The organism is Candidatus Baltobacteraceae bacterium, from assembly GCA_036488875.1.
Lineage (GTDB): Bacteria > Vulcanimicrobiota > Vulcanimicrobiia > Vulcanimicrobiales > Vulcanimicrobiaceae > JAFAHZ01.
The window spans coordinates 57,282-114,952 of the sequence record DASXGW010000003.1 but is presented as its reverse complement, the minus strand read 5'-3'; the positions used below and the strand labels follow the sequence as shown (position 1 = coordinate 114,952).

General features: G+C 62.6%; 52 protein-coding genes (2 of these 52 cut by a window edge). 20 read left to right on the top strand and 32 right to left on the bottom strand.

Annotated features, from left to right (window positions below):
• A protein-coding gene (locus VGG89_04930) for a histidine-type phosphatase (GenBank protein HEY1975861.1) crosses the window boundary here: on the top strand, positions 1-882 show its 3' portion. Its footprint begins 309 nt before the window's first position; only the last 882 of its 1,191 coding nucleotides appear in the window; the start codon falls outside the window, past its left edge; the stop codon is at positions 880-882.
• Positions 883-975: 93 nt separating this feature from the next.
• Here the strand turns inward: VGG89_04930 and VGG89_04925 are convergent, their stop codons facing one another.
• Positions 976-1,539 carry a hypothetical protein gene (locus VGG89_04925; GenBank protein HEY1975860.1) on the bottom strand — a complete coding sequence of 188 codons (564 nt, stop codon included), beginning with the start codon at positions 1,537-1,539 and terminating at the stop codon, positions 976-978.
• Positions 1,540-1,568: 29 nt separating this feature from the next.
• Complete coding sequence (gene dxs, locus VGG89_04920) at positions 1,569-3,461, bottom strand: 1-deoxy-D-xylulose-5-phosphate synthase (protein HEY1975859.1); 1,893 nt, start codon at positions 3,459-3,461, stop codon at positions 1,569-1,571.
• A 111-nt stretch (positions 3,462-3,572) separates the two neighbouring features.
• On the opposite strand from dxs, the gene VGG89_04915 reads away from it, so the two are divergent.
• Both VGG89_04915 and VGG89_04910 read left to right on the top strand, forming a co-directional pair.
• Complete coding sequence (locus tag VGG89_04915; GenBank protein ID HEY1975858.1) at positions 3,573-3,914, top strand: metalloregulator ArsR/SmtB family transcription factor; 342 nt, start codon at positions 3,573-3,575, stop codon at positions 3,912-3,914.
• Positions 3,911-4,384 (top strand): SRPBCC family protein, encoded by a 474-nt coding sequence (locus VGG89_04910; GenBank protein ID HEY1975857.1) that lies wholly within the window; start codon positions 3,911-3,913, stop codon positions 4,382-4,384. Before VGG89_04915 ends, VGG89_04910 begins: the two co-directional genes overlap by 4 nt.
• Here the strand turns inward: VGG89_04910 and VGG89_04905 are convergent.
• From VGG89_04905 to VGG89_04890, 4 genes are read right to left on the bottom strand one after another with little or no spacing between them, the layout of a single operon-like run.
• Positions 4,358-4,963, bottom strand: coding sequence for a hypothetical protein (locus VGG89_04905; protein ID HEY1975856.1), 606 nt, complete (start codon positions 4,961-4,963; stop codon positions 4,358-4,360). The two genes, VGG89_04910 and VGG89_04905, sit on opposite strands and share 27 nt — an antisense overlap.
• 28 nt (positions 4,964-4,991) lie before the next feature.
• Positions 4,992-6,557, bottom strand: a complete 1,566-nt coding sequence (locus VGG89_04900; GenBank protein ID HEY1975855.1) for an aspartyl protease family protein — start codon at positions 6,555-6,557, stop codon at positions 4,992-4,994.
• Between the two features lie 36 nt (positions 6,558-6,593).
• A complete protein-coding gene (locus VGG89_04895) occupies positions 6,594-6,809 on the bottom strand; it encodes a hypothetical protein (protein ID HEY1975854.1) in 216 nt (71 codons plus the stop codon).
• A complete protein-coding gene (locus VGG89_04890) occupies positions 6,796-7,398 on the bottom strand; it encodes a hypothetical protein (GenBank protein ID HEY1975853.1) in 603 nt (200 codons plus the stop codon). Before VGG89_04890 ends, VGG89_04895 begins: the two co-directional genes overlap by 14 nt.
• A gap of 14 nt (positions 7,399-7,412) precedes the next feature.
• Between VGG89_04890 and VGG89_04885 the strand changes: the two genes are divergently transcribed.
• Genes VGG89_04885 through VGG89_04870 form a run of 4 tightly spaced genes read left to right on the top strand, consistent with a single transcriptional unit; the run spans position 7,413 to position 12,022 of the window.
• Positions 7,413-9,530, top strand: a complete 2,118-nt coding sequence (locus tag VGG89_04885; GenBank protein ID HEY1975852.1) for a DPP IV N-terminal domain-containing protein — start codon at positions 7,413-7,415, stop codon at positions 9,528-9,530.
• Positions 9,531-9,583: 53 nt separating this feature from the next.
• Positions 9,584-10,669 (top strand): class C beta-lactamase, encoded by a 1,086-nt coding sequence (ampC, locus tag VGG89_04880; protein HEY1975851.1) that lies wholly within the window; start codon positions 9,584-9,586, stop codon positions 10,667-10,669.
• 9 nt (positions 10,670-10,678) lie between these two features.
• On the top strand, positions 10,679-10,909 hold the full coding sequence (locus VGG89_04875) for a hypothetical protein (protein ID HEY1975850.1): 231 nt from the start codon (positions 10,679-10,681) through the stop codon (positions 10,907-10,909).
• A gap of 3 nt (positions 10,910-10,912) precedes the next feature.
• Positions 10,913-12,022: a thiolase family protein gene (locus tag VGG89_04870; protein HEY1975849.1), complete on the top strand. Its 1,110-nt coding sequence runs from the start codon at positions 10,913-10,915 to the stop codon at positions 12,020-12,022.
• Here VGG89_04870 and VGG89_04865 read toward each other — a convergent pair.
• Positions 12,005-12,403, bottom strand: a complete 399-nt coding sequence (locus tag VGG89_04865; protein HEY1975848.1) for a transcriptional repressor — start codon at positions 12,401-12,403, stop codon at positions 12,005-12,007. The two genes, VGG89_04870 and VGG89_04865, sit on opposite strands and share 18 nt — an antisense overlap.
• A gap of 115 nt (positions 12,404-12,518) precedes the next feature.
• Here VGG89_04865 and katG point away from each other — a divergent pair, with 115 nt between their 5' ends.
• Positions 12,519-14,726 carry a catalase/peroxidase HPI gene (gene katG / locus VGG89_04860; GenBank protein HEY1975847.1) on the top strand — a complete coding sequence of 736 codons (2,208 nt, stop codon included), beginning with the start codon at positions 12,519-12,521 and terminating at the stop codon, positions 14,724-14,726.
• Between the two features lie 105 nt (positions 14,727-14,831).
• Complete coding sequence (locus VGG89_04855; protein HEY1975846.1) at positions 14,832-15,725, top strand: aldo/keto reductase; 894 nt, start codon at positions 14,832-14,834, stop codon at positions 15,723-15,725.
• A gap of 34 nt (positions 15,726-15,759) precedes the next feature.
• Here the strand turns inward: VGG89_04855 and VGG89_04850 are convergent, their stop codons facing one another.
• A complete protein-coding gene (locus tag VGG89_04850) occupies positions 15,760-17,460 on the bottom strand; it encodes an aspartyl protease family protein (GenBank protein HEY1975845.1) in 1,701 nt (566 codons plus the stop codon).
• Between the two features lie 19 nt (positions 17,461-17,479).
• On the opposite strand from VGG89_04850, the gene VGG89_04845 reads away from it, so the two are divergent.
• Together VGG89_04845 and VGG89_04840 are read left to right on the top strand one after the other, a co-directional pair.
• Entirely contained in the window at positions 17,480-18,013 is a 534-nt protein-coding gene (locus tag VGG89_04845; GenBank protein HEY1975844.1) for a helix-turn-helix domain-containing protein, read from the top strand.
• An 18-nt stretch (positions 18,014-18,031) separates the two neighbouring features.
• Positions 18,032-18,469, top strand: a complete 438-nt coding sequence (locus tag VGG89_04840; GenBank protein ID HEY1975843.1) for a PPC domain-containing DNA-binding protein — start codon at positions 18,032-18,034, stop codon at positions 18,467-18,469.
• On the opposite strand, the gene VGG89_04835 is transcribed toward VGG89_04840, so the two are convergent.
• Positions 18,466-19,395 (bottom strand): SDR family oxidoreductase, encoded by a 930-nt coding sequence (locus VGG89_04835; protein HEY1975842.1) that lies wholly within the window; start codon positions 19,393-19,395, stop codon positions 18,466-18,468. The genes VGG89_04840 and VGG89_04835 overlap by 4 nt on opposite strands.
• Positions 19,396-19,464: 69 nt before the next feature.
• On the opposite strand from VGG89_04835, the gene VGG89_04830 reads away from it, so the two are divergent.
• Positions 19,465-20,247 (top strand): helix-turn-helix transcriptional regulator, encoded by a 783-nt coding sequence (locus tag VGG89_04830; GenBank protein HEY1975841.1) that lies wholly within the window; start codon positions 19,465-19,467, stop codon positions 20,245-20,247.
• On the opposite strand, the gene VGG89_04825 is transcribed toward VGG89_04830, so the two are convergent.
• Both VGG89_04825 and VGG89_04820 read right to left on the bottom strand, forming a co-directional pair.
• Entirely contained in the window at positions 20,244-21,554 is a 1,311-nt protein-coding gene (locus VGG89_04825; GenBank protein HEY1975840.1) for a hypothetical protein, read from the bottom strand. The genes VGG89_04830 and VGG89_04825 overlap by 4 nt on opposite strands.
• 64 nt (positions 21,555-21,618) lie before the next feature.
• Positions 21,619-23,640, bottom strand: coding sequence for a prolyl oligopeptidase family serine peptidase (locus tag VGG89_04820; protein ID HEY1975839.1), 2,022 nt, complete (start codon positions 23,638-23,640; stop codon positions 21,619-21,621).
• Positions 23,641-23,691: 51 nt separating this feature from the next.
• Here VGG89_04820 and VGG89_04815 point away from each other — a divergent pair, with 51 nt between their 5' ends.
• Positions 23,692-25,275 (top strand): Na+/H+ antiporter, encoded by a 1,584-nt coding sequence (locus tag VGG89_04815; protein ID HEY1975838.1) that lies wholly within the window; start codon positions 23,692-23,694, stop codon positions 25,273-25,275.
• Here the strand turns inward: VGG89_04815 and VGG89_04810 are convergent, their stop codons facing one another.
• Positions 25,276-25,836: a TetR/AcrR family transcriptional regulator gene (locus VGG89_04810; GenBank protein ID HEY1975837.1), complete on the bottom strand. Its 561-nt coding sequence runs from the start codon at positions 25,834-25,836 to the stop codon at positions 25,276-25,278. It abuts the gene before it with no gap.
• Between the two features lie 157 nt (positions 25,837-25,993).
• Here VGG89_04810 and VGG89_04805 point away from each other — a divergent pair, with 157 nt between their 5' ends.
• Genes VGG89_04805 through VGG89_04795 form a run of 3 tightly spaced genes read left to right on the top strand, consistent with a single transcriptional unit; the run spans position 25,994 to position 29,476 of the window.
• Positions 25,994-26,377, top strand: coding sequence for a hypothetical protein (locus VGG89_04805; protein HEY1975836.1), 384 nt, complete (start codon positions 25,994-25,996; stop codon positions 26,375-26,377).
• A gap of 12 nt (positions 26,378-26,389) precedes the next feature.
• A complete protein-coding gene (gene wrbA, locus VGG89_04800; GenBank protein ID HEY1975835.1) occupies positions 26,390-27,007 on the top strand; it encodes an NAD(P)H:quinone oxidoreductase in 618 nt (205 codons plus the stop codon).
• A gap of 45 nt (positions 27,008-27,052) precedes the next feature.
• Positions 27,053-29,476, top strand: a complete 2,424-nt coding sequence (locus VGG89_04795) for an amylo-alpha-1,6-glucosidase (protein ID HEY1975834.1) — start codon at positions 27,053-27,055, stop codon at positions 29,474-29,476.
• Here VGG89_04795 and VGG89_04790 read toward each other — a convergent pair whose 3' ends face one another.
• Entirely contained in the window at positions 29,477-29,848 is a 372-nt protein-coding gene (locus VGG89_04790) for a helix-turn-helix domain-containing protein (protein ID HEY1975833.1), read from the bottom strand.
• Between the two features lie 115 nt (positions 29,849-29,963).
• Here VGG89_04790 and VGG89_04785 point away from each other — a divergent pair, with 115 nt between their 5' ends.
• On the top strand, positions 29,964-30,512 hold the full coding sequence (locus tag VGG89_04785) for a YceI family protein (GenBank protein HEY1975832.1): 549 nt from the start codon (positions 29,964-29,966) through the stop codon (positions 30,510-30,512).
• An 11-nt stretch (positions 30,513-30,523) separates the two neighbouring features.
• Entirely contained in the window at positions 30,524-31,213 is a 690-nt protein-coding gene (locus VGG89_04780; protein HEY1975831.1) for an SDR family NAD(P)-dependent oxidoreductase, read from the top strand.
• Positions 31,214-31,216: 3 nt separating this feature from the next.
• On the opposite strand, the gene VGG89_04775 is transcribed toward VGG89_04780, so the two are convergent.
• Entirely contained in the window at positions 31,217-32,881 is a 1,665-nt protein-coding gene (locus tag VGG89_04775; protein HEY1975830.1) for an FAD-dependent oxidoreductase, read from the bottom strand.
• Positions 32,882-32,924: 43 nt separating this feature from the next.
• Here VGG89_04775 and VGG89_04770 point away from each other — a divergent pair, with 43 nt between their 5' ends.
• Positions 32,925-33,833: a Dyp-type peroxidase gene (locus tag VGG89_04770; protein ID HEY1975829.1), complete on the top strand. Its 909-nt coding sequence runs from the start codon at positions 32,925-32,927 to the stop codon at positions 33,831-33,833.
• Positions 33,834-33,845: 12 nt separating this feature from the next.
• On the opposite strand, the gene VGG89_04765 is transcribed toward VGG89_04770, so the two are convergent.
• The 17 genes from VGG89_04765 to VGG89_04685 form a co-directional block, all read right to left on the bottom strand.
• On the bottom strand, positions 33,846-35,513 hold the full coding sequence (locus VGG89_04765) for a glycine-rich protein (GenBank protein ID HEY1975828.1): 1,668 nt from the start codon (positions 35,511-35,513) through the stop codon (positions 33,846-33,848).
• 299 nt (positions 35,514-35,812) lie between these two features.
• A complete protein-coding gene (locus VGG89_04760) occupies positions 35,813-36,526 on the bottom strand; it encodes a thioredoxin family protein (GenBank protein ID HEY1975827.1) in 714 nt (237 codons plus the stop codon).
• Between the two features lie 117 nt (positions 36,527-36,643).
• Positions 36,644-37,099 (bottom strand): SRPBCC domain-containing protein, encoded by a 456-nt coding sequence (locus tag VGG89_04755; protein ID HEY1975826.1) that lies wholly within the window; start codon positions 37,097-37,099, stop codon positions 36,644-36,646.
• Complete coding sequence (locus VGG89_04750) at positions 37,096-37,437, bottom strand: metalloregulator ArsR/SmtB family transcription factor (GenBank protein ID HEY1975825.1); 342 nt, start codon at positions 37,435-37,437, stop codon at positions 37,096-37,098. Before VGG89_04750 ends, VGG89_04755 begins: the two co-directional genes overlap by 4 nt.
• A 103-nt stretch (positions 37,438-37,540) precedes the next feature.
• Positions 37,541-39,409 carry a S53 family serine peptidase gene (locus tag VGG89_04745; GenBank protein ID HEY1975824.1) on the bottom strand — a complete coding sequence of 623 codons (1,869 nt, stop codon included), beginning with the start codon at positions 39,407-39,409 and terminating at the stop codon, positions 37,541-37,543.
• A gap of 128 nt (positions 39,410-39,537) precedes the next feature.
• Positions 39,538-40,839 (bottom strand): SpoIIE family protein phosphatase, encoded by a 1,302-nt coding sequence (locus VGG89_04740; GenBank protein HEY1975823.1) that lies wholly within the window; start codon positions 40,837-40,839, stop codon positions 39,538-39,540.
• 52 nt (positions 40,840-40,891) lie between these two features.
• Positions 40,892-41,179 (bottom strand): DUF1330 domain-containing protein, encoded by a 288-nt coding sequence (locus VGG89_04735; GenBank protein HEY1975822.1) that lies wholly within the window; start codon positions 41,177-41,179, stop codon positions 40,892-40,894.
• Positions 41,180-41,190: 11 nt separating this feature from the next.
• On the bottom strand, positions 41,191-41,646 hold the full coding sequence (locus VGG89_04730; protein ID HEY1975821.1) for a GNAT family N-acetyltransferase: 456 nt from the start codon (positions 41,644-41,646) through the stop codon (positions 41,191-41,193).
• A complete protein-coding gene (locus VGG89_04725; GenBank protein ID HEY1975820.1) occupies positions 41,634-43,055 on the bottom strand; it encodes a TraB/GumN family protein in 1,422 nt (473 codons plus the stop codon). The genes VGG89_04730 and VGG89_04725 overlap by 13 nt, the downstream gene beginning before the upstream one ends.
• Positions 43,056-43,105: 50 nt before the next feature.
• The gene (locus VGG89_04720) at positions 43,106-44,992 is read right to left on the bottom strand and encodes a S53 family peptidase (protein ID HEY1975819.1); all 1,887 of its coding nucleotides are present in this window, start codon (positions 44,990-44,992) and stop codon (positions 43,106-43,108) included.
• Positions 44,993-45,070: 78 nt separating this feature from the next.
• Positions 45,071-46,663, bottom strand: a complete 1,593-nt coding sequence (locus VGG89_04715) for an ABC transporter substrate-binding protein (GenBank protein HEY1975818.1) — start codon at positions 46,661-46,663, stop codon at positions 45,071-45,073.
• Positions 46,660-48,612 carry an FAD-dependent oxidoreductase gene (locus VGG89_04710; protein ID HEY1975817.1) on the bottom strand — a complete coding sequence of 651 codons (1,953 nt, stop codon included), beginning with the start codon at positions 48,610-48,612 and terminating at the stop codon, positions 46,660-46,662. Before VGG89_04710 ends, VGG89_04715 begins: the two co-directional genes overlap by 4 nt.
• Before the next feature lie 33 nt (positions 48,613-48,645).
• Positions 48,646-49,074: a hypothetical protein gene (locus VGG89_04705; GenBank protein ID HEY1975816.1), complete on the bottom strand. Its 429-nt coding sequence runs from the start codon at positions 49,072-49,074 to the stop codon at positions 48,646-48,648.
• A 74-nt stretch (positions 49,075-49,148) separates the two neighbouring features.
• Complete coding sequence (locus VGG89_04700; protein ID HEY1975815.1) at positions 49,149-52,223, bottom strand: carboxypeptidase regulatory-like domain-containing protein; 3,075 nt, start codon at positions 52,221-52,223, stop codon at positions 49,149-49,151.
• 25 nt (positions 52,224-52,248) lie between these two features.
• Positions 52,249-53,652 (bottom strand): serine hydrolase domain-containing protein, encoded by a 1,404-nt coding sequence (locus VGG89_04695; GenBank protein HEY1975814.1) that lies wholly within the window; start codon positions 53,650-53,652, stop codon positions 52,249-52,251.
• Positions 53,616-54,680, bottom strand: a complete 1,065-nt coding sequence (locus tag VGG89_04690; protein HEY1975813.1) for a DUF1611 domain-containing protein — start codon at positions 54,678-54,680, stop codon at positions 53,616-53,618. The genes VGG89_04695 and VGG89_04690 overlap by 37 nt, the downstream gene beginning before the upstream one ends.
• Entirely contained in the window at positions 54,677-55,687 is a 1,011-nt protein-coding gene (locus VGG89_04685) for a dipeptide epimerase (protein HEY1975812.1), read from the bottom strand. Before VGG89_04685 ends, VGG89_04690 begins: the two co-directional genes overlap by 4 nt.
• A gap of 64 nt (positions 55,688-55,751) precedes the next feature.
• Here VGG89_04685 and VGG89_04680 point away from each other — a divergent pair, with 64 nt between their 5' ends.
• Entirely contained in the window at positions 55,752-56,882 is a 1,131-nt protein-coding gene (locus tag VGG89_04680) for a serine hydrolase domain-containing protein (GenBank protein HEY1975811.1), read from the top strand.
• Here VGG89_04680 and VGG89_04675 read toward each other — a convergent pair.
• A protein-coding gene (locus VGG89_04675) for a peptide ABC transporter substrate-binding protein (GenBank protein HEY1975810.1) crosses the window boundary here: on the bottom strand, positions 56,864-57,671 show its 3' portion. It continues 782 nt past the right edge of the window; only the last 808 of its 1,590 coding nucleotides appear in the window; its start codon lies off the right edge, out of view — the gene reads right to left on this strand; it ends in the stop codon at positions 56,864-56,866. The genes VGG89_04680 and VGG89_04675 overlap by 19 nt on opposite strands.

Here is a 57,671-nt window from a genome sequence, read left to right as displayed (position 1 = left end):
TGGGCCGACGTCGACGAGCGCACGCTCGAAACCGGCAAGGCGATCGCCAAGGGCTTTGCACCTGATTGCGGACTCACCCTCGGTCACTCCCCCGGCGACAAAGATCCACTCTTCGATCCGCCCGGCGTTGCGAAAGTCGATGCTGCACTTTCGCTGGCGTCACTGCAAGGTGCGGTCGGCGGCGATCCCAACACCCTTGCTAAAGCGTATAACGCGCAATTTGCGGCGCTGGACGAGATATTGGGCTGCGGGCACGCGACGGCGTGCAAACCGATTTCGAGCCAACCGTCGACGATCGAATCCAAAGGCGACGGACGGCTCGCCTCGCTTTCCGGCGGGATCGATCTCGCCGCCACGGCTGCCGAGAATCTCCTGCTCGAATATACCGACGGCGCACCGGCACCGGGGTGGGGTCGCCTCAACGACAACCGTCTCATCGAGGTGATCCAATTGCACGCGGTGGCAAAGCAGCTAGAGCACAATCGTTACGCGGGCCGCGCGCACGCCTCGAACCTTATGGCGCATATCCTGCGCGAACTACAATCGCCGCCGGCACGCGTTTCGTTTATCGTTGGTCACGATACGCAGCTCGAAGAACTCTCCGGGATGTTTGGTCTCTCCTGGCTCGTGCGCGGGGACGCCATGAACGATACGCCTCCGGGCAGCGCGCTGGTGTACGAACTTCACGCGCCGGCGAACGGGGCGCAGTACGTGCGCCTCTATTTCGTGGCGCAATCGCTCGACGACATGCGTGCGGGTCGCGGCACTAACCCGCAGCGCGTTCCGGTCTACGTTCCGGGCTGCCCGACCTTAGATTGTCCCATAGACACGTTCGCAAGCGTCGTCAACGGCGCGATCGATCCGACATTCGTGGCGCGCTGACGGACGGAGCTCTGAGCGCCCACGCTCGGGGTGACAATGCAGCTAAAGGAAGCCGCGCTCGAGCGCGGCTTCCTCTTTATCGCGCGCTGCGCGTTACGGAATAACGCGGCGGGGTGGGATATCTTCTTCCGGCGTGAACTCGGTCGGCTCGACTTCGCCCGTTTCGGTGCGAATGCGACCCGTTTCGGTTGGTGCGAGTATCGCTCCGACGCGTTGCCGGTCTTCGTCGCGCGGCGTGACGCCGATGACGATGCCGCCTTCATTGACGCCGGTCTCGAGCTCGCGCGCGCGATCCTCGGGAATGCCCATGCCGATCAGTGCGCCGACAATCCCGCCGACGACGCCCCCGGCGCCGATTCCGGCGAGAATGGCCGCAATGGGTCCGGCGACTAACGGCAGCGCCGCACCGCCGGTGATAATCGTTCCTGCGATCGTCGTTGTCAGCGCGGCTGCAATGCCCCCAAGGGTGCCGCCGATCAGTCCGCCGGTCGCGGTGCCTTCACCGACTTTGCTGCCGGTGGACTCGGCAAACTCTTTGGCGCGCGTGCGATCGCTCATGATGACGCTGATCTCGTCGTCGCGATAGCCAAGCTCGTGGAGAAGCTTTACCGCTTCTTCCGCATCGTGGCGGTTGTGGAAAATGCCCGTTTCAATCATGGGAGTAGAGTTACCACTCCATGAGGCGCCTAAACCCTTGTCGCGGCTCCCTGCAACAACCCCGTCAGTTGCTTGGACAGCGCTTCAGCGTTGAGACCGATTGCCGCGCGCTGCTTATCCTGCGAGTCGTGCTGAACCAACACGTTTGGCACGCCGATACGCTGCACTTTGAGCGCAAGACCGCGATCGGCGACGAACTCCGAAACGGCCGATCCAAAACCGCCGTGCAGCGAGTGTTCCTCGAGCGTGATAACGTGCGTGTGATCGTTTGGCAGATCCAGGAGGAGCCGTTCGTCCAACGGCTTGACGAAACGCGCGTTTACGATCGTGGGCTTCCGATCGCCGTCGAGCGCGTCGTATGCATCTAAAGCGACGTCCACGGTATTGCCGTAGGCGAGCACCGCGACGCCGCTGCCGCGGCGCAGCACTTCGGCCTTGCCCTGCACGATCGGCGCGAGCGGCTCGTCGTGCCGGCCGCTGGTCGATCCGCGCGGATAGCGAATCGCGGCGGGTGCGTTGAGCGAGAGCGCGTGCTCCATCATGGGCAGCAGTTCGGCCTCGTTGCGCGGTGCCATCACCGTCATGTTCGGCAGCGTCCGCAAGTAGGCGATATCGTAAAGTCCCATATGCGTCGGGCCGTCGTCGCCGACGAAGCCGGCACGGTCCATGCAAAAGATCACGGGCAAGTTTTGCACGACGACGTCGTGCACGATCTGATCGTACGCGCGCTGCAGGAACGTCGAGTAAATTGCGCAGACGGGACGCAAGCCGTTGGTGGCCATACCCGCGGCCGAACAGACGGCGTGCGCTTCGGCGATGCCGACGTCGAAATAGCGGTCCGGAAACTTCTTCGCAAACTTCGCGAGGCCGGTACCGTCGGGCATGGCTGCGGTGATGCCGACGACGCGCGGATCTTTCTCCGCTAACGCAATCATGGCTTCACCAAAAGCGTCTTGGAATTTCGGCCGGCTCGCCGGCGCGCTTTTCTTGCTGCCGTCGCTGGGTTCGAACACGTTGGCGCCGATGCCGTGGAAGGTGCGCGAGTCGCGCTCGGCCGGCTCGTAGCCCTTGCCCTTGAGCGTGCGGACGTGCAGCACCACGGGGCGGTCGAACTCGACCGACGTACGCAGTGCGTCGAGCACGGAGTCGTAGTTGTGGCCGTCGACCGGCCCAATATAACGGAAGCCGAGCTCTTCGAAAATAACCGCGGCTTTCTCGGTTGGCGAGATGAAGCGCATGGCTCCAATCTCCGCCGATTCGAAAGCCTTCTTCGCGGCGCGGCCCAGCGGAATGCGATCGAGCACCGTCTTACCGGCTCTGCGCGCGAAGTTGGCAAACGGCTTCGTGCGCAGCACGGACAGATATGAGGCGATGGCGCCGACGTTGGGCGCGATCGACATCTCGTTGTCGTTGAGTATTACGGTAAACTGCGTCTTGAGATGCCCCGCATTGTTGAGGGCTTCGTAGGCGAGACCGCCGGTCAGCGCGCCGTCGCCGATCACCGCGACGACGCGTTCGTCGCCGCCGGTGAGATCGCGGGCTTGGGCCATGCCAAGCGCCGAGGACACGGCCGTGCTGGCGTGGCCGGCGCCGAATGGATCGTACTCGGACTCGCTGCGCATCGCAAAACCCGAAATGCCGCCGCCCTTTCGCAGCGTGTGGAAGCGGTCGCGCCGGCCGGTGAGAATCTTGTGCACGTAGGCCTGATGGCTCACGTCCCAAACCAGCCGGTCGTGCGGCAAGTCGAGGATTTTGTGCAGCGCTAAGGTCAGTTCCACCACGCCGAGATTAGGGGCGAGATGACCGCCGTTGGCGGCGCACGTGCGGACGAGAAGGTCGCGAATCTCGCTAGCGGCGCTATCTATTTCTTCGCGCGAAAGCTTCTTGACGTCGGCGGGGGATCCAATCCGTTCCAAAACCATCCGCGGAGTATACGGGCGAGCGAGCCCAATTCCCGCCCGCTTGAACGAGGGGTATCCTGCTACCTCCCTTGACATTCCGGTGTACTTTATATAACATGGTCGTTATATAACATGACTGTTATCAAAGCAAGGACCGACGGTAAACGGCTCGACGCCACGTTTTTCGCCCTATCGGACGCGACGCGCAGAGCGATTCTGCTACGGCTTGCAAGCGGGGAGGCGACGGTCAACGAGCTCACCGAGTCGTTTGCGATCAGTCAGCCCGCGATCTCGCGCCATCTGAAAGTCCTGGAAACCGCCGGCTTGATCGCGCGGACGCGCGACGCTCAGCGCCGTCCGGCGCGCGTCGAACCCAAGTCGATTGCCGCGGTCACCGCGTGGATCGAGCGCTACCGCGACCTTTGGGAAACCACCTATCAACGTCTCGACGCCGTTCTCAAGGAGATCTCATGACATCCACGATTCAAATAACGACTCCATCGGATCGCGAGGTGCGCGTGACGCGCACGTTCGCTGCCCCCGCGCCGCTCGTATTCGACGCCCATACGAAACCCGAACTCGTAAAGCGCTGGCTGCTCGGGCCGCCCGGCTGGAGCATGCCCGTGTGCGAGATCGATCTCACCGTCGGCGGCCGCTACCACTACGTCTGGCATAACGATAGCGACGGACGGGAGTTCGGCATCCAAGGTCAGTTTCTCGAAATCGTTTCACCAGAGCGCATCGTTACCGTCGAGACGATGGACGGCATGTCTGGAGAAACGACCGTCACCACAACGTTCGAGGATAAAGGACCGGAAACGCATTTCACGATCACCATGCTCTTCGACTCACAAAAAACGCGGGACATCGCGCTGGAAACCGGCATGACCGACGGTATGGGAATGAGCTACGACCGGCTACAGGACCTGCTGAGCCAAACCTAGCGCGTCGCGGACGATTTCGGCGGCGATCGTGGCGCAGCGTGGACCATGACGAGCAAGCCACATCGCTTGCGGCCAGAGCAACGGATTGAGCAGGGCACGTGCCGGGTGAAGCCATTCTTCCGACAACTCCCGCAGCGGCGTGTCGAGCACGACGCGAACGGCGGCAACGCGCGGCGCCGCGAGCAGACCGGTCTCCATATCCACGGCGGCGTAACCGCGCTGGGACCACGCACGGCGTTGATCGCCGCTAATGATCTGGGTCGTCGTGACGATCGGATCCGAGACGGGCTCGATGCCGCGCGCTTGGACGGCGCGAATCAGCGCTTCGGTCAACTCGGAATCACAGCGCAACGTCGTACCGTCGGGCCGGAGCACTTCATAAGGTATGACGATCGTGCCGGTCGCGTGATGGTGGTGCAGGCCGCCCGCTAAGCCACAGCTGACAACGGTGTCAAGCCCCTGAAGACGCTCGGCGTGACAGAGCGCCACGCCGGCTTCAACCACGTTGCCATTGGGCATCGCGCGGCGCGCCGCTTTGGCCTCCACGCTCGTCGCCGTTACGACCGCAGTATCCCTCATGCCCCTGCGTCGTTCGAAGACGGCGGCCCTAGTTCTTGTTCGGAATCAGGACCATCCGCGCGTGCGGGTAATCGAAGATAATGTTGAAGTGCTTGAGAAAATCGAATCCAACGAGGACGTTTCTGCCGCCGAGATCGTAGGTCGAGCAGGCGTTTGCGCCACCGTATACGATCGGACCGAGGGCGAGCGAATCGATATGACCGCATTCCGCCGGGCGAAAGTTGACGCCGCCCACGCCGCGAAAATAGAGGTGCGACTGAATGTAGCCCACGGCCGAACTGTCGACGGCCATGCGCAGCCCGTGCTGCGAGATGAGCTCGGAAGAGAACAAGACGTGTTCGGGACTACCCGAGTCGAGTATAGCTCGCACGTCGATGCTGCCGTTGAGCTTCATCGGCACGACCGGCACGCCGCCGGAAAGATCGACGAGCAGCGGTACGCCCTGCGACGTATCGACCTCGGTCGATGGATCGCGGATCGTCATCGTCGAGGCGCCGGTATCTAACGTCACGACCGCGCCGCCGAAGAGGTCGAAACCGATGAGACCGTCGGGAGCTTCTTTGTCGCCTTCGAAGTTGCTGCGATTGAGTTCGGCCGTCACGTTTGAAAGCGTGTTACCGCCGATGGTGAGGGAATCGAGCTTCACGATGTCGCTTTTGATCGCGTCGTCGCCGATGGCGCCGCCGGTTCGCGTGGCCGACCAAAGCGTCTTCAGTTTGACTTTCGAAGCGAAACGCTGCGTCAGATAGATCGAGCTCGAACCGGTGTCGAGAATGAAACGCCCCGGTACGCCGTCGATCGTGGCGTCGACGTAGAAACGGTCGTAGCTGACCTCGATCGGGAACGGCTGCGCGTTAGCAAAGGACCACGTCGCGCTGGGCGCCGGCGGATGGAGATCCTGATCGCCGACGATCACGTTGGGCTCGATTTTCGTGTAGACCCACGGACGGCCGGTGCCGTAGCGGAAGGAATGGATCATTTTCTTGCCCGGCAGCACGTCGCCGTATTGGATACCGCGGATCGTCGTGTCGTAGTCGCCGCCCGGATCGATCACCGCTTGAACGAAAGCGCCGGTCGCAGGATCGACGTACAAGTCGACGGCGTCGGCATTGGGAACCGATACGCGAACGATTTGGGCGATCGCTCCGTCGACCGTGGCGGATCCCCGCGACGTCGCGGGCAGCGTATTGAGGCCCTCGTCGAACAAACCCGCATAGGTCAAATCGTACTTGGCGGCCTCGCCGTACTCAGGCGTCGTGAATCCGTTCCAGTTGGTGTTCCAAAAGATGTTTCCGGTGAACCCATCGTCGTAGGTCACGTTACGGCGCACGTTCGTGCTGGCGTTTCGGTAGGCGAGGCCGACGCGCAGTTCCTGGCGTCGAGTGACGACGTCGCCTTTATCGTCGGTGTACTCGCGCGTAAGGCGCATCGTCTTGAAGGTGCCGTCACCAAGCTGCCAGCCGGCGAACTCGTGATGCTTCTGCAGCAGCGCTCGCGCTTGCGAATCGGACTGCTGCTCGGCCGCCGGCGCCGCCCCCGTCTGGGCCGAAAGAACCATGAGAGCTGCGCAGAGACCAACGAATGGACGCTTCATAGCACGCTACTATTCGCGACACGGACGAGCAAGGTCTTACCTGCTCGGTGTGACTGCGCTCGAACATTCCGCCGCCGGCGCGCGCACGTCGTCGGCCGTTTGCATTTCGTAGGGCTGCGATGCGTCTTGGTGCAGGACGAGAAGCCCGGCCAACTGGCCGTAGAGTGTGCGCCCTACCAACGATGAATCGGCGGCTTTCACGAGATCGATCGTGTTCTTATCCGTAAGGCCCGCCGAGCTAATCGCCGACAATGCTTGGTCGGCCGGCACGAGCGGTGCCGGCGTTGGGTTGACGACGGTATTGTTCTCCGGAAACTCGTGCTGCATCGAAGACAGTGCGAGCGTGTCGACCGTGCCGTAGAGGGCGTTGACCACGAGCTTCTGCCGCTTCAAGAGTTGCAGTGGATCCCTGCTTGATCTTATCCTCCGACTGTTCGTCGGGCGTTTTCGGATTCAACGGAAAGTGCGAAGGATCGTCGAGGATATCGTCGATCGTCTTGATGTTGCGATTCAGCGAGAGCGCGACGTTTTTGAGTTGCAGCATGTCCATGTCGATCCTCCCGTGGGAGGACGTATCCGACGCGGTCTTGTTGAGAACCGACACGGAGTAGCCGATCAGGTTATCGTTTTTCATCAAGCCCACAATCGCGGGTTGTACGTGCTCCGTCAGCGTTGCGCACAGCGTGCGCGCCTTGATATCGATGATCGTCTTTAGCGGCGACGAGGACGGAGCTGGCGCAGGCGCCGACACCGCGGCAGCCATCAACACCGCGGTCCAGAAGGCAACTATCACGGCGACGGCCTTTCGGGCCGCCGGCGCAAGGTCTTGCTTGAAACGCATCCAACCTTGGGCCCATGCTTTTCGCGCTGCTGCTGGCGGTCACGCTTCCCGCCGCGGGGCAGCGGCCGCTCACCATCGAGGACATCTACGCGCAACATCCCGTAAGCGGAACGCCCCCGTCGGCGTTTCTCTACGCGCCCGACGGCAATCACTATGCGTTTTCGGTCCCCGGCGCGCGCGAAGACGATCCGCCGGTGTTACACGTTCACGACGTGCGCGACGGCCGCGACGCCGTGCTGCAACCCGCCAAGAGCGCGTCGCGCGGATCGCGGTCGCGCGAGATCTCGCAAGTCGTGTGGTCGCACGACGGCACGCGCGTCGCATTTCTGGCCAGCGGCGCCTTACACGTCGCCGATGCCGACGGCACGCACGACCGCACGCTCGCGGCCGATGCCGACGATCCGCAATGGTCTCCCGGCGACACGGCCCTCGCGTTCGTGCACGACGACGAGCTCTACGAGGTTACGACCGCAGCGCGCGAGCGGCGCTTGACGTTCGATGGATCGGAGACCCGGATCAACGGCGATCCCGACTGGCTCTACAGTGAAGAGCTCGCAGTGGAGCACGCCTTTGCGTGGTCGCCCGACGGACGCAGCATCGCGTATCTCTCGTTTGACGAATCGCCGATCGTACCGTTTCCGATTCAGGATTTTCTCCCGCGCATCAACACCGTCGAAGAGCAGCGCTATCCATTAGCCGGCAGCGCGAACCCGAAGGTCTCGTTGCGCGTGCTCGACGTCGCGTCGGCGCGGTCGCATGCGATCTACGACGGCGCGCCGCACGACGAGTACGTCCTCAGCTTCGTTTGGACGCCGGACGGCCACAGCGTCGTCGACGAAATCTTGGACCGTTCGCAGCATCACCTGCGTCTCATCGCGTTTGGTGCCGCGACCGGCGACGCGCGCACGCTTCTTACCGAGAGCGACGCCAAGTTTCTCGACAACGAAGACTCGCCCCCGCCGCATTTTTTGCGCGACGGTAAGCAGTTCTTGTGGCTCTCGGAACGCGCCGGCGTCGAGGCGCTGTACCGGATCGATACCGCGACCGGAGCGGCGGTTCGCCTGACCGGAAACTACCCGGTGTCGGACGTCGAGCAAGTGGACGAGCGGCGCGGCGTTGCGTACGTCACCGCGTTCTATCCCACGCGACGCGACGCACACTTGCTTCTCGTATCGCTGCGCGGCGGCGCGATGCACGACCTGACGCCCGGCCAAGGATCGCACCTCGTTGTGATGCCCGAACGCGGACGCACGTACGTCGATCATTTTTCCTCGTTGACGACGCCTCCGCAGATCGTGCGGCACTCGCTCGACGGCGGTCGCGACGTTACATTGTTCCACACGCCCGATCTGTCGCGATTCGAACTGGGCACGACGCGCCGCCTTGAGGTTCCATCGAAGTGGGGAGCGTTGGATGCGAGCCTGACCGTACCCGCGGGCTTCGATCCGAGCAAACGCTATCCGGTAATCTTCGCGCCGTACGGCGGACCGCTGCCCGTCGCCGACGGCAACGAAGGCACCGACCAGTGGCCGGGGCTGTTTACGCACTTCCTGGCCCAGCACGGTTTTCTAGTGTTTTCGTTAGCCGGCCCCGCATCGAACAACGATCGCGCGTCGGATGCGCGACTCTTCTACACGAGGATGGGCGAGATTGCGCTTGCGGGACAGCTCGCCGGCGTGGACTGGCTCAAGACGCAACCGTACGCCGATCCGGCGCGGCTGGGCATCACCGGCTGGAGTTACGGCGGCTACCTCACGGCGTTCGCGTTGACGCACGCCCCCGGCGTATTTAAATCGGGGATCGCCGGCGCGCCGCCCGCCGACTGGCACTACTACGACACGGCCTACACGGAACGGTACATGGGCATGCCGAACCAGCAGCGCGCCGCGTATAGGACGACGTCGGTGCTGCCCGCGGCGGCGCAGTTACGCTCGACGCTTTTGATTCTGCAAGGAACCTCGGACGACAACGTGCACCTCATGAACTCGATTTCGCTGCTGCAGGCATTCATCTCGAAGGGCAAGACGGTGGAATACTTTGCCTATCCCGGGTCGCGCCACGGCGTGCGCAGCGTCGCGGGACGCCGGGACATCGGGCGACGCATGCTCGCGTGGTGGGAGCGCACGCTCTAAAATGGTCTTTCGCGATCGCGACGACTTCGCACAACACCACCAGGAGTAAAACGTTGATTCTTGCGTTAACCCTCGCGGCGAGCATCTCGCACGCCGTCGACGCGACCGTTAAGCCGTTGATGGCCAAAAACAGCATTCCGGGGATGGCGGTCGGCGTCGTCGCCGGCGGCAAGCCGTTCTTCTTCTATTACGGCCTCGCGTCGAAGCAGACGGGGCAGCCGATTTCGGCGCGTACGCTGTTCGAGCTCGGATCGATCAGCAAGACGTTTACGGCGACGTTGGCGTCCTACGCCGGCCAGCGCGGCTTCATCTCGCTCTCGGATAAGGTCGAGAAGTATCTGCCCGCGCTGCGGGGCACGCAGTTCGGCGGTGCCACCTTACTCAATCTCGGTACGCACACCGCAGGTGTTCTTCCGCTGCAAGTTCCCGACGGCGTCGACAACGACGACCAGCTCGTCGCCTATTTGAAGGGCTTCCGCTCGCCCAAGACGCCGGGCACCGTGCGCGTGTACAACAACGTCAGCATCGGTACCCTAGGACTCATCGTCGCGAAAAGCATGCACGAAGATTTTGCATCGTTGATGGACCGGCGGCTCTTTCCCGAGCTAGGACTCGAACATACGTACATCGACGTTCCGCCCGCTAAAATGGCCGACTACGCCGAAGGCTACCGCACGAACGGCACCCCCGTGCGCATGACCCCGGGCGAGCTCTGGCCCGAGGCCTACGGCGTGAGAACCACCGCTCCGGACCTGACCCGGTTTCTGCGAATTCAGATGGGCGCGATCGAAGTCGACCCGCTCGTGGCGCGCGCGATCTCCGCGACGCATACCGGATACTTTCGAGCCGGACCGATGACTCAGGACCTGATCTGGGAACAGTACCCGTGGCCGGTGGCGTTATCGGCGCTGCTCGAAGGAACGGATATGATCGAGGACGTCGTTCCCGTGCGCCGGCTCAACCCCCCGTTATCGCCGCAGCCGGACGTCTGGCTAAACAAGACGGGATCGACGAACGGCTTCGCGGCCTACGTCGCGTTCGTTCCCTCAAAACACATGGGAATCGTCTTGCTGGCGAACAAGAGCTACCCCTTGAACGAACGCGTCAAAGCGGCGTTCGACATTCTCTCCAAACTGTGAGGTAACGCTATGGCAGACGCGGTGAGTTTCGCAAAAGACATTCGTCCGCTCTTTACGCAAACCGATATCGATCACATGGCGTTCGCCATGGACCTCAGCAGCGGCGACGACGTGAAAGTCCACGCCGACGCCATCCTCAACGTCGTCAAGGCTGGGTCGATGCCGCCCGGCGGCCCACGCTGGACCGACGAGATGTGCGCCAAGTTCCAGAGCTGGATGGAACAGGGCTGCCCGCCGTAAGGAATGGCGATTTGGGTTCTCCCCGGTTTGCGCACGCCGTTCGTCAAGAGCGGCGGACCGTTTCAATCGCTCGACGCGATCGCGCTTTGCGTTCCCCTCGTCGGGGCGATGATGGCGCAGCTCGATTCGGCCACACCCGACTTCGCCGTATGGGGAACCGTCGTTCCGAATCTCGCGTGGAGCAACATCGCGCGCGAGGTGTTTCTCGACGCCGGTTTGGGAGCAACCGTTCCGGCGTTTTCGACCGTCATGGCATGCTCGACGAGCATGATGGGAGCGATCGAAGCCGCCGGCATGCTCGACGACCGCGGACGTTCCCTCGCTCTAGTCGGTGGAACCGAGAGTTTGAGCCAAGCAGCGCAGTTCGCGATCGCCAATCGCACGACGGGCAAGAGCATGGGCGAGCACATGGAGATGACGATCGAAGACCTCGGCGGCCCGACGCGTGCGGCGCAAGACGAGTTCGCGCTGGCGAGTCATCGTAACGCCGTCGCCGGCTGGGAGCGCGGCTTCTTCGACGATCTAACGATCTCGTTGATGGGCGTGACGCGCGATACGATTCCGCGCGACAATACGTCGCTCGAGAAACTCGCGGCGCTGCCGCCGGCGTTCGGCCGCAGCGGATCGATTACGGCCGGTAACGCGTCGCCGCTGACCGACGGCGCGGCGGGAATGTGGCTTGCGACCGACGCGGGGCTCGCGCGTTTACCGCCGTCGCTGCCGCGCGTGCGGTTCGTCGATTTTGAGATCGCCGCGGTCGACATCGCCCGTGAAGGTTTGCTGATGGCACCGGCTTACGCGATTCCCAGACTGTTGGCGCGTAACGCTCTCACGTACGACGATATCGCACTCTGGGAGATTCACGAAGCGTTTGCAGCCCAAGTTCTAGCGCATCTGCAGATCCTCGAAAAGGGCGGCGAGACGATTCCGCGCGAACGCATCAACCCCAACGGCGGGTCGATCGCGCTAGGTCATCCATTCGGCGCAACCGGCGCGCGCATCATGAGTCAAACGGCGAAAGAGCTCGCGGCCATGGCTTCGGGCGCCAGAGCGATCGTCAGCATCTGCGCCGACGGCGGCGAGGGCAGCGTCGCCTTACTGCAATCTGCTTGAGCACCTCGCGCAGCGGCCCTCGAACGTCACGGATTCGCTTTCGATCGTAACGCCGCGCTCCGCGGCGAGATTCGCGATCGTGCGTTTGGGAAGGGCGAATGCGATATCTTCGATGCCGTTACAGACGGTGCAGCGAAAGTGCGCGTGCTGCGGGCCGGCGGGTTCGTACGTTGCGGCCGGTGCGCCGGGTACGGAGACTTCCGAAATCAAGCCGAGATCGCGCAAACGCTCGAGGCCGCGATAGACCGTCGTCAATCCGATGCCCGGCTGACGAGCGAGCGCTTTCATGTGGATTTCCGACGGCGTTAAGTGACGGCCCCGTCCGCTTTCTTGCACGAGGTCATAAATGAGCTGGTAGTTTTTCGGCAGCGACGGGTGCATATTGACGCCGTACCTTTGCGGCGGTATCCTGCTTAGTACCGAAAGTGAAATTCACTTTCAATCCCCCGAATCCTTTGGACGCCCCTCTCTTCCCTCGAAGCGGAGAAAGCACGAGATGGATAACACGTTGGCCGAGCTCTCTAAAGACGATAGAGGCGAATGCCCGGTAAAGCACGTTCCAATGCGACCGCGAGCGAACATCGACTGGTTTCCGGAGTTGATGGACCTCTCGGTGCTGCATCGCCCTTCGGCGTCGTCCGACCCAATGGGTCCCGATTTTAACTACGCGCGCGAGTTTAAGAGCCTCGACCTCAACGCGGTCAAGGAAGATCTCTATAAGCTGATGACAACGTCGCAGGATTGGTGGCCGGCCGACTTCGGTCACTACGGCCCGCTCATGGTCCGCATGGCCTGGCACGCCGCGGGAACGTACCGCATCGGCGATGGGCGCGGAGGTGCCGGCGCCGGCCAACAGCGCTTCGAGCCGACGAACAGCTGGCCCGATAATGCGAACCTGGATAAAGCGCGGCGCTTGCTCTGGCCGATCAAGCAGAAATACGGCCGGAAAATATCGTGGGGCGATCTGATCGTTTTGGCCGGCAACTGCGCGCTCGAATCGATGGGCTTCAAGACGTTCGGCTTTGCCGGCGGTCGCACCGACTCGTGGGAGCCTGACGACAGCACCTACTGGGGTTCGGAAAACGAGTGGCTCGGAGACCAGCGCTACACCGGTCAGCGCGATCTCGAAAGACCGCTCGCGGCCGTCCAGATGGGGCTGATCTACGTCAATCCGGAGGGTCCGAACGGAAATCCCGACTACCTCGCCTCGGCGGTCGACATTCGTGAAACGTTCGCGCGCATGGCGATGAACGACGAAGAAACCGTTGCGCTGATCGCCGGCGGTCATACGTTCGGCAAAACGCACGGTGCCGCCGATCCGACCAAATACGTCGGCCTTGCCCCGGCGGGCGCCCCGATCGAACAACAGAATCTCGGCTGGCACAACACGTACGGCAAAGGCCACGGCGGCGACACCATCACCAGCGGCCTCGAAGTCACCTGGACGTCGACACCGACGAAGTGGGACAACGGATTCTTCGACATCCTCTTCAAGTACGAGTGGGAACTGACGAAGAGTCCGGCCGGAGCGAATCAGTGGACCCCGAAGAACGGCGGGGGAGCCGGCACCGTACCCGACGCGCACGACAAGACGAAGTTCCATGCGCCGACGATGCTCACGACGGATCTTGCATTGAGATTCGATCCGATTTACGGACCGATCTCCAAACGCTTCCACGAAAATCCTCAAGAGTTTGCCGATGCGTTTGCCAAGGCGTGGTACAAACTCACGCACCGTGACATGGGGCCGATCGAGCGTTATTTGGGTCCGGAGGTTCCTGGCGAACCCCAGATCTGGCAAGATCCTTTACCTGCAGTCGATCACACGCTGATCGACGACAAGGACGTTGCCGAGCTCAAGAAGCGCATCTTGGCATCGGGACTGACGGTTGCGCAGCTGGTTAGCACCGCGTGGGCGTCGGCCTCGACGTTCCGCGGAACCGACAAGCGCGGCGGGGCCAACGGCGCACGCATTCGGTTGTCACCGCAGAAGGATTGGGCAATCAATCAGCCTGCGGAGCTTGAAAAGGTCCTCAAAGCACTCGAGAAAGTGCAGACCGAGTTCAACGCCACGCTTTCCGGCGGCAAGAAAGTATCGCTGGCCGACGTCATCGTGCTCGGCGGTGCCGCGGCGATCGAAAAAGCCGCCAAGGACGGCGGTCACGACGTGAAGGTGGGCTTCGCGCCGGGACGCACCGACGCAACGCAAGACAACACCGACGAGCACTCGTTCACCGTCATGGAACCGCTGGCGGACGGTTTCCGCAACTATCTGGCAAGCAACGGGTCGCGTCCGCCTCAGCAGAAGCTCGTCGATCGCGCGGCGTTGTTGACGCTGACCGCTCCCGAGATGACGGCGCTCGTCGGCGGCCTGCGCGCGCTGGGGGCTAATACGGGCAACTCGAAGCACGGCGTCTTTACGAATCGTCCCGGCGTACTGACGAACGACTTCTTCACTAACTTGCTCGACATGAACACGAAATGGGAGAAGGCGGCCGCCGACAACACGTACACGGGACGCGGTCGCAGCGGCGACGTCAAGTGGACGGCCACGAGTTGCGATCTCATCTTCGGTTCGAACTCGCAGCTTCGTGCGATCTCGGAAGTTTACGCCATCGAAGGCGACCACTTCGTTCGCGCGTTCGTCAAGGCGTGGGAAAAAGTGATGAACCTCGACCGCTTCGATCTGCTCGTAACGAAGTAGCAATCGAGCGTTCGGGCGTCAACCATAGAAGCGGCGTGCCGTCCGGCACGCCGCTCTTCTTTTGCCGGGCGCAACCATTTCCAGTAGTGACGTATCGACGTTTTCATGAGTACGTCACGCACGGCCACACCCTCCGCAGCCGCAAGCGGCTCGTTCACGCTCGGCGATCTCAAGGTCCACCGTTTAGGATTCGGCGCCATGCGCCTGACCGGCAACGGTATTTGGGGCGAGCCTCGCGATCGGTCGGAGTGCATCAACGTTTTGAAAACCGCGCTCGATCTCGGCGTCACCTTGATCGATACGGCGGATTCGTACGGGCCTTTCGTCTCCGAGCAGATTATCGCAGAAGCGCTCTATCCATATCCTAAAGATCTCGTCATCGCGACGAAGGCCGGCTTGGTGCGGCCTGGGCCCAGCCGCTGGGAACCGGATTGCCGGCCGAAGCACCTGCGCGAGGCGGTCGAAGGCAGCCTCAAGCGCTTACGTCTCGAACGCATCGACTTATTGCAGCTGCACACCGTCGATCCGAAACTTCCCTACGCCGAGCAGATCGGTACGCTGGTCGAGCTTCAACGCGAAGGAAAGATTCGTCACATCGGCGTGTCTAACGTCGAGGTCGACGAGCTCGAGGAAGCGCGCCGGCTTGCCACGGTCGTATCGGTGCAGAACGAATACAATCTCGTAACGCGCGATTCCGAAGACGTTCTCGCGTACTGCACGCGCGAAAACATCGGCTTTATTCCGTGGTTCCCGCTGGCGACCGGCGATCTCGCCGAAGCCGGCGGCCCGCTTGCGGCAATCGCGCATCGCCTGCGCGCGACGCCGGCGCAGGTCGCGCTCGCGTGGCTGCTGGCGAAGTCTCCGGTGATGCTGCCGATTCCGGGAACCGCGAGCGTGGGGCATCTGCGAGAGAACGTCGGTGCGGCAAACTTCACGCTTGGCGACGACGACTTCGAGACGATCGAGGGCGATGCGGGGGTTGCGCGCCGGCGGCCGTGAATGAAGCCGTTAGGTTCAGCGCCGCCGCCACCACCTACAGCAGAAGCCTCGGACGCAGCGAAAGGGTTTTATGCGTTCCACCGCGCTCGATCGTCACGGTAAACGGTACGTCGGCGAATCGATAGCGATCGAAGTCTTTAACGCCCATCTCGACGGCCCGCGTGGCGTTTACTGCCACGATCGCGTCGCCGGGCCTTACACCGGCTTCCGCTGCGGGTGTACCCTCAGCCACCGCGACCACGTACAAGCTGCCGCCCCTACGTTGGACGACGGTCAGACCCGTCATGTCTTGCCGGAACGGTCTTCGAACGTCTGCATTAGGCGCGAACGTCACGGTTCGGCGACCGTAGTCGAAGGTCAGCGTAAACCGCGAGAGCACGTCGGCGCCGAGATTGCCCGCTACGGACCTCGCCGAGAAATCGCCCGACGTGCTGCGCGAGACTTTGACGATCGGCTGTAGCAACGTCACGCCGCCAAGGCGCATCGTCTTCCCGCGGTATTCATCCTCGGCGTCGGCCCCGCCAATGCCCAACCCGAAGTAGCGCACGCCCTTCGATCGGTACAACCCGTGGCGATTCGCGAACGGACCGAACACGGTAACGCCCCCCGGATCGCCCGTGTCGATGCCGAACAGACCCGAAGCGCCATCGACCGACGCTTGGACGTACGCGTGCGAACCGTCGCTCCAGAACGGCACGGTCACCCCTCGCGCCGTTGAGGGCGCCGTTAGCGACGACAATACGAACGACCGCGCCGCATAATCGATCGTCACGCGGAAGTTCTCGAGAATCTCCGAGCCGACGACGCCGTCGACACGAACGCCGTACGCGGGGTGCGCGATCTGATACGGCAGCGGGAAGATAATGAATCGCTGATCGTCGAGCGACGCATCGCCGACGGCCATGCTCTTGACACGAGCGATCCGCGCCCGCGCGCTCGACCCTCCGCTTCCTCCGACGGAGATCGCGCCCGATGCGCCGATCCCCAAGCGCGTAGCCGCGGCAGGATTGAGACTGTTCTGACCACCCGTATCGAAGAGCATTTGCACCGGCCGGCCGTCGATGCGCAGCGGCAACAGAATGTGCGCCATGTATGTGGGCGCGTCGGACCGCATCGGCACGCGCACGACGCCGGTAAGTGCGGGCTTCTTCGCATTGCGGTCTGGGGAGACCGCTGCGCGTGGAATCGAATGCAACACCTGCAACCCGGTCAGCCGCGTAACCGTCCGGGCGCCCGTCGGATCGGTTTCGATCGTTGCGAACGGCCAGGCGATGCCGTCGACTTGGCGATAATCGCGGTAATCGAATCGATCGGGTCCATATTCGGAGTCGACCACCGCTCCGGTTAGGAGATGCGTGTTCCCATCGAATGAGAGCGCCACTTTCGATCCGCCGGCCGGCTGCAGCGTCACGCGACCGCTTCTCGGGGCCGCCCCGTTTCTCAGCCACCCCTGGCTTTGAAGATACGCCAACGTGACGGCGTCGCGACGCAGTCCCGGCAGGTCGACGACGCTGACGAGGCCGTTCCTCTGCACCCATGCCGTACCGTCGAAACCTTGAGCCTGGACGAACGGACCGCTCTTGAACTCCGATCGATACGCACCGTTATCGAGGTCCACGACGGCGCACTGCGTACCGCTCGAAGCGCCCGACACGCTCCCGCAATACCGCAACCCGTGCGCAGCGGTAAAGGCACCGGCGATTGCGACGCTCGCCAGCAAAGGTATTATTATCATTTTTGATAATATATAGCCCATGAGTACGCGCGTCAAGAGACCGTCGCCCGCAGATGCCATCATCCATCCCGAGCGCTTGGAACTGCTTACGGTGATTCAACTAAGCGGACCGCTCAGCGCGCGCGAGCTGCGAGAAGAGCTTCCCCGCATATCGCAAGCGTCGCTCTACCGGCACCTCAAGGTCCTGGCGCAGGCTGGGTTTATCGTAACCATCGAGCGGCCGCCCGAGGGCCGAGGAGCGCCCGAAAAAGCGTTCTCTACAGCACCCACCGCTCCCAGCAGCATACGGCTGCGTGGTCGCGAGCGCTCGACCGAGGCGTTGCGCCGCAACCTGCTCGCGCTGCACGCCGCGGAAGTCGCGCTATTCGAACGGTCGGCCGCACGCCGGCCGATCGACGCGGGCGATTTGAGTTGGCGCCAATCGATCGTCTATCTCGATCGAAGCGAACTGCGCGAAGTTCGAGCCATCCTCGCACGTCTCAAGGAGCTTGAAACCCACAGAACGGACAGGCAACGAGCGTTTGCGCTCAACGTTCGCCTCTTCCGCGCATGAGCCCGGGTAAAGGGAGGCATGAGATTCAAGCAGATCGATAGCCGGCCGAAAACGTTCGTACTGGTGTTTCAAACCGGCGACGAGATATCGGCAACGTTATCCCGCTTCGCGACGGAACAGTCGCTGTCGGCAGCCAGCTTCAAGGCGGTCGGCGGGTTGAGTTCGTGTCGTCTGGCGTGGTTCAACTGGGAGACCAAGAAATACGAGGCGTCGGTCGTTCTCAACGAACAGCTCGAACTGTTGTCTCTAATCGGCACCGTCGCTTTGGTGCAAGCCGAAGGCAAACCGGTCGTTCACGCGCACGCGGTCGTTGGGAGGAAGGACGGCACGGCGCACGGCGGTCATCTTCTCGAAGCCTGCGTTCGCCCGACGTGCGAGTTGTTCTTGACCGAGAGCCCGACGCCGCTGCAAAAACGCTCGGACGCGGCGTCGGGTCTCGCGGTGCTGAGTCTCTAAGAACGGCCTGCCGGGGCGGTTGTGAAATAGCCGGCATTTGCGAGATCGTCGAGCAGCATCGGATGCACCGGCGTCCACCCGAGACGTTCGCGCGTCAATGCGCTCGACGACGGCGCATCGAGGGCGGCGAAGTGCGCGAACCAGCCGAAGTGGTCGGCCGCCTCTTCGGGCGATAAACTCCGGGCCGGAACGCCGAGACCGCGCGCGATCGCTTCGGCGATCGCGCGGAACGATATCGCTTCTTCGGCCACGCCGTGATAGCGCGCGCTTTTTTCTCCTTTATCGAGCGCCAGAACGAAAAGCCGTGCCGCGTCGACGCGATGAACGGCGGACCAACGATTTTGCCCGTCACCGATGTACGCCGACACGCCTTTCTCGCGAGCGGTCTTTATCAGCATCGGAACGAACCCGTGGTCGCCCTCACCGTGAACCGTCGGCGATAAGCGCACGACCGAAACGTCGGCGCCGCGCGCTATGATTGCGTCGGCCGCTTCTTCGGACGCCACACGCGGAACCTCGCTGGACGTAATGGCGATTTTCGTTTCTTCGGTTGCGAGTTGGCCCGGCGTCGCGCTTACGATCGCGGTTCCGGACGTGACGACCAAACGGCGCCCCGAACCCATCAGGGCTTGCCCGAGCGTTTCGATCGCGCGCCGGTCGTTCTCAGAGTTCTCCTTCCACCGTGAAAAGTCGTGATTGAAGGCGGTGTGGATCACCCCGTCCGATGCTTGCGCCCCACGACGCAAGCTGTCGAGATCTTCCACGTCGCCGCAGTGCACCTGGGCGCCCGCCGCGGCAAGCAACTCAGCCGCCGCGCTGGAGCGGGCCAAACCGAGCACCTCGTGGCCGGCTTCGATGAGTTCTTTGACGATCGCCGAACCGATGAAGCCGGTGGCACCGGTGACGAAAATGCAATTCTTTTTCATGACGACGTTGTAACACCGAAGGCGCCGGGTAGCCAGCAGCGCGTTTATGATATCAGCGACGGTGATAGGGTGAGCGACGAGGAGCTGCGCCGCACGGAGTTGCGGCAGTTCTTGCAAGGGCGCCGCGCTCGGATTCGGCCCGAAGAGGTCGGATTACAGTCGGGCGGCCGGCGGCGCGTTCCCGGCCTACGGCGCGAAGAAGTTGCCGCGCTCGCGGGTGTCGGCCTCACGTGGTATACGATGTTCGAAACCGGGACGGCCCGCGGCGTGTCGAGCGAGGTCGTTGAGAGCATTGCGCGCGCACTGCGGTTAAGCGACGCGGAGCGAGCGCATTTGCAAGGCTTGGCGGAACGCATTTCGGGCCACACCGAACCGGTTACGGTCGACCCGATCGTTCGCGAGGCGCTGCATCGCTGGATACACGCGCCGGCGTACGTGATCGGGCGCGCCTGGGACGTGTTGGATTGGAACGAGGAGTATAGCAGAGTCTGGGACATCGAGAAGCCCGGCAATCCGCCATTTAACATTGTGCTGCGCTATTTCGTCGACGAGCGCATGCGCGCGCCGCTGGGCGATTCGTGGCCGGCGTTCGCGCGCAGGCTGGTCGCAATGTTCCGGCTATCCTGGGGACGGAACTTGGCCGACGATCGTTACGCCGCGCTGCTCGAAGCGTTACGCACGGAGCCGGAGTTCGCCGCGCTTTGGGATTCGCAAGACGTCGAGCATCCGATGGCCGAGATGTCCGTCACCATCGACTCACCGAACTCGGGGAGATTTACCTACGACGTCCTCAACCTCAGCTATTCCGACAACTATCAGCAGGCGCTGATCGTGCAGGTCCCGCGCCCTTAAAACAGTTGTCCCTGCAGCTCGTACGTCAAGCGCCCACCTTGATTGCCGTATGCGAGATCGAGGCGGACGCCCTTATACATGATCCCGCCGCCGGTGTCGGTGCGCCAAACGAAGTTTGGCGGCGCAAAGTATTGCGACCCCTCGCGCACGCGGCTCGAGGCCGCTTCTTCGAAGAGAAAGAACTTCACGTTTCCGGGCTGTGCGTCGGCGAAACGATACTCGCCTTGCACGACGTTGGCATCGGTACCGCACGTCCCTTTTGCGTAGCCGTGAAGACCGGTCGCGCAGATCAAACCGCTGCTCGCGACGACGCCGCCCGTGCGGTAGATCCCTCCGTGCAACACGAACGTGGACTGGCCGACGCGGAAGTACCGCGCGATATCGGCAATATAGAGCTGGTACTCGTTCGTCGCTCCGAAACCGCCGAAACCGTCAAACGCTTCGACGCGATACTGCATGTCGCAGTAAGGCGGATGCCACTGCGTCGGCGGTACGAGGCACGCGTGGGAGAATCCGAACTCCAAGGCGTTCGTTCGCGACGGCCGATAGAACGTCTCGTAGATCGAAGGCGCGGTAATATAGGTGGAGTGATCGCTGGTGGATCGCCCTTCGCGTAACCCGATTTCGTACTGGTTACCGTCGGTACCGCGGTTGAGGTAGAGCGCTTCGGCGCCACTAAACCAGCTAAAGACGTTCACGGCCACGGGCGCGCTCTGACGAAAAACACCGCGCCCTTGGATGATGTCTGCGATGAGATCCGACTCGCGCCCACCGTGGGGATCGACCGAAATCGGACGCGTGTACACGAGGCGCAGCAGATCGGCGCGCAGCGCGAGCTGCGAGACCGACGAGACCTGCGACCCGCTGTCGTCGAGCTGTGGCGACGATGCGATCCACCCGAGGCCTTCGATCGGAAACGAGAGCGGCTGATCGGCGTAAAACGGGTGGTCGGTCGGTTCGAGCCACTTACCCATGACGATCCAATGCAGCATTACGCCGCCGGTTGCTGCATCGCGCGAGATTTGCAGGCGCGTCCGCACCCCTCCGAGCGTCACCAAGTTGTGGTAATCCCGATCGACGCCGCTCTGCGTCAACGGATCGCCCTTGTGGAGCGCGAGATAGCGCATCGCCACCTCGGGCTTTACGAAGCCATAGGTCTCGATGGAGACGTTTTCGACCGGAGCGCCGCGATCGGCTATGGCGACGACAGGCGGCTTCTCCCTTGCGGCTGATGCCGCGGTGACGGTTGCGAGGAGGGCTCCGAAAGCGAGTGCCGCGGTCGCGGCGATCGATTGCAACGGTTTCATGGTGCTAACAGCCATGGACACCCTAACCGCCGCATCGGTTTCTCCCCGAGGGGTCAGGGTACCGTTAGTGCAGCATTCGCACTAAGAAATCGGCCACGGCGTTGTAGCGCCGAACCAGATCGGCCCAAACTTGGTTCTCGTGCGTTTCGTTCGGAAACACCAGCGTTTCGACGTGCACGCCCTTGTCGCGCAGCCGCGTCGCCATATCGATCCCTTCCGCAAACGGGACGTTGCGATCGTCGTCCCCTTGGGAGATGAGCACCGGCGACGTCCACTTGTCAAGCGATGCCACCGCGGACGCATCGTAGGCAACCTTGCGCTGTGCGGGCGTACCGGTCGGCTTGCCGTAGCCCACGTCGATGTCGAACGCCCAGTTATGCACGCCTGCGATGTCGGCGCCGGCCTTGAAGATGTCGGAGTTGCGCGCGAGGCCGAGCGCCGTGAGCAACCCGCCGTATGAGAGGCCGTAGATCCCGATGCGTTTGGCGTCGACGCCCGGCTGCTTCTGCAAGAAGTGCGCGCCCGCAACGACGTCCTGATACTCCGACGAGCCCCACCAGCAGCACTTCGGCGGATTGCGGAAGTCGTGTCCGTACATGACGCCGCTGCGATAGTTCACCGACAACACCTCGAAACCGAGGTTGGTAAGATACTGATTCTCCTCGTACAAGAACGTATAGGCATCCATGTAATGGAAGCCGGCCAGCATCTGGCGAACCGGACCACCGTGATCGAAGATGATGCCGGGATGCGGGCCTGCGGTGCGCGGCACGAAGAGCTGACCGTGAATCGTCAAGCCGTCGGGGGCTTTGAACGTCACGAGCTCCGGCTGTACCAAATCGTTCGCGGGAAATTCGGAAGGCGTGAGGTTGGCCGTGAGCGCTTGGTCGCCGATCATCACGACCGGCGGAACGTTGTAGCTCGCGCGAACGTAAGCCAAGCGATGTTGCGTCAGCGGCGTCGGACTCCACTGATTGAACGGCGCCCCACCGGTCACTTGATGCGGCTGCGCGCTCAGGCCGACTTCCCAGATGTGACGCCAATCGATGGCGCCCTCGTTGGTGGCATAGTAGAGGCTCGACCTGTCGAGTGACGGAACGAACTCTTCGACTTCGAAGTTGCCGGTGGTGAGGCGCTTTGCCGTCCCGCCGCTCGACGCAACGGCGTAGATATGCAACCAGCCGTCACCCTCCCACAAGAACGCAATATTGGTTCCGTCGTTCAGCCAAGCTAACGGCTCCGGATTCCCTTCGTCTTGATAGAACTGCGCGCCCATACCGCGGTGCGCTTCCCAAATCTTGCGAGCGTTGCCGGTGTTCGCGTCGGCGACCCAGATGGACCAGGGCTGGCGCACCGGCCGCAGATACACGTTTTCGTCGCTGCGGTTGCCGGGCGTCCGAAGGAACGCGACTTTCTTGCCGTCCGGCGACCACACCGGGCTCGCGTCGTTGGTGAAATCCGGGGTCGCGTACACGTAGCGGTTTTGCGCCGGGGTGTAGATGACGATGAACGCGTGATCCGTGCGATTGTTCGTAAAGGCGATCCGCGAACCGTCGGGCGACCACGCGAGATCCTGCACCGTGCCGCGAATCGCGAGTTGCGTTGCCTTGCCGACCGTATACGTCGCGCCGTTCTTCTGCAGCGGCGCCGTCATGAGGTTGTTGTTGTAGACCCAGGCGACGGTGTCGTTCTTGGGTGAGACGGTTCCCTTGAGCCCCTCGCCGACTGCGACCGGCGTGCCGTCGCCAAGCGGTGCAATGTAGACCGTACGCACCGGCGGCGGCAGCTTAGACAGCGGATTGATATTGTCGCCTTGGCCGTTGTCGCTCACGCCACCGCGCGAGTAAATCACCGCGTCGTCGGTCGAGAGCACCGACACGTCGTCGATATCGAGACCGTCGTCGGCCGTATACGGCGTCACGCGGTGCACGGTACCACCGGCGTTGGTGTACAGATTGTACTGACCGCGCTCGTACGTTTTCCAGACGAGCACCGTGCCGTCGGGCGAAGCGGTGAGGTGATCGACAAACGGCGCGCTCATCACTTGGGCGAGCGAAAAAGCGGCCACAGCGATTAAATATTGCATAGGCGCCTCTTTCCAGGGGCCTTGCGCGGCGCCTTCTCGTAGAACCTAGGCGTGGCCGCACTGATCGTCGTCGGAATCGCAATCGTCGTCCTGGTAACGATTGCGAACCGGATCAACGTCGCCTACCCGATCGTGCTGGTGCTCGGCGGGATGGTGATCGGATATATCCCGGGCGTGCCGACGTTTCCGCTGCCGCCCGACCTCGTGTTGGTCGTGTTCCTCCCGCCGCTGCTCTATTGGGAGAGCCTGACCGCACCGACGAGCGAGTTCCGCTCGAGCGCCATTTGGATTTTCCAAATGGCGTTCGGCCTCGTCATCGTCACGACGGTCGTAGTGGCCGTCATCGCCCATGCCGTCATTCCCGCAATGGGCTGGGGCGTCGCCTTCGTGCTCGGGGCAATCGTCTCGTCAACCGACGAAGTTGCCTTTGCGGCAATCGCCGACGAGCTCAACGTTCCGCGACACCTCATAGGAACGATCGAAGGCGAAAGTCTCGTCAACGATGCGACCTCGCTGATTCTCTACGGCGTCGGGATTGCCGCGGTCGTCGGCGCATCATTCTCGTTCGTGCATACGGCAGGCGCGTTAGTCGTGACGGTCGCCGAGTCGGTGATCCTGGGCGCCGCGGCCGCCGGGGTCGCGGTTGTCGCGTGGCGCGCCCTCAAAGAGGACACGCTTCAGGCTACGATCTCGGTACTGGTGCCGTTCCTTTCCTATCTGCCGGCGTATTACATCGGCGCGTCGGGCGTACTCGCGACCGTAACTTCAGGCCTCGTGCTCAGCCATTTCACCCCGAACCTGCTGCAGCCGCGCGCGCGGGAACTGCTGACGGGGTTTTGGACGACGGTCGTTTTTCTCTTGAACGCCTTCATCTTCACCGAGGTGGGCATTCGCTTTCACTCGATCGTTTCGTCTTTACATTACTCGTTCGCCGAGCTGACGTGGTGGAGCGTCGCGGTCGCCGGCGCATGCGTCGTTACGCGGCTGGTCTGGACGTTCGCTCAGGGCCTGTTGCCGATTACGAACGAACCCGAGCACGCTCGCGGGAAGCCGGACTGGTCGCACGTCGCCCTGCTGGCGTGGACGGGAATGCGCGGAGGCGTGTCGCTAGCGGCAGCACTTGCGATCCCGCTCGAAACCGTTGCGGGTCCGTTTCCTTACCGCGACCTATTGATTTTTCTGACCTTTATCGTCTTGCTCGTGACCTTGATCGGGCAGGGCGGCACCTTGCCGTGGATCATTCGCCGGCTACACATCAAAGACGACGGCGAAGCCACGCGTGAAGAGCGACTGGCGCTGCGCGCGACAGCGCACGCCGGACTGGATTGCTTAGAACGGTTACGGCAGAGCGGTAAATACCCCCAGGAAATCCTGGATCTGCACCGCCGCAGGCTCCAGACGCGCGTAGAAGAGTTCGGCGACGGCGCCATCTCGGCACGCGGAACGCTCAAGACGACCCTGTTTCGCGAAGCACAACGCGAGCTGCTCGAAGCACAGCGCGCGAAGCTCATCGAGCTTCGCGCGCGGGGGAAAATCGATAACACCGTGCTCCGGCGACTGCAACGGGTCTTCGACTTGCAATCGGTCGAGATTTCGGTTCTCGACGCGACCGGCCAACCCGATCTCGAGGAGTAGCTACGCCGGAGCCCTATGCTTCTCTACCCCCTCGACGAGTATGCCGACGATGTTGCTAACGATTGGACCGGGATCCGTCTTGGGCGCTTGATGGCGCCAGCTCATCGCGGCTCCGGCGAGGGCCGACGCAATCAGCAGCGCGGTGCAATGGTCGAAGACCGGCATGAGGAGCTCAGCGAGCTGCGCCTCGATGGCACTCTCGAACTGCGGCTCGAAATCGCGGTCGATCTTGCACGCACGGTGCTGTCCGACGAAACCGAAGACGTTCGTACCGACCGCGTGCAATAATTCGCGCGTATCCGCTTCGTTGAGCGGATTGCCTTCGGAAAGTTTGGCGGCGACGTCGTCGCGGATGATCGCATCGAGCAGCGCGAACTTGTCCGCGAAATGCGCGTAAAACGTCGCTCGGTTGACCGTCGCACGCTCGGCGATGTCTTGCACGCTGGTCGATTCAAAGCTCTTCTCGGCGAGCAGCGATTTAAGCGCATCGCGAATGAGCTTCTGCGTGCGCGTCACCCGCGGGTCGGTCCGCTGCTCTTGCGCGATTGCGTTGGTAGCCATCAGTTTTCCGTTCTCGTCGGTTAAGCGACACTTTCGCCCTTTTGTCGGTTGACGAGGTTTCCCGACATCTGTATTATACCCGACATAGGCCGATTAGGCAACAGTTGTCGAGAAGATCAGAACAAGACCAAGCAGGCGGCCTTATGGAGATTTAGCCGTGAAAAACGCACTTTACACCATTGCACGCACCCTGTTGGGGTTGATGTTCATCGCGTTCGGGCTCAACGACTTCGTGCCGTTCATTCCGAGCCCGCCGTCGATCCCGCAAGAGGCCGGGACCTTCTTCGGAGCGATGGTCCAGACGCACTTCGCCTACTTCATCTTCGGCGTCCAACTGATTTCCGGCGTGATGCTGGTCATCAATCGCTTCGTGCCGCTGGCGCTAGTCATGCTGGCCGCAGTCATCGCCAATATCTTGGCTTTCCACGTCACGATGTGGCCCGCCGCCTTAATTCCGATGCCGCTTGTAGCCACCGTGCTCTGGTTTGTCGTAGCCTGGCGGTATCGGTCCAAACTCAATCCGCTGTTACAACCGGCTTAGGGAGGGTTACTCGTGGCAAACGTTGCGATCATCTACTACAGCGCCTACGGTCACACGTATCTGATGGCGAAATCCGTCGAAGACGGCGCGCAATCCGCGGGGGCGCAAACGCGGCTGCGCAAGGTCCGCGAGCTGGCGCCCGACGAGGTGATCGCAACGCAGGAGGGCTGGCGCGAACACCGTGCCGCGACGCAGCACGTGCCGGAGGCGACGTTGGAAGATCTGGAGTGGGCAGACGGGTTTGCGTTCGGGACGCCGACCCGCTTCGGCGGCCCGGCGGCGCAGCTCAAGCAGTTCATCGACACTACGGGATCGCTCTGGCAAAAAGGCGCCTTGCGCGACAAGGCGGTGACGTCGTTTAGCGGAGCCATGAACCCGCACGGTGGTCAAGAGAGCACGATTCTCGCGCTCAACAACGTATTCTATCACTGGGGCGCGATCATCATACCGGTTGGGTACACCGATGCGACGGTCTACGCCGCGGGCGGCAACCCATACGGCACGAGCAACACCGCATCGCAGGACGGTTCGGTCTCCCAGGAAGTCTTGGCGGCCGCGCGCCATCAGGGCGCGCGTCTGGCGAGGTACACCGAACTCATCGCCGGTGCCCGAAACCTACAGAAGGTATAGGCCGGCGCAGTTTACGTCTTTGTAGACGGGGAATGACCGTCCGCAATGGAGTCGTTTAGCATTGCCGGCTCGCAACTTGCGATGGGCGCGAGCCTAGGCAACAGCGCGGTTTGGATTCAGACTAAAGGCGATGGCGCGATCGAGCGAATCTTTCTCAACTCGATCGCAGAGTCGCTCGTCGGCACGGTTAACGTTCGCTATACCGGCCGGCCGGAAAAGGCAGATACGTTCTTCTCGGGGATCTTTGCTGCCGAACCGCGCATGCTGGAGATTCATCCCGCTTATCAACGCGTGCGTTTCTCCCTTATCGAGATCATCGACGTCGTCGAGACGACGTTTCTTCCCTTGGCGAAGGGTGAGCCCGGCGACGACCAGCCGGTGGTCTACGTGATGGTCGAACTCGAGAATCGGGACGTCATTAAGCACGATCTGCGCGTTATTGCCTCGGCCATGCTCTGCGGAAGCACGACCGCCGACGTCGTCGTGCGATACGACGAGGCTGCTCGCGCGTTAATCGGATACAACGCCGGAAATCCCGACTGGGTTCGAGTTTTCGGCGCATCCGAGCCACCCACGCGCTTCGCCGCCGATTCCGACTACGCGCGGTCGTACGACACGTCGTATCAAGACGCTCTAGATGGTATTACTTCGGCAACGGGCGATCTTATCGGTAGGCTCCAATGGGATCTCGCACTTGCACCCGGCGAATCCCGCCGGTTTTGGTTTGCAATCGGCGTCTACGGCTCCGGCGAGCCGGATGCACTGCAACGATTTGCCGGAATACCGAGTGCCGACGACGCGCTCGAACGCACCGTCGATTCCCTTAAAGAGATATTACGCAGCTCTCGGGTACTCACGCCCGATCAGGTGGTCAATCAGGGAGCGCTGTGGAGTAAGGTGAACATGCGCCGCGTCATGGCCTCCTACCCGACGGGTCAGGCTTTCACCAACGATCCGGGAACGTACGCGAACGTCGTCACCCGCGATGCAGCTTGGTTCGTTTACGGTAACGACCATTTCTTGCCGTCGTTTTCTCGCCGATTGCTCGATAACATCGCGGAGCGCCAATACCCGAACGGTAAAATGCCGGAATACTTCGACGCTATCACCGGCAGGGTTGAAGACGACGGTTTAAACATCAACGACGACACGCCGCTCTATATTCTCGCCGTCAACCATCATTTTCGCGCTACGGGCGATTGGGATTGGCTGAGCACGACGTACCCCGCCGTCGCGCGCGCGGCGCAGTACATCATCTCTCAAGTCGACGATCGGGGCCTGGTTTTTTGCTCCGCCGACGATCCTCGCGGCAACGTCTGGGCCATCGCGGGCTGGCGAAACATCGTGAGCGGCTATCGCATCAGCGGTGCCGTCACGGAAATCAACGCCGAGTGCGTGGCTGCGTTGCGCGACGCGGCGCATCTGGCCGAGGAGCTCGGGCGTGAAGCGGAGCGAACCGCGTTCGCCGACGCTTCGGAACGAATCAGAAGCGCGATGGACGCTCATCTCATCAATCCCCGGAACGGACTTTACTATCTCAACGTCGACGTCGACGGCTGCCCGCGCACGGATGTAACCGGTGACGAAATCTTTCCGGTTATCATGCGAGCGTGTTCGGAGGACACCGCCTTTCGCATCATCAGCCGTCTGAACTCGCCCGACTTTTGGACGCCTGCGGGACTCAGAACGGTCTCGCGTCTCGATCCACGCTTCGATCCGGCGGCAAACTCGGGTCTAATGGGCGGCGTTTGGCCCGGCCTGACGTGGTGGTACGCTTTCGCGGCCGCGCGATACCATCCGCACTCCATGGTCCGCGCTTTGCGGTCGTCGTTTGAACATTACGGCGTCGATCCGCAGCGGAACAATACGGTGCCCGGCCAGTTTAGCGAGTGGTTCGACGGAGAAAGCTTAGCCAATCGCGGCATGCGTCTCTCGCCGTGGGAGCCGCCGCGCTTCTTGTGGGCGGCCGTAGAAGGTCTCTGCGGCTTGGTGCTGCTGCCGGGAGCGCCGCGAGTGAATCCGCTCATGCCGGCGGGCTGGAACTGGGTTGCCTTGCGCGACGTTCCCTATCACGGGCAACGGTTCTCATATTTCATCGTCCGCGAAGCTGAGGGACCGTGCGTTTATGCAACCTGTGCCATCGACTCCGATTGGCGCACCGAGGTGTATGCGACCGATGTGTCCGACGAGGTCAGGATCTACGCCAAAGACACGATTGGTGTTGCGCTCCGGCGAGATAGCGATCTCATTCTGCTCGTTGGAAATACCGGGTCCGAGACGATCTACGCTCCCGTTCAAATCTCGGACGAAAATTTGCTGCCGCTTCGAGGTACGCTCCGTGAATACAACAGCGAGCGGCGCGGCTGGGAGACGCTCGGCGTGCTCGAGCGAAGCGAACTGAACTCCATGGCATTTTCCATCGAGCGTGGAGGGTTCAGGCTGCTCGAGATCACCGTTTCCGCCGAGTAACTATCGCGCGTCGAACTTTGCCTGCGCGCTTTTGATCTCGTCGACGTGCGCGATCGCCCACTCGCCGAGCCGCTGTATGGGATCGCAGAGCGTTACGCCCAGCGGCGTGAGCGCGTACTCGACCCGAGGCGGAACTTGAGGATAGAGCGTGCGTGTGACGAGGCCGTCACGCTCTAAGTCGCGCAGCGTCTGCGTAAGCATCTTCTGCGAGATGCCCTCGACGTTGCGGCGCAGCTCGTTAAACCGGTGCGGCTTGCCGTCGGAGAGCAGACTCATCATCAGAACGGTCCACTTGTCGGCGATGCGGTCGATGACCAGTCGAATCGGACAGTCCCGTTCGAACTTCGGGCGTGGGAGGAGGGCGGTTTCCATTTGGTGCCTATACCACTTTCGGGTGCCTACTTGTATTTAGTTTGTCGGTATGGAAAAGTTACTTACATAACACTACCACACCGCGCCGCCCAAGACAAGCGGCAAGGAGAGCGCAATGAGCACCCAAGCAGTCGAAAAGGCCGCCTTTTACAGTCTCGATCCCGGCCACACGTCGGCCGAGTTCGTCGTCCGTCACCTGATGATTACCCGCGTTCGTGGGCGCTTCTCGGGCGTGTCCGGCACGATCGAGCTTCAACCCGGCAGCGACGTCCCGACCAGCATCCAAGCGAGCATCGATACAACGACGATCGACACGCGTGAACCGCAGCGCGACACACATCTGAAGTCGGCGGATTTTTTTGAAGTCGAAAAGTATCCGACGCTTGAGTTCGCCAGTACGCGCATCGAGGGCACGCCTGCGAACTTCACGATTCACGGCAACCTGACGATCCACGGCGTCACGCGCGAAGTGGCCCTGAACGCCGAGTTCGAAGGTCATGCGTCCGATCCGTGGGGCGGACAGCGCGTCGGCTATCGCGCGTCGACGACGATCAACCGCAAAGACTACGGCCTCACGTGGAACGCGGCACTTGAAACCGGCGGCGTCGTGGTCGGCGATGAGGTTCGCATCGAGCTCGAAGTCGAAGCGGTTCTACAAAAGTAGGGAGCAGTTCCATGTCCAAAACGATTATGGTCGTGGGCTTCGGTCCGGGCACCGCAACTGCGGTGGCAGAGAAATTTGGTAAGGAGGGATTCTCCGTTGCACTCGTCGGGCGTAACGAGAATCGCCTCGCGGCAGGAGTGTCGGCGCTCAAGGCTCAGGGCATCACCGCGTTTGCGTTTCCCGCCGAGGCCGGCGATCCGGCATCGATTCGCGCGGCCGTGAAAACGGCGCGTTCTCAGGTCGGACCGATTACCGTGTTGCACTGGAACGCGTACGGCGGCCTAGAAATCGGCGACTTGTTCGGGGGCGATCAGGCTGCGTTACATCGCGTGTTCGACGTAGCCGTCTTCGGGCTGCTGGCCGCTGCCGAGGAAGCATTACCCGATCTCAAACAAGGCGGCAACGGTGCGATCATGGTGTCGAACGGTGCATTAGGCGCGATCTCGTCCGACCTGGACCAGGCTGCAGTCACGTCTGCGATGATGGGCCTCGCGTTGTCCAGTGGAGCGAAGCACAAGCTCGTCGGGCTGCTCGCGCAACGTCTCAAGGGCGAAGGCGTTTACGTCGGCGAGGTGATGGTGTATCGCACGATTGCAAACACGCCCGGAGCCGACGGCGGCGCCGTCGATCCTGCGGTCATCGCAGAGAAGCACTGGGCGCTGTACCAAGCGCGCGGCCAGACGCGCGACGTCGTGAAGTAGCGGCTACTGGGCGAGGAACTGGTGCACGAACGAGATCGCGACCGAGCCTTCGCCCACCGCCGACGCAACGCGCTTGACGCTATTGCCGCGCACGTCGCCTACTGCAAAGACGCCGGGGAGGCTGGTTTCGAAAATAAACGGGCGGCGCACGAGCGGCCAATGCGCGGCGACGAGATCTTCGGCCGTCAGATCCATACCGGTCTTCACGAAGCCTCTTTCATCGAGCGCCACGCAACCGTCGAGCCACGACGTCAATGGTGCCGCACCGGTCATCATGAAGACGTGCTCGATCGCACGCTCTTCGCTCGCGCCGGTTTCGGTATTTTTCCAGACGACCCGTTCGAGTCTATCGCTGCCGTGCAGTGCCACGATCTCAGTGCGCGTCTTGAGCTCGATGTTCGGTGTCTCCTCGATACGGCGGCTGAGATAGCGCGACATGCTTTCGGCAAGTCCTGCTCCGCGGACGAGCACGTAGACGCGCTTCGCGGTTCCGGAAAGGTAGACTGCTGCCTGACCGGCAGAGTTCCCGCCGCCGACGACGATGACTTCGTCGTCGGCGCAGAGTTGCGCTTCGATCCTGGTCGCGCCGTAGTACACGCCAAGATTTTCGAACCGCTCTAAGTTCTCGAGCGACGGTTTGCGATATTGCGCTCCGCCCGCTATCACGATGGCCCGCGCGCGAACCTCCTCTTCACTTTCGAGCAGGACGCGATATGGCTGGCGTTCACAGTGCAGACGCAGCGCTTTGTCGGTCAAGATCTCGGCCCCGAACTTCTCGGCTTGCGTGAAGGCGCGCGCTGCGAGTTCCTGTCCCGACACGCCGGTCGGAAATCCCAGATAATTTTCGATCCGCGAGCTCGAACCGGCCTGCCCGCCGGGCGCATTGGTCTCGATTACCAGCACGTCGAGGCCTTCCGACGCGCCGTAGACCGCCGCGGCCAAACCTGCCGGGCCCGCGCCGATCACGACGAGATCGCGAATATGCTTGCGGTCGATCGACTCGTTGAATCCCAAGCATTGCGCTAGCTCGTGGTTCGACGGATTTCGCAAGACCGTCTTACCGCGACAGATCACCACCGGAATCTCGGTTGCACTGACCTGAAACGTCTTCATGAGCTGTTCGACTTCGGCGTCGCGCTCGAGATCGAGATAGTTATACGGGTGGCCGTTGCGCATCAAGAACTCTTTGATGCGGACGGTATCGGCGGAATGCACCGATCCGATCAGCACGACGTCGCCGACACCCGCGCGGACGAAACCGAGCCGGCGCAAAATGAACGCGCGCATGATGATCTCGCCGATCTCGGCATCGGTCTGCACGAGCGTCATCATTTGATTGCGATCGAGCTCGATGAACTCGCCCGGCTTCGAGACTCGAATTCGCACGATCGCGCTGCGCCCGGTGAGCGTGTTGATCTCGCCCGTGAACTGGCCGTGACCGCCGACCGTAACGACGGGCCGATCCAGCGCGTTGGGCAGCACCGCCTCGATCTCACCTTCGAGGATCACGAAAAACGGTCTCGACGTCTCACCAGGTTCGATCAGCACTTCGCCCGCGGCCACGCTTCTGCGGCGGCCGTGACGCTCGACGCGCTCGATCTGCGCGTCGGTGAGCGTGGGAAATACTTCTTCGCTGGGTGCGAGCAGCGGGAGCTGAGTCGAGCTCATCGAGCAACGGATACGGCATCGTACGCGAAGAACCTCGGGCGCGATGAGCTTTCCGCAAACGGGCATTTTCGCGCTGGGCGATGCCGCGCATCTGTTTCTGGAGTTTTCGAAACGACCTGACGTCCCGGCATGCGTGCTGGTGGAAGCGGCTGCCAGCTTCCACGAGCCGCGAACCACGGTAGGCGGCATGAATCTCGTCGTCGGATTCCGGCCGGAACTCTGGCGCGAGGTTGCACCCGGCGACACGCCTTCGGACGCACGCGGATTCGACGCGCCGATCGTGGGACCCGACGGCTTTACGATGCCGGCAACGCAAGCGGATTTGTGGGTGTGGCTCGCAGCCGCGTCGTACGACATCGTGTGGGACGAAGGCCGTCGCGTGATGCTGGAACTCGCCCCGCTCGCGTCGCTCGAGCGACAACTCAGCGGCTGGGCATACCGGCATAGCCGCGATCTTACGGGCTTCGAAGACGGCACCGAAAACCCGTCGCTGATGGAGGCACCAGATATTGCGATCGTTCCGGCCGATCGCACGGGCGCGGGCGCCAGCATTCTGCTCTTTCAAAAGTGGAGCCATCAAGAGTCGTGGTTTGCGCTCTCCGACGCACAGCAAGAGGCCGCGATGGGACGCACCAAACTCGAGAGCATCGAGCTCGAAGGCGATCGCGCGGCGGACGATTCGCACGTTTCGCGAGCGAAGGATATCGTTGACGACGTCGAGCTCGACATCTTCCGGCGCAACGTGCCCTACGGCGACGTCGTCGATTACGGTACCACGTTCGTTGGATTCAGCTGCGAGCAACAGCGGCTGCAGCGGATGCTCGAACGCATGGCCGGCACCGAGGACGGCGTTCGCGACGCGATTACGCGCTACACGACGCCGCTCACCGGTGCCTATTACGTGATTCCGTCGATTCCCGCACTGACGCGGTTCGCAAAGGAGACGAGCTAACCCGCCCCCTCGTTAGAAGATCAGGACGATAACTCCGTTGTTTTGGTGCGAGCCGTCGGAATACGTGACGTTGGTCGCGGTGTTCTCGACCCACGACGTTCCGCCGCCGCCGCCCCCGCCACCGGTGCCTCCGCTGCCGCCGGCACCGCCGCCGTAATAGCCGCCGCCGCCCGCGCCGCCGCCCACGGTGCAGCCTGACAACAAGCTTCCGCCGACGCCCAACTGCCCGGCTTGCGGGTCCGAAATGCAGCTGCCGTAATCGGTTCCCGCCTGCCCACCTTCCGGCGTTGTGTCAGCGCCGTAACCGCCGGTCCCGGGCGTTCCGCCTGAAGCAGTACCGCCGGCGCCGGCAATATTGCCGCCGTTGCCGCCGTTTGCGCCGCTGCTCGGCGATCCGCCGCCGCCGCCGCCGCCACCGACGATGATGCGATTGGCGAGTGCGGTTCCGCCTTCGCGGACGTCGGAAGCACCGCCGCCCGCGCCGCCCGTCGTTACCGACGCGCCCGTACCCCCGCCACCGTTATATCCGCGCACCGGGGATTGATCGCTGTGGTCTGCGATCATCCAACCCTCGCCGCCAAGGCTGGCCACATATAACGCGAGCGTTTCCGCCGGCGTTACCGGAACGGTCGCCGTTATCGCACCGCCGTTACCGCCGCTCGTCGTTCCGGCGATGCCGGCTCCGCCTTGGCCGCCGGCCGCCGTGATGGTCATGTGCGTAACGTTGGCGGGCACGACGATCGTCTGCTCTGCGTTCGTCCAATTGTAAATGGTGAAATACATCGGCAGCTGCAAACTTTGGCCGCCGCCGGTGAGGGTTAGGGCGCACTCGTTGGTCCCATAACCGTACGGATTTGACTTGATGGTCGCGGTAAATGAGGTACCTTCGGTGGGGGCAACGGTTGCGAAGGCGCAGGTTCCGTTGACCTTGATATTCCGGCTGAACGGTGCGTTGGTCCAGCCGGCTTCGGTCGCCGTAAACGCTTCGCTCGATCCTGTGCTGTTGGTTGCATAGAGATCGACGCCGGTGAACGAGGCGTTCAAGGTATCGCTGCCCGTGAAGTTGATCGGCTGCAGCGAGGGCGTAAACGTTGCCGTTGCGTTACTCGCACCCGTCGCGCTCGCGGTAATCGTCGCCGGCACGATGGAAAGCCCCGTGTAGTTCAGTTTAGCGGTATCGCTCGAGCTCATCAATTCGCCCGCAGGCGGACTGTCGGCGCCGCTCGTCGCGATCGTCGCCGCCTTGTAAACATCGGAAGAGCTGACCATCACGGGGTTACCGTAGGTTCCGACGATCGTCGCGCCGCCGGCGTCCTTCGCGACGACGGTAAACGCTTGCGGCGAAACGAACGCCGTTCCCGCCGTTGCGTTCGGCACGCCGGTAATGGAAAACGACGCGGGCACGCCGTCGACGCTGACGTCGATGGTATTGAGTTTACCGGCCCGTATTTTCGCCGGTACGTTCTGGGCCGTGGCGACGACCTTGGCGCTGCCCGGGAACGTATTGCCCGATGGCGGGGCATCGTACGTCGTGACGTTCATCGCGTAGGTTCCGGCGTCGAGCTGCAGCGAAAGTGTGCAAGTTGTCGCGCTGCTTTTCACGCTGCAGTTCGGGTTCGACGCGGGCGTCAAACCGAAGACGAAAGTCCGGCTCGCGTGACCGGTGAGTGCAAACTTCATGCCCTTCGTCGACGACGAAATAAAGTGCGCGCGATGCCTCGGCACCGTGACGCGCAAGCTAACTTTCGCCTTTCGGTGGCGCGACGGCGCCGGGTGCGTAGTTTGAGCCGAGGCCGCGGGCGGGGCCGCTACGGCGGGCAGGGCGTCGTTGGCGGTGAGGCCACGTGACGACGCACTGCAGCCGGCGAGCATTGCAACCACGCAGCAGACGCTAAGTGCGCCAAATAACAAGCGAGGCATAGGTTGAGTTTACCGCGACCGTCGTCCAGAATCCGTCCAAGGACGACCGCCGCCGTACTTTAGTACTGGTCCTGGCGGCGCAGCCACTCCATCGGCCACTCCAGCCCGTCTTCGTCACGTCCCTTGGGTGTAAGGTCGAGCAACTGATACGCGCCGTTGATCCGGTCCAAACCACGTCCGAACGCCGAATACGTGTGATAGACGCTGCCGTCATCGGTTTTCACAAACGCGCTGACGCCGGGCATCTCTTCGTTGAGCTCTTTTTGCTTCACGTAGTTGTAGACGACGCCGCCGTCGAGGTCTTTGGGATCGAACGAGACGCCGAAGTCGTAGTTGAAGTCGCTGCCGTACGACGACGCGAAGGGGAAGCTCCAGCCCATGCGTTTCTTGTACGCTTCGAGCTTCGGCAGCGGTGCGTGCGAGATCGCGAGTGCGCGCACGTCACGATGACGCAGATGAACGTCGACGCCGTTGACGTTGTCGATCCAGAACGAGCAGCTCTTACACGCTTCATCCCAATCCGGTCCGAACATGAAGTGGTAAACGAGCAGCTGCGAGCATCCGTCGAACAGTTCGGCGAGCGTCTTGCTGCCGTCCGGCGTTTCGAAGCGGTACTCTTTGTCGATGCGGACCCACGGGAGTTCGCGACGCCGGCGGGCGAGCTCGTCGCCGCGGCGCGTCAGCTCCTTTTCTTCTTTGAGCAGCTGCAGGCGCTGCTCGAGCCATTGTTCGCGCGTGGCGACGTGATGTCGCGATACGGTGTTAGTGGACATTTTTCAGACTCCTGATAGTGAAGAGTGCGGAAAGCAGCGTGCGCCAGGGTGCGAGGAACAGGCCCGCGATCACCATGAACGCGGTAGCAGAACATTCCGGACACATGACGGCCTCGTTTATTCGAGCACGTTTGCGAGATTTTCGACGATTTGCGACCAGCCTTTGGCGTGACCGTCGCGCGACTCTTCATCGCGCAGTTTGGTGTGCGTAAGCACGAGTTCGGTTTGCTTGGGGCCCAGCGATCGAAAATCGAGCTCGAGGAGAGACTCGTGTACCTCGGCGGGATCGTCTTCTTCCCACGTCCAGGTGCACGCGATGCGCTCGTTCTTGACGATCTCCCGGTAGACGCCGCCGACGTACCACACGCCGTTGGGCGTATCCCACGTAATGCGATACGTGCCGCCGACGCGCGGGTCGACCGTAACGTCGAGCACTTTGGCTTCGCCGACGAGGAAGGCGCGCATGACGTCGGGCGAGAGCCAGGCGTCGAAGACGCGGTCGACGGATGCGTTAAACGTTCGCCGCACCACCAGCGACGTCGGGGCCGGTTTGGTCAACTCGAAGGTCGTCATTGGTTCTCTTCCTTTTCAGCAGATTCTTGAAGGTAGGCATCGAGCCGATCGAGCGCCGCGTTCCAGAACTTGCGTTGCGTTTCGATCCACGACGACGCGGTTTCCATCGCTTTGGGCGTTAGCCGTAAGTGGTGAACGCGGCCCGTCACCTCTCGCGCGATGAGCCCCGACTGCTCGAGGATCTTCACGTGCTTGGAGATGGCCGGCTGCGACATCGCAAACCCGGTGGACACTTCGGAGATCGTCTGCCGGCCTCGCGCCAAGCGCTCGACGATTCGGCGCCGCGTGGGATCGCCGAGAGCGGAGAATACCGAGTCGAGGGTGGCTGTCGCGTTCATATAACCATTTAGTTATATATTATCCCAGCCGGAATGTCAATAACGGGAACGGCGCTCGGGGTTAACCGAGCGCCGTTTTCCTTAGCTCTCTCCTACGCGAGCGTTATGGGTTCGATGAAGTTTGCGGATCGCCGGCTAGCGGGCCGAACGGACTGAGCGCGTAACGCGATCCGTACGGCGTTCCGTTACCGACGACGTAGTTGTAGCCCGGCGTCGACGGATAGCCGTTATTGCCGGGGATGTTGCTATGGAAGACGGGACGCGGACCGTTGTGCCCCGCAACTGCAAGCACGTAGATCAGCTGATTCACGTTGCCTGCCCGGCCGCCGAGAGTCTGGTCTTGGATTGCCTGCAATCCGGCAAACTCAGGAGACGCTCCGCTGGTTCCGATGAAGAGATACAGGCCGCCCGCTAGTGCGGTTACGAAGGCGCTGCGTTGCGACGCAACCGCGCTCGTTCCGCACGGGGGAGCCGATCCGCCCGGACAGCCGCCCATCATCATTGCAAGGTCCGGAACGGTACGCATTTTCGATCCCGTCTTCACGATGTTCTGGTATGCGGGCTTCGTCCAGATCGTGCTGACGCCGCCGCCGGATCCCCAGATCGCGCCGTTGGCGAATCCGTCTCCGGGTAGGAAATTGTCGTGGTACGCGTTCTCGCTCACGTACGTCGATTGCAGCGAACCGGGGATCGACGACGTTACGAGATTGGTGCCGCCGACGCCGGTGACGTTGGGGTCGTTGGCCCACGCCGAGACGCCGAACGTTGCGTTGGCGCCGCTCACATCGGTGCAATCGCCGCCTTGCGCGCCGTTGTCGCCGGACGCTTCCGCGAACGTGATCCCTTGCGCGTTACCTTGCAAGAAGAGATCGTGGAAGAATCCGAGGTATGGCCCGGTTAAGTCTTGACCGCCGTTATAGGCGGCCGTGAAGAACAGCTCGCAGAGTCCGAACGACGTACTCACGACGTCGGCCTGGTTGTCTTCGTCGATTGCGGTATACATATCGGCGAACGACGGGAAGAAGGTCGCGTCGGGCGCTTCATATACCATCACGGTCGCACCCGGAGCGGAGCCTGCCGACTGCTGCACGTCGAGCGAGACTTCGTCCGAGGTACCGCTGTTGATGTTGAACGGTGCTCCGCCCCCGTCGACCGGGCGACGAACGATGTTCGGTACAGCTAGGCCCTCGTGGCCGAAGTAAGCGGCGACGTCGGAGTCGAGGAAGTCGCTGGCCGCTACGATGGCTATCGTTCTGCCGGCGCCGTTCTCGCTCGTATACGAGGGATACGTGTACGCCTGCTTGAGATCGTCGTACCAATAGAAAGGTTCGCTCGGGCCGTAACGGTTCTGCGGCGCGATCGGCTTCTTACTGACCATCGCGAACATTGGCTTCATCACCGGTACCGGTGCGAATGCCGCCACCTGCGCGTGAATCCTCTTGAGCTCGCGCGGAACCGTCGGCAGCCGATCGGCTATCAGCGGCGTGACTTTCATGCCCTCCACGCCGGTGCGCGGCTTCAAATGCAGCGCGAACACGCGCTCCACGGTGGAACGGGGCGCGTCGGCGACCACGCCCTGCGACGTGATCGTCGCCGTAAACCCTTTACTTTGCAATGCGCGCGCCGCAGTCTGCAGATCGGACGCGGTGGGTCCGTACTTCGCGCGGAACTGCGCGACGCTCAGAAACCGATGGTACATCGGCGAATCTTTGCTGCTCTGCTCTCTGACGAGCTCTTCGAGCTCTTTTCGATTGCGCAGCGGCAGAAAGACGTACGTGCGGACGCCGTGCGGAGCCGCGCGGAGAAGCGTGCGCGCCGGAGCAACTTTAGTTGCCGCCGCATCACCTGGATTCGTTGCTGGAGAGTTCGTTGACGGGAGCGTGTTTGCGCCGTTGAGACCGCTGCCTCCCTGACAGCCGGTCACTGCAAACGCCAGCGCCAACGCACTCGCTACGTATGGACGTTTAACCATTCCGGGAACCTCGCTAACGGGTACTGAAATAAGAGAACCCACACGTTTTTCTTACGCGCGCGCTGTCCTTCACGGCTATGCCTTCAGAAATATGAATCTATTGCAGATGCAAGCGGGCGCAAAGCCGGTTATGATCGGACGCGTAAGGTCAATACGGCAATGTCGTCGGGATGACGACGGCCAACGACCGCCGAGCGAAGGGCTTTTGCCGGATGCGCGGATTCGCGAATCGCCCGCTGGGCGATGGCTCGCGTGAGGCGCGCTTCTCCGCCGATGTAATCTCGTTCCGCCTCCAGCAATCCATCGGTGAAGAATACGATGAACGAATACGTGTTCAGGTCGACCGTCTGCGCGTCGCCGTTCGTCTTGGCCAAATCGCGAAAACCCAACGGCAAACCCCGTTCGAGGAACGGATCGCCTGCGGAGCGATCGAGGCCATTCCAGCATAACGGTCCGGGGTGTCCCGCTGCCACACAACTGAGCGTGCGCGCGGCCGCGTCCAGGACGCCGATGTTTGCGGTCGCGAACATGCTCGATCCGAACTCTTGACGCACGAGCAGATCGGCTGCCGCCAACACATTAGCAAGATTCGATTCCATTAGCATCGCAATGCGTAGCGCGCAGCGAAGGTTGCTCATGAGGGCCGCGGCCTTAACGCCGTGTCCCGACACGTCGCCGATCGTAATGCCCACCTTCCCGTCGGAGAGCATGAACGCGTCGAACCAATCGCCGCCGACCAGCATCGCGCTCGATGCCGGTTCGTAAAACGAATCGAATTCCAAGCCCGCGATTTGGGGCAGCGACTTCGGAAGCGCCTCGTACTGAAACCGGGTCGACACGTCGACCGCGGTTTCGATCGTTTTCACTTTAGCAATGGCGGCGCCGCATCGCCGCCCGAGGTCCTCGGCTAAGATCAGCGCGTCGTCATCGTAGTGCAGCCCGCTTTCCTTCGTATATACGAGCCCCAGCGCGCCGAGCACCTCTGATTCGGCCGCCACTAGCGGAACGACGATAAACGACGAGACGCCCCCCTCGCGGAGGTATTGCGCGTGTTCGGGACTGACGGCAACCGCATCGAGAGAACGATCGTCCACCCGAGCGACGAGCATTCCCGAACCCTTTTGAATGACGGACTCCAGGAAGGTACGCGGACCGGACGCATCGCCCAGCAGTGCAGCCGCACGGTCGCGAAGGTGTTCCGAGTGCGCTCGATGTACGTCCGCGGCGGCGACGAGCTGCAGCTCGCGGTCCTCGTCGTAGAGATACATTGTCGCCGTGTCGGCAAGCGTGTTCACGGCTGCGTCACACACACGCTGCAGAGTTGCTTCGTACGGCAGTGTCTCGCCGAGGATCCGGCCGACTTCCGCCAAGAAACTCAGATATCGCCGTTCGAGGGTTGTTTCGCGCCGCCGCCGGTCGGGTAATCGCATCGCCTTGGCTTGTTCCCAATCAGGATGGACTAAGCAGGCGACGGTAAGGCCGTTACAAGCCTTCTAAGACCACAATTTCCGAGTCGGCGATCTGCAGGCGCAGCGCTTTAGGCGAATCGTACTCCTGCGACTCGTACCATTCGATCGCGGCCTCGTACGTATCGAATTCGAGGATGACGAGCCGATGCGGCGACCAGCGGCCCTCGAGCACTTCATGTTTTCCGCCGCGCGCGAGATAGCGGCCGCCGTGCGCCGCGATCGACGCTGCTGCCTGCACCTTATACGCCTCGTAACGTTCGGGGTCTTTTACGTGAATGTTTGCGATGATATAAGCAGCCAACACTCGCCTCCTTACAGCGGTTTCTTCAGCTTCGGTCCGGCCGGACTGAACCCGCAGCTGCGATAGAACCGGACCGTTCGGTCCCACGCCGCGGACTCCGGTGCGGTGACGTCGATGCGGGACCAGCCGCGCTCGTGCCCGATCTCGACCGCGCGCTCGATCAAACGCCGTCCGACTCCGCTCGAACGTGCTTGCGGAACGACGTACATCTCGAGGATCGTTCCGTAAAGGCCGTTCGCGTAGATCGCAAAGCCTTCGCTCAGCGTCAGCAGGCCGATCGGCTCGCCGTCGTCGCCGAAGGCGATGACGGCCGACATGAGATTGGGGCGGGCTTCCCAAAGCGTGCGAACGCGCGGATTGAGCGTGCCGAGCTCGCGCCCTTCTTCACCCAGCTCCGTTAAGAGCTCGCGCACCAGTTTCTCGACGACGTCCCACGCGTCGGGCCCGGCGACGATTATGGTGCGCACATCGACATCAAGGCTTTCATCGCGGCAGCATCGACCGGCACGTCTTTGCGGCGAACGTATTGCGCCATGTAGGCGCGATCGGCCAGGGTTACGACGGTTTCTTCCTTGACGTTCTTGAGCGTTATCGTCGTGTACAGCGCGTCTTGCTTGCCGTTGCAGATTTTTACGTGCTTCGACGGTCCGACGGCGCCGGCACCGGCTGCGGCAACCATTCCTTGGTGAATGAACGTATCGAGCGCGTCGAGCCCGACGCCGTCGAGCCCCTCCACGTCGAGATGCGCCGTGATGATGACGCCCCGCCGCAGCGGATCGAGCCACATGCGATCGACCTTTACTTGACCGGTCGCCAGTGAAACACTTTGCGACTTCCAGCCGGTGGGCGGCGTAATCGCGGCCGGTTTCGGCTGCGGGGTCGCCGAGGGCGTCGCCGCTGCCGACGCCGATGGCGATGGCGATGGCGATGGCGATGGCGATGCTGACCCCGACGGTTGCGGCGACGGCGAGCTCGTCGCCGGCACGTCGGCGATCGGCACGCGCGATACGTCGAAGCCCATCTTCTGCAGTAACGCCGGAACGCCGTCCGACCCGGCCAAGTGCGCGGCACCGACCGCAACGAACGACGTGCCGGGCTGCTTCAAACGGTCGGCAAGCGCGGTGGCCCACGCTTTATTACGGTTGGTGAGCAGCGCCGTCACGATCGGGTTATCGGTGGCTTTGTCGAGCTGGAGCGTCGTGGCGAGAGTCGCTTCATTACCGGAGAGCCATGCGTTTACGATCGTATCCAACTGTGCGCCGTCCGGCTGCTTCCCGATGTTCTTCAGTTGATAGTCGAGCAGCACGATTTGCGTCGCTTGCGGCATGTCGGCGAAGATGTGCGCCTGCATGTCGAAGGTTTCGAATCCACGAATCGGTTTGCCGGCCGCCACGAACGCTTTACGGATCTGTAAGTCGACGCCGTTTGCGGACGTGGCGCCCGCGTGCATCGAGGGCAGCGCCGAGAGCATCATGAACGCAAACCACGGCTGCATCGGCTCGAACATGACTTCGCTGCCCAGGCCGTAGCGCTTGGCCACCGCATCGAGCAGCGCGACGTCGGCTTTGGAGATCTTCGTCGAGAGCGGATGGTTGCGATCGAGGCCGGCCCTCATCATCGAGGTCAACGCGGCCGGCGCGTTATTGGCGTCCGCGATTTCGAGGTAGAGATCTTGGCTGTCGCGCATCGCGGCTTCGAGCTCCGGCGATCGCCATTGCACGCCGTCGCGCAGCACATGCACGGTACCGAATAGATACACTTTGCCGGCCGGACCTTTGGCGACGTACAACGCGGGCGCGGCGATTGCGCGACTAGGCGGAGAAATGAAAAGCGCCGCTGCGGTTAGCAGCGCCGCTATAAAAACGCGGACTTTCACGGGCCCAAGCTTCTCCGCGGGCAGGCAGCCGCCTGCCCGCGGAGGGTGGCTTAGTGTCCGGAGAACAAGGAGTGTCCGACCGCGCTTTGCATGGCGCGATAGTTGACCGAGCCAAGCCCGGTCGGCGTATCCCATCCCGGCAATGCCGACGACGGTACGCCGTTGGAACCGAACAGGATGTCGTGGAAACCCCCAATGGAATCGGTCGTGTCCGGCGGCAGCGCGGCCGTGTCGCTGCCCGGTACGCCCGAGGGCTTGCAGCCCGTCGAACCCATCGGACACGGCTCGTAGTATGCGTACACGCCGTAGTACACCGGTGCCGCAAAGCCGAGGTTGTTACTCCAGTGCGACTCGAGCCGCGCCCAAAGCCCCATCGACAGCGGCGATGCGAGACTCGTCCCACCGACGCCGGTTTGCGCGCCGTCAATGAAGACGTCCATCGGACAGCCGTTGTTGTCGGCGCACATCGCGATATCGGCGATACCTTTACCCGCGGTGCACAGCGCGCAGATACCGTTGGTCTGCCAATACGGCGCCGTTTCCCACTTGCTGACGCCGCCGCCGGTGCCAACCCACACGTGCTCGCCGTAGTACGCGCCGGGTTCTTGTCCGTTGGCGGTGGTATCTAACGTCGTTCCGCCGACGGCGACGACGTAGGGCGACGCCGCGGGATAACAGACGGTGGGAAGACCGGTATTCGGTACGCCGGTTGCGGCAATGACCGGACAGCCTTCGCCGTTGTCGCCGGTCGACGCGAACATCGTCTGACCTTGTCCGGCGGCTTGATTGAAGATCTCGTCGTCGAGCTGCATCGCACCGTCGGCATATGCCAAGTCTTCGGGCTCACCGAACGACGCGTTGCCGGCTCGCGCCAGATTGTCGGTCGCCCAGTGATTGAACTCGAGCGACGTATCGGAATCGGTCAGCGACGTCGTATCGTAAAGGTAGAGCGCTTTGACGGTTTGAGCGATACCGCTGGAGCTTTGCGTGTCGAGATCCCATTCGTCCATACCCGCCGTATCGGTGCTCGAGACGCCGACCTTCTTGACGTAATACGGAATCTTCGGCAGACCCCAGAACGTCTCGGCCGTACGCAGATCGACGACAACTTGGCTGACGTTCCCTTCGGCCATCACGGCCACAACGGTATTGGAGCCGGTGGTGCAGCCGGTGCAGTTGGCATTGTAGGCGGTTTGATACTGCGTCGGACCGTATTCGCCGAACTCGCACACGCCGTTGACGACTTCCAGGCACGGCGGCGGGGTGCCGGCGGCCGACGGATGCATCGCCATCGGCGCGAACGCGCGCTGCGTCTTGAGGATGTGCGTGTGCATCGCGTAGACGTTTTGCAAGCCGAGTACGGCGAGCACGGTTTTGTGGAACTTCTCGGGGACGAGCGCGGGCGTGACGTTGGCATAGACGAAGCCGCCGTTGCCCTGCGTCGCGCGAATGGTCGTGTGGAACGCCGATTCGACGTGTTTGGCGCTCGCGATCCCGGTCACGATCAGATTATTCGGCTCGATCGTGACCTGCTTGAACCCCTGCTCGCGCAAGTACGATGCCACTTCTTCGGCTTGGCCGCGCGTTGGATTGAACGCGGCGGTGAACTGATCGGGCGTCATCAGCTCGTGGCGGCGCACGGCGTCCTGCGCGCCTTTGGGATCGCGCATGCGCAGGCCGACGACGATGCGCATGGGCTGCGTTTCGGGCAGCCGTGCCGCTGCGGACTTATCGTTTGCAAAGCTGACGCGCACGGCGTGCGTCGCCGTCGCGGTCCAGCCGCGCGGGGAGCTGACGTCGCCGGCGGCGACGTCTTTCGTGGTAAAGTCGGCGGCGGCGCCCGGCGCCGCCGGTAAGACGGAAGAGGCAGTGTTTCGCGCGCAGGACGCCGTGAGTATTGCGGCGCCCAAGCAGGCGAGCGCTAGAACGTTTTTCATCGTGACATTCCTCCGGACAAACAGACGAACTCAGTACACACGGTACCGGCTGTTGCCCGGGTCACGCCATCGGTAGTTTTACGTAGGCGCCAGGGACCAGCGCCAAGCGTCCCACGTTTCGACGAACGGATTGGGATCGAAGTGCCGGAGGCGATCGCTGACGATGTGGACGTCGTGCGGCCACCATAGCGGAATCTGCGGCAGGTCGCGTTCGACCAGCGCCTCGATCCGGACGTAGGCGGCCCGGCGGGTCGCGGGATCGTACGATGACGTGGCGATTGCTTGCAGCCGGTCCATCTCCGGCGTGCAGTAATGCGAGAAGTTGTAGCCGTTGGGCGGGAAACCGTCACACGAGTATTCCGCCGAGTTGTCGGGCTCGGGTCCGTTGATGATGCGTCCCAAATCGGCGTCGAAGCGGCCGCCGTACGCGATGCCGCCCATCGCTGCCGGCGCCGTCAGCATTTCGTTTGGATAGCCTTTGAGTGCGAGCACCACGCCGGCGCCGGCCAGCGCGCTTTGCAGCAGCACGGCGGTCTTGCGCGCCGTTTCGTCGCCGCTATTGTAAGCGAGTTCGACACGCAGCGGGCGCCCCGGCGAATAGCCGGCTTGCGCGAGCAGCGCGCGCGATTTTGCCGGGTCGTAGGGACTCGGCGGCAACCTTCCCGACGCCCAAAGAAACGACGGCAGATCTTGCGTCGCGGGCAAAGCGGTTCCGTAGGTCATGGCGTTGGTGATGGCGCGCTTGTCGATTGCGAGCTCGAAAGCCCGGCGCACGCGGACGTCTTGCAGCGCCTTGCGCTGCAGGTTGAACGTGATGCCGTACCAGCGGTTCTGCGCGACGAGCACGATGTGGTAGCCCGGGATATCTCTTGCCGCCTGATACAACGTCGGGCTGATTTCGGCTGCCCAGTCGAGCTCGCGCGAGCGCGCCATCGTGACGAGGGTCTGTTCGTCGTGCGCGAAGAGAATCGTGATGTGCGCGATGCGCGGCGCGCCCAGGAAATAGTGCGGGTTGGCGACCAGCTCGATGCGGTCGCCGCGGCGCCACGAGACGACGCGAAACGGACCGGTGCCGATCGGCAAATCGTCGTACGGGATGCGTTCGAGCGACTGGTAGTGCGCGAGCAGATGCTTGGGCAGGATGCCGTACGGCGCGTTGGCGTCGCCGAAAAAGGTCGAGACGATCGGCGAGAACGCACGCCGGAGATGCAGACGCACGGTGTATGCATCGGGCGCGTCGATGCGGTCGATCTCGTCGTAGCCGAAGCGCGAGACCGGATTGTTGTTGGGATTCATCAGCTGATGGAACGTGAAGACGACGTCGGCGCTGCTAAGCGGCGTGCCGTCCTGCCAAAGCACGCCGCGGCGCAAGTGGAAAACGATCGTCTTGCCGTCGGCCGACACGTCGCCGTTCTCACGCGTCGGAACGCGCGCCGCAAGGATTGGGACGATGCGGTTGCCGCTCGGATCGAACGAGGTGAGCGTATCGCTATAAAGCCGGTTTATGACCAGCTCTTGTCCGTTGTACTGATCGAGCGGATTGAGCGAGTGCGGCTCGGTGGAAAAGCCGATGCGCAACGTCGTCGTATCTCCCGCTCCGCCGTTGCGGTGACTGCATGCCGTCGCGACGGCGAGCAGCACGCAAGCGACGATCGCGGCGCGTACCGTCATAGCGCGCGGCCGGTGGCGGCGCCTTCTGCGATCGCCGTGCGCAGCCGTCGCGGTGCGAACGCGTCGCCGATGAGATAAGCGTTCGCATCGCCGAAGCGGGCGACGTAGGCTTCGTAGAGCGCGTCGTCGCCGCGGCCGCCGGAAGCAAAGACGACGGTATCGGCCGCAATCGTACGTTCCGCGTCCGTGAGCACGTGGCGAAGTACCACGCCGTTGGCGGTGACGCGCACCGGAGCGTGCAGCGGGGTGACCGTCACGTTGTTGCGTAACAACTGCTCGTACAGCGGAGCGCGCAGGGTGATGCCGATCGTTTCGCCGAGGCTGTACTGGCGCGTGACGATCTCGACGTCGTGACCGGCTTGCGCGAGCGCGTCGGCCGCTTTAGGCCCGGGCGTATACCCGGTCTCGTCCAGAACCACGCAGCGTCCGTTGGGTGTCGCACGTCCCGCGAGCACGTCGCCGACGGTGCAGACGTTCGCTTTGGGATCCACGTCGAGATAGGGCGTGCGCGCGATGCCGCCGGTGGCGAAGACCACCGCGTCGGCCTCGAGCTTGTCCAAGTCGTCCGGTGCGATCGCGCGTTCCGCGTGCACCGTCACGTTTTGCCGGCCGAGCTCGGCCTCGAGCCACTCGACGATCGAGCGATAATTTTCCCACTGCGGCGCTTTCGATGCCACGCGAATGGCGCCGCCGAGCTCGCGTGCGCGCTCGTAGAGTACGACCGTATGTCCGCGCTGCGCCGCGATGCGCGCCGTCTCCATGCCGGCGGGCCCACCGCCGACTACAGCGACGCGCTTGGGCTGCGCCGCCGGCTCGAGCTTCAAGTACTGGAGCTCGCGACCGATGACGGCGTTTTGCACGCAGCGTACCGGCAGCCCGAAATACAAGCGATCGATGCAGCCTTCGTTGGAGCCCATGCACGTGCGAATCTCGTGCGCGCGGCCTTCTTGCGCCTTGCGCGGCATATCGTTGTCGGCGATCATCGCGCGCGTCATGCCGACGAGGTCGGCGACGCCGGAGGCAAGCACGGCTTCGCCATCGTCGGGCGTCACGATGCGCCCGGTAAGAATGATGGTCGCGCCGACGCGGTCCCGCACGACCGACGCGAGATCGGCAAACGTCTTACGGGGGTAGTACGACGACGGGATGTTGTAGCCGCGCGACTTGTAGCCTTCGATCGTACCGCCGGTCACGGTGAAGTAGTCAAGGGCGCCGGTCTTATCCAGCCGCGAGATAATGTCGAGCAACTCGTCGCGAGCGATCCCCGGCTTCATGCGGTCGTCGCCCGAGACGCGCGCCCCGACGACGAAGTCGCGTCCGACTGCCGAGCGGATCGCTTCGAGCACCTCATGCGAAAAGCGCATGCGGTTTTCCAGCGAGCCGCCGTACTTGTCGGTCCGTTTATTGATCGCCGGATTCCAAAACTGGTCGGGAAGCTGATCGTCGTAGAAGGCGAGATCGCAGCCGTCGTAGCCGCAATCCTTGAGACGCTTTGCCGACTTTCCGTAGTCTTTTACGATGCGCTCGATTTCTCGAATCGTCAACACGTGCGAGATTTCCGGCGTAACCTCGCCCGACGTATCCGACGGGCCGCGTCCGGTGAGATCGATTTGAGCGAACGTTCTCCTGCCCAGCGACGTCATCTGCACGAACGCGAGCGCGCCGTGCGCGTGCACCGCATCGGCGGCCGCGCGCAACGGCGCTTCGACGTCGTCGCGCCAGAGATTCACATGGTTGTCCATAATCGGCGTGAGCTCGCTCACCGCCGCGCTGCCGAACATCATCACCGTGCCGCAGCCGCCGGCCGCCTTGGCCGTGTGATAGGCGATGAGTTCGGGCGAGGGTTTTCCGCCCACGGCCAGATTGGTACCGTGCGGCGTCGAGACGATGCGATTTTTCGCCGTGCGAGAGCCCAGTTTTACGGGGCTGAAAAGCCGTTCGTACTGCACGACGATAGGGTTGAGCCCTACGGCGACAAAGCCCTACGAGTCTGAGACCCACTTCGCGGACAGCAGCCACTCCTCCGCAATAAACTCTTCCGGAGTCCGGCTGTTGTGCAGGCCGAACTCGACGATCTCGAGCTGCTCGTGCGAAAGCCCGAGAATCTGACCGTCCACATAACGGCTTGCGAAAATCGTCGGCCTCTTGTCAAGAGGATAGCTCGCATCCCGACGCGCGTAAAAAATCTGTATGCCTCCGAACGCATCGTCCCAAGCCAGGAGCGACCCTTCGGGTTCGTTATCGCCAAGTAGGTGACAAACGTGATCGAAGGCATCGCCCATCAGCACGATGAGGTGACTGTGGCCGGCTAGGCGCAGCAGTATTCGATCGCGCCCAAGACTCTTACGCAAAACGGTCGCGTGATTGACGTCGACCTTCGCGCCGCGACGGCGTGGATTCGGCGCAGGCATTCAATCGGCACGTTTCGCCAGACGCACTCCAAACTCGCCTGAGTCCAAAGCACCAATTTTCTGCACCAATTCCTTTAAAAGTCTTGCGTTAAAATGAAGCGGAAGTCCATCGGTCCATAGTTACCGGCTGCAGTGGCAGCAAACGAGACGGGCACCTGCTCGCCGGTCGTCAAGCTCGTCTGCGTTGCACCCTTGACAAGCGGCAGCGGAATACCGTTGAAAAAGCCGGCGTAGGGCGCAGCGTACGCACCGGTGAGGTTGTCTGCAGAGAACTGCACGGCCGAGCCCTGGTCGTTGAGCTTGAGGCGCATGTTTGCCGAGAGCACTGCAAACGGCGGCTCGTTGTACGCGTTGTTGTTCCCGAAGTACGTCAAGCCAAGGTTGTAGTACTGGCCGAAGTGTCCCAGCCAGTTCACTTCAGTGTAGCCGCTCGCGTAGGGGACTCGCGCGCCGGCGACGCCGTTGGGCGCTCCGGATATAGCCGTGGGCTGCCCGCCGAAGTTCGCGTTGGGAAGGACCGCGAGGTTCGTGTTGTTGATGCAGCCCGGCCCCGGCGGTGTCGTAACGCCGGTCTTCGGATTGGTCGTTCCTGCGCAGTAAAAGTAGGGCGGCAGATTGTAGGTGAAGGCGCGCTGCAGCGACCCTTGTAATTTCCAACCGAACCCAAATTGCGGCACGTGATTGAGCCCGAACTCGATGCCTTCGTAGCGCGCCTGGCCCAGGTTCGACGTCTGCAAGAGCTCGCACGGCGCGTTAGGACACCCCGCGGCGGCGGCACCGGTAACGGTCGATGTCTCGCTCAAGAATAGATTGTGTAGCTGTGTGTAATAAAAATCGAGCGAGACCGACGTCGAGCGCGCAATACGGTGGTCCATGCCGAGATCGTAGCCAAATGCCGTCTCGGCGCTGATATTGCCGTTGTTTGCATTCTGGATCCAGCCGGCCGCCGGCACGCCGCCGATGATTTGGCTCCAGGTCGGGCCGCCCGAAGACACCAGGCTGATGTACGGCGGCGCAACCGATCCGCCCGCCGAGAGCCGATAGATGGTATCGGTCTTCGGCCGCCAGGTGAACGCCGCGCGCGGTTCGTTGTAGGAGTGCGAGGCGTCGTTAAACGTCTTGCCTCCGTCGATCGAATAGTGGCTGAGATAGTTAATCTCGTAGTCGGCGAGGTTCAACGCCAGCTTCGGCGCGACCGCGACGTTGCCGCGCAGCGAGAACGTTTGAAAGGTCTGTTTCGATCCCGCGACGGGGCTGAAGACGATAAGGCCGACGGACGGTTCGTCCGTCGTCGACGCCGAGCCCTGCTCCGAGCGGTCGTAGGCCAGCGTGAGCGAATTTTCTCCGAGCTGCTCCTGCAGTTGAAGCGACTCGCCGCTCATCGAATCGTTAGTGAAAAACAGATTTGCTTGGCTAAGGGTCGCGAAGTTCACGCGCTGGCCGCTAAAGGTGGTATTCACCGGCGCGACGGCACCTTTGCCCTTGAGGCACATCCATCCGTTGGGGTCCGTACCGCCGGCCGCCGTCGGAGGACTCGGATCGAACGTCGTGCCGGTCGGACAGAGCGGTAGCGTACCGTAGGCGTTGAGCGACGTGTTCAGCGACCCCGACGGTCCCTCAACGGCGTAGTTATTCAGCGAGCCGGTGTAATAGCGCGCCAGCAGCGTTCCCGTTTGCCCGATCGACGTGCGGAACTCGGCTTGGTAGAGATTCTGCTGCAGCCACGTGTTGCCCTCACCGTTAAACGAGCTAAGGTCGAAGGGAATTGCGCTGCCGCACTTCGGTCCGCCGTCCGGGCTCTTGCAATTGTAAGGCGTACCCGTCGCAAACGGATTGCACGTCAAGCCGGCATTTGCGGTACCGCACGGTGCGAAGGAAAACGCCGGCAAGCCCGTAGTTCCGACCGACGAGGTGTCGTAAGCGTTCACGTCTCCGTTGCCGACGACGTTCTGGCCGCCCAAGTAGGAGAGCCGCAGCGACGTAAAGTTTGAGAAGTTGTAGACGATTTTCGCAAGCTCTGACGTCGAATGATAACCCGTGTCCAGCGTGTAGCAACAACCAACGAGCGGTTCGTTGAACGTGATTCCCATGCCGGCATAGGGCGAGAAAGCGGGGGGTCCGAGGCCCTCGCCGACCGGAGAACCAACCATTGCGAGCTGCCGCCCGTTCACGTAATAGGGTCCGCCCGGCGGCCCGTTGTCGAGAGGAAGCTGCGAGCCGCTAAAACGGAAGTTTTGCAACGGTCCGGGAGCGCCGTCACTCACGTAACCGAACGCGTATCCCAGCTTATGGTTCGTCGTCTCACCCGTCGCCTTAAAGCCAGCCGAGACGCCGCCCCATTTATCTTCGCCTAACATCCACGTTTGTCGGTTCTGCGCCGTAGGTTCGAGCGTAATGTAGTTGATCGTGCCGTTAATGGCGTAGTTGATCTCCACCGGCATCGATCCCGGGCCTTTGACGAGCTCGGCCGACTGAAGTAGGAACGGGTTGATGAGGTTCGGCGAATACGTTCCCGCGGAACCGACCGAAACGGGATGACCGTCGATGAGCGACTCCGTCTCGTACGGAAGCGCGCCGCGAATCTGGGGCGTCTGGTAGGAGCCGGGCGATGCGCCGTTGCTCGGGTTGCCGTTTCCGGGTGAGTACGGCGTCGTGAGGATGCCCGGGGTTTGATTGAGCACCGTCGCGACTTGTTGGCTGCCCTCATCGAGGAACGTCGACCCGCTGATCGTGTTGATAGATGCGGTCGACGTGTTGAGCGGCGCGACGCCGGGTTCTGACGTGGACACGTTGGCGATCGTCTTGAGCGTCGTGAACGTCGCCTGCGCGAGGATGACGTTAAGGGTCAACGTCTCACCGATGAATGCGGTGAGACCCTCGTCGCGATACGATTGAAAACCCGGCTTGCTGACGACGACCGTGTACGTGCCGGTCGTGATGTCTTGAAAGGCGAACGCTCCGGCGTTGTCGGTTTTCTTCGTCAGACGAACGACCCCGAAGATCGTTACGTCGGCTCCCGCGATCGGGGCGCCATCGGTTCCGCGGACCGTTCCGGTAATGGTGCTCGTCGTCGCCGCCGAAGCGACGCTCGTACCGAGCATCGCCCACACGAGTGCTGCGACCATAGCCGAACGAATATACTGATACATCACGAACCCTCGCTTTCGAAAATCGCTAATCGGCACGAACCGGAAGTGCTGCATACACCGACCCGCGCGGAGTCAGGACGAAATAATACGCAACCACTGCGCGTGGAAAGAATAGTAAGTAACTGTAGATGAGGTTACCGCTGCGGTACTCCATCCCGCGGTAGACCGTGTGCGTCCATTGCCCGACGGCGCCGGCATCGGTGGCCATTTGCTTCGGTGTGCCGGGGAGTTGTGACGCGATTGCCGGCGCAAGCACGTCGGATTTCTTAATCGTACCGGCCTCCATGCGCCGCATCACGCCGAGCGCCCGCGCCGTTACGGAGGCGTTCTGGTGCGGAGCGCCGGCATAGAACTCGTTCCATTGCTGCGGCGACGGCGGATAGAATATCGAAAACAGCTTCGTGAGCAGCCAGTCGTAGTAGAACTGGTTGCCGTTGCTGATAATGGCGACGCTGAAGCGGTCGTCGGGAAAGACGGCGTTGCCGGTGTGGAAGCCTTCGTTGTCGCCGCCGTGCTGCCACTCGCGATGGCCGAACAGCGTGTCGACCTCCAGTGCGAACCCGTAGCCGCCCGGCATCGGCTCGCCGTCGGCGGCTTGAGGCGGCGTCGTCATCGCCCGCAGCGATTCTTCGGTAACGACGTGCCCGGCAATCAACGCTTGATCCCAAACGTTCAGATCGTACGCACTCGAATCGATGCCGCCGTCGCCGTAGCCGTAATCCGCAACGCCTTGCGGAATCGCCACAAACGCTCCGTTCTTATAGGTGTACCCCATCGCCCCGTCGGGCAAGGTCCACGGCAGCACGACCGCGATGCTGTCGAGCATATTCAGCGGCCGAAAAAACCACTGTTTGAAGACCTCTTGGAGCGGCTCGTGGGTGAGCTTCTCGACGATCAGCCCTAAGATGACGTAGTTGGTGTTGGAATATTCAAACCGCGTCCCGGGGAGAAACTCTGGCGGCAGTTTTGCGATCGCGGCGACCTGCTGCGCAGCGGTCGCGTGAGGCGGCAGGTTCGACTGATCCAGGTAGTCGGGAATGCCGGACGTGTGGGTCAGCAACTGACGCAGGGTAACGCGTTCGGCGTACGCGTATTGCGGATAGTATTTACTCAAACGATCGTTGACGTTGAGCAAACCCCTCTGCTGCAAGCGCATAATGGCCGCGGCCACGAACTGCTTGGTCGTCGACGCAATGTTGTAGACCGTGTGGCGGTTTGCCGGCAGGCGCTTTGGGACGTTGCGATAGCCGTAGCCCCGCGCATAGACGATGCGCCCGTCGACGGCAATGGCCACCGACAAACCCGGCAGATGCTGATGCGCCATCGCCCCTTCGAGGACCGCGTCGACCTGTCGGACCACCGCCGCGGATGCGACGATTGCTGCCGGCGCGATCATCGCTTCACCAGCAGTCCTTCCACTGCGTGCCACATCTTGGCTCCGGTGTTACGCACCGGGTCGTCGGCCGGCAAACCCGTCTCGCGTTCCGCCTCGTCGATCGCTTCGCGCGCGGTTTTCTCGTCGAGTGCCGATGTGTCGAGCACGATGCCGATCACGCGCGCCGGTTTCACGAAGCTCACGATGCGCTCGTGCATCTCGACGAGCGTACGTAAATCGGGGACCCGCTGCGAAAATCCCAAGACGTTCCGCAAGCCCGGCCGATGACAGAGCAGCATCGCGTCGGGCGCGCAGCCGTAGAGCAATCCGAACGTGACCGGCGCGTACGCGGGATGAAAGATCGAGCCTTGCCCTTCGACGAGCAGCACGCTTGCCTCGGGGTCGGCGGTCAATACGAGTTGCTCGGCCGCCCCGGTAACGAAATCGGAGATCACGCGATCGACCGCAATCCCTTTGCCGGTGATGAGGATCCCGGTCTGTCCGGTGGCGATGAACTCGGCCTTCTGACCGCTTTCGCGCGCCGCGCGCTCGATTTCGAGCATCGCGGTCATCTTGCCGACTGCGCAATCGCTGCCGACGGCCAACACGACCGGACGCGGTTCCTTATACGCAGCGCCGCTAAAGAGCGGAATCTTTGCCGGCGGCACGCGTACGTCGACGAGCGCGACGCCTTTGCTCGCGGCACGCGACGCGATCTCCGGATCGTCCGTCAACACCTCGTGCAAGCCGCTGATGACGTCGAGGCCGGCATCGATCGCCTGAAGAATCGGCGCGCGCAGCGCCGGCGGAATGGCGCCGCCGTCGGTCGCGAAGCCGACGAGCAGCGAAAGCGGCTCGTAGACCAGGGCTTGCGCCACCGTCGCGACGATCGGTACGTCAACGCGCAGCGAAGGCATAACGTCGCGCACGCGCTTGCCGGCGTGCTGTGAATCGATGACCGCTACCACTTGTTCGGGGCGATAGCGCAGAACGCCGTGCGCCGTTTTGCCGTGCACGTCGGTAAGAAAACCTTCGGTGAGAACCGCGTGGCGCCGTCCCTCTACCGCGTAGCGTGCGTTCACGCCGGGCCGCCCCACACGTCCTCGGCGCAGAAGATGCGGCCTTCGTCGTCGTACCGTGCCGGCGGCTCGCGATCGCTTTCGAAGAGAATCGGTCCGTCGAGGTCGACCACGTCGCACATCTGTCCCAACAAAAATCCGGGCGCCATCGAGAGCGACGTTCCGCCCATGCAGCCGACCATCGGACGAATGCCCATCCGGCGAATCTGGCCAAGCATTGCGAAGCCTTCCGTCAGGCCGCCGCACTTGTCGAGCTTGATGTTGACGACGTCGAATCGCCCCTCGACCTTGGGAAGGTCCGATGAATCCTGTACGCTCTCGTCGGCGGCGATCGGAATCGGCGACGAGAAGCCGTCGAGCAGCGCTTCACGACCGATCGGAAACGGCTGCTCGATCAGCGCGACGGCACACTCTTGCAGCGCGGGCATGAGACGCTCGAGCGACTCGCGCGTGAAAGCTTGATTGGCATCGACGGCAATCCACGCTTCGGGCCGCGCCGCGCGCACGGCGCGCACCCGCTCCGCATCATCGTCGCCCGTCAACTTCAGCTTGAGCGCTCGCGCCCGCGTATACTCAAGCGCCGTCTGCGCCATTTCGGCCGGCTCGCCCGCGCCGACGGTATACGTCGTGCGCACCGGTTTGGGTGCCTCCAAGCCTAGGAGCTGCCACACCGCGCGTCCGCCCAGCTTGGCGCGCAGGTCCCATAAGGCGCAATCCGCCGCGTTGCGCGCACCGCCGGGCGGCAACCCGGTGACGAGTTCGTCGATGCTCGCACCCGCGTCGAGACGCGCGGCTACCTCTTCGATCTGCCGGCGCCCGCTTTCCGGGTCGTCGTCGTGATAGTAGACGCCGAGCGCTTCCCCGCGGCCGCACGCCTCGCCGACGCGAGCCTCGACGACCAGCACGTCGGATTCGGTGAACTCGTAGCCGGTTATGCGGAACGGTTTCTTAAACGACCAGCGCTCCGTTCGCGCAATCAGCCGGGGTCGCTGCAAGGCAATATTTCGCACTACGGAACACAATATTGGAGGGGAGGGAGGCGAAATACTGCTCGATGCCCTAAAATATCGTCCCATGACGCACCACCGTTATTTGGTCATCGCCCTCGTCGCCGCGCTTCTCGCGATGCCGGCAGCCCGGGCGGCAGCCGACGCGTTCTCACCCGCGCAGCAAGCGCAGATCGACGCGATCGCGAGGCGCCAACTCGCGGCGCAAAATATCTCCGGCTTAACGGTCGGCGTCGGGCGAAACGGTAAGCTGCTGTTCGCTCGCGGCTACGGATTGCGCGATCGCGGGCGGAAGCTCTCGGCCGACGGCGGCACCGCGTACGCGATCGGTTCGATCACCAAGCAGTTCACCGCGGCGGCCGTGATGCTGCTCGCACAAAGCGGCCAACTCGACCCGCACGCGAAGCTGTCGCGCTATCTCCCCGGCGTTCGCCATAGCAATGAGGTCACGGTCCGCGAGCTGCTCGACCAAATCTCCGGGCTGCAAGATTATCTGGTCGACAAACCGCTGCTCGAGTCGATCGAGAACGGCACTGTCAGCTACCATCCGGCTGCTTATTACGTGAAGATCGGAGCGGATCTGCCGCTCGATTTTCCGCCCGGTTCTAAATGGGAGTACAGCAACACCAACTATGCGGCACTCGGGCTGGTGATCGAGCGCGTCAGCCGCGAATCGTACCAGCGCTTTCTCGCTAACGAAATCTGGCAGTCGCGGATGCCGCACACAACGTATCTGCGCCGGTCGCTGCCGCCGGGCAACAACGCGTCGCAGGGATACAATTTTGCCAAAGGCCGCTTTTCGCTGGTCAAACCATACGACATGAGTTGGGCGAATGCAGCGGGCGCATTGTCTTCCACGGTCGGCGACCTCGTGACGTGGGACGGTCTCTTCTTCGGGGGCCGGATTCTCGATGCGGCAACGCTGCGCGCGGCGCTCGCCGCGCCGAAGAATCGCCCGCTGCTCACTTCAAAAGATCAGCGCGACAACATCGCGCAAAGCTACGCCTCGGGGTGGGTGCACGGCCAAGACGAAGGCCGCGCGCTCGTCTGGCACAACGGCGGCACGATCGGCTACCGCACGATGAACCTCGTCTTTCCCGACGGCCTCGAGGTGGTCGTGCTCACCAACGCCACCGACGGCAAACCCGAGCCGATCGCTTTGCAAGTCGCGCGGATGCTTTACGGCGGCGGCAGATAGCGCCACTTCGCGACATTCCCGAAAATGAAGTACGCCGCGGGGTCGACTCCGGAGAGATTCCCTGGATAGGCCACGGCGTTGGCCTGCTGCCACACGGGGACGAGCGGAAGATCGCGCGCGACTTCGCGCTGTACGACCGCCGACTGCGCGGCGCGCTCCTTCGGGTCGTACGTTCGCAGACTGGCGGCATTCGCGCGATCGACTTCGGGATTGCAGTAGCGGGTAACGTTGAATCCGGTCGGCGTACCGTCGTCGCAGCCGAACAGATACCCCGTCGACGGATCGAGCGCGATGAGCAGGTTCAGCAGTGCCATTTGAAAGCGTCCGCTAAATAGCGGGCCGCCGGCACTCGCCGGCGCGCCGTATTCCTGTTCGGTGTACGGTCGTAAGGTCAGGGCAATGCCCGCTCGCTGCAGCTGTGCCTGAAGGAGCAGCGCGAAGGCTTGGACCTCCGGTCTCGATTGAATGTAGACGAACGTCGGTGCAAGCGAAACGCCGTTACGCTGCCGCGTGCCGGATCCGTCGCGCGGCCATCCGGCGGCATCGAGCAGCCGGTTCGCGTCCGCCAAATCGTACGCCGGCGCGCCTTGGATGCCCGAATCGTAGTCGGGCCCGTACAAACCGCGACCGGCGTCGACGGTATTTAGCGTGCCGTGACTTGCCTGCGCGACCAGCCGCGGCAAATCGGCCGCTTCCGCGATCGCGCGCCGCACGCGAACGTCGGCGACCATCGGATCGCGCACGTTGAAGGCGATGAGCGCGCCGCCGTACACGGGCGCACGCACGGCG

Coding starts and splice junctions, on each gene's coding strand:
- VGG89_04790 (HEY1975833.1), bottom strand. CDS start 29,848: ATGGAAACCGCCCTCCTCCCACGCCCGAAGTTCGAACGGGACTGTCCG.
- VGG89_04795 (HEY1975834.1), top strand. CDS start 27,053: ATGGAGTCGTTTAGCATTGCCGGCTCGCAACTTGCGATGGGCGCGAGC.
- VGG89_04750 (HEY1975825.1), bottom strand. CDS start 37,437: ATGAACGCGACAGCCACCCTCGACTCGGTATTCTCCGCTCTCGGCGAT.
- VGG89_04760 (HEY1975827.1), bottom strand. CDS start 36,526: ATGTCCACTAACACCGTATCGCGACATCACGTCGCCACGCGCGAACAA.
- katG (HEY1975847.1), top strand. CDS start 12,519: ATGGATAACACGTTGGCCGAGCTCTCTAAAGACGATAGAGGCGAATGC.
- VGG89_04850 (HEY1975845.1), bottom strand. CDS start 17,460: ATGATAATAATACCTTTGCTGGCGAGCGTCGCAATCGCCGGTGCCTTT.
- VGG89_04765 (HEY1975828.1), bottom strand. CDS start 35,513: ATGAAGTTTGCACTCACCGGTCACGCGAGCCGGACTTTCGTCTTCGGT.
- VGG89_04810 (HEY1975837.1), bottom strand. CDS start 25,836: ATGGCTACCAACGCAATCGCGCAAGAGCAGCGGACCGACCCGCGGGTG.
- VGG89_04910 (HEY1975857.1), top strand. CDS start 3,911: ATGACATCCACGATTCAAATAACGACTCCATCGGATCGCGAGGTGCGC.
- VGG89_04745 (HEY1975824.1), bottom strand. CDS start 39,409: ATGGTTAAACGTCCATACGTAGCGAGTGCGTTGGCGCTGGCGTTTGCA.
- VGG89_04915 (HEY1975858.1), top strand. CDS start 3,573: ATGACTGTTATCAAAGCAAGGACCGACGGTAAACGGCTCGACGCCACG.
- VGG89_04705 (HEY1975816.1), bottom strand. CDS start 49,074: ATGCCTGCGCCGAATCCACGCCGTCGCGGCGCGAAGGTCGACGTCAAT.
- VGG89_04825 (HEY1975840.1), bottom strand. CDS start 21,554: ATGAAACCGTTGCAATCGATCGCCGCGACCGCGGCACTCGCTTTCGGA.
- VGG89_04835 (HEY1975842.1), bottom strand. CDS start 19,395: ATGAAAAAGAATTGCATTTTCGTCACCGGTGCCACCGGCTTCATCGGT.
- VGG89_04715 (HEY1975818.1), bottom strand. CDS start 46,663: ATGACGGTACGCGCCGCGATCGTCGCTTGCGTGCTGCTCGCCGTCGCG.
- VGG89_04855 (HEY1975846.1), top strand. CDS start 14,832: ATGAGTACGTCACGCACGGCCACACCCTCCGCAGCCGCAAGCGGCTCG.
- VGG89_04785 (HEY1975832.1), top strand. CDS start 29,964: ATGAGCACCCAAGCAGTCGAAAAGGCCGCCTTTTACAGTCTCGATCCC.
- VGG89_04740 (HEY1975823.1), bottom strand. CDS start 40,839: ATGCGATTACCCGACCGGCGGCGGCGCGAAACAACCCTCGAACGGCGA.
- dxs (HEY1975859.1), bottom strand. CDS start 3,461: ATGGTTTTGGAACGGATTGGATCCCCCGCCGACGTCAAGAAGCTTTCG.
- VGG89_04775 (HEY1975830.1), bottom strand. CDS start 32,881: ATGAGCTCGACTCAGCTCCCGCTGCTCGCACCCAGCGAAGAAGTATTT.
- VGG89_04875 (HEY1975850.1), top strand. CDS start 10,679: ATGGCAGACGCGGTGAGTTTCGCAAAAGACATTCGTCCGCTCTTTACG.
- VGG89_04925 (HEY1975860.1), bottom strand. CDS start 1,539: ATGATTGAAACGGGCATTTTCCACAACCGCCACGATGCGGAAGAAGCG.
- VGG89_04865 (HEY1975848.1), bottom strand. CDS start 12,403: ATGCACCCGTCGCTGCCGAAAAACTACCAGCTCATTTATGACCTCGTG.
- VGG89_04840 (HEY1975843.1), top strand. CDS start 18,032: ATGAGATTCAAGCAGATCGATAGCCGGCCGAAAACGTTCGTACTGGTG.
- VGG89_04845 (HEY1975844.1), top strand. CDS start 17,480: ATGAGTACGCGCGTCAAGAGACCGTCGCCCGCAGATGCCATCATCCAT.
- VGG89_04890 (HEY1975853.1), bottom strand. CDS start 7,398: ATGCGTTTCAAGCAAGACCTTGCGCCGGCGGCCCGAAAGGCCGTCGCC.
- VGG89_04755 (HEY1975826.1), bottom strand. CDS start 37,099: ATGACGACCTTCGAGTTGACCAAACCGGCCCCGACGTCGCTGGTGGTG.
- VGG89_04900 (HEY1975855.1), bottom strand. CDS start 6,557: ATGAAGCGTCCATTCGTTGGTCTCTGCGCAGCTCTCATGGTTCTTTCG.
- VGG89_04820 (HEY1975839.1), bottom strand. CDS start 23,640: ATGCAATATTTAATCGCTGTGGCCGCTTTTTCGCTCGCCCAAGTGATG.
- VGG89_04780 (HEY1975831.1), top strand. CDS start 30,524: ATGTCCAAAACGATTATGGTCGTGGGCTTCGGTCCGGGCACCGCAACT.
- VGG89_04870 (HEY1975849.1), top strand. CDS start 10,913: ATGGCGATTTGGGTTCTCCCCGGTTTGCGCACGCCGTTCGTCAAGAGC.
- VGG89_04770 (HEY1975829.1), top strand. CDS start 32,925: ATGAGCTTTCCGCAAACGGGCATTTTCGCGCTGGGCGATGCCGCGCAT.
- VGG89_04885 (HEY1975852.1), top strand. CDS start 7,413: ATGCTTTTCGCGCTGCTGCTGGCGGTCACGCTTCCCGCCGCGGGGCAG.
- VGG89_04680 (HEY1975811.1), top strand. CDS start 55,752: ATGACGCACCACCGTTATTTGGTCATCGCCCTCGTCGCCGCGCTTCTC.
- VGG89_04905 (HEY1975856.1), bottom strand. CDS start 4,963: ATGAGGGATACTGCGGTCGTAACGGCGACGAGCGTGGAGGCCAAAGCG.
- VGG89_04700 (HEY1975815.1), bottom strand. CDS start 52,223: ATGTATCAGTATATTCGTTCGGCTATGGTCGCAGCACTCGTGTGGGCG.
- VGG89_04720 (HEY1975819.1), bottom strand. CDS start 44,992: ATGAAAAACGTTCTAGCGCTCGCCTGCTTGGGCGCCGCAATACTCACG.